At 30.9% G+C, this 57,671-nt stretch carries 58 protein-coding genes, 19 tRNA genes, 1 rRNA gene and 1 riboswitch (1 of these 79 running past the window's edge); of the genes, 17 read left to right on the top strand and 61 right to left on the bottom strand.

Annotated elements, in window-relative coordinates:
• Positions 1-528 carry the 5' portion of a hypothetical protein gene (locus ACWOA3_RS04760; RefSeq protein WP_456884390.1) on the bottom strand. It extends 285 nt beyond the left edge of the window, so 528 of the gene's 813 nt are visible here — the first part of the coding sequence; the start codon lies at positions 526-528; its stop codon lies off the left edge, out of view.
• Positions 529-801: 273 nt separating this feature from the next.
• On the opposite strand from ACWOA3_RS04760, the gene ACWOA3_RS04755 reads away from it, so the two are divergent.
• From ACWOA3_RS04755 to fni, 7 genes are all read left to right on the top strand, one after another.
• Positions 802-1,128 carry a PadR family transcriptional regulator gene (locus ACWOA3_RS04755; RefSeq protein WP_456884388.1) on the top strand — a complete coding sequence of 109 codons (327 nt, stop codon included), beginning with the start codon at positions 802-804 and terminating at the stop codon, positions 1,126-1,128.
• Positions 1,129-1,149: 21 nt separating this feature from the next.
• Positions 1,150-1,803 (top strand): hypothetical protein, encoded by a 654-nt coding sequence (locus ACWOA3_RS04750; protein ID WP_456884386.1) that lies wholly within the window; start codon positions 1,150-1,152, stop codon positions 1,801-1,803.
• Between the two features lie 148 nt (positions 1,804-1,951).
• The gene (locus ACWOA3_RS04745) at positions 1,952-2,842 is read left to right on the top strand and encodes a cation diffusion facilitator family transporter (protein WP_456884384.1); all 891 of its coding nucleotides are present in this window, start codon (positions 1,952-1,954) and stop codon (positions 2,840-2,842) included.
• A 203-nt stretch (positions 2,843-3,045) separates the two neighbouring features.
• Positions 3,046-3,852: a mevalonate kinase gene (gene mvk, locus ACWOA3_RS04740; RefSeq protein ID WP_456884382.1), complete on the top strand. Its 807-nt coding sequence runs from the start codon at positions 3,046-3,048 to the stop codon at positions 3,850-3,852.
• A complete protein-coding gene (gene mvaD / locus ACWOA3_RS04735) occupies positions 3,834-4,745 on the top strand; it encodes a diphosphomevalonate decarboxylase (RefSeq protein ID WP_456884381.1) in 912 nt (303 codons plus the stop codon). Before mvk ends, mvaD begins: the two co-directional genes overlap by 19 nt.
• On the top strand, positions 4,712-5,701 hold the full coding sequence (locus ACWOA3_RS04730; protein ID WP_456884379.1) for a mevalonate kinase family protein: 990 nt from the start codon (positions 4,712-4,714) through the stop codon (positions 5,699-5,701). The genes mvaD and ACWOA3_RS04730 overlap by 34 nt, the downstream gene beginning before the upstream one ends.
• A gap of 21 nt (positions 5,702-5,722) precedes the next feature.
• On the top strand, positions 5,723-6,673 hold the full coding sequence (gene fni / locus ACWOA3_RS04725; protein WP_003147337.1) for a type 2 isopentenyl-diphosphate Delta-isomerase: 951 nt from the start codon (positions 5,723-5,725) through the stop codon (positions 6,671-6,673).
• Positions 6,674-6,744: 71 nt separating this feature from the next.
• Here the strand turns inward: fni and ACWOA3_RS04720 are convergent, their stop codons facing one another.
• From ACWOA3_RS04720 to ACWOA3_RS04655, 14 genes are all read right to left on the bottom strand, one after another.
• Positions 6,745-6,900, bottom strand: a complete 156-nt coding sequence (locus tag ACWOA3_RS04720) for a cytochrome C biogenesis protein (RefSeq protein WP_442566081.1) — start codon at positions 6,898-6,900, stop codon at positions 6,745-6,747.
• Between the two features lie 191 nt (positions 6,901-7,091).
• The gene (rpsU, locus tag ACWOA3_RS04715; RefSeq protein ID WP_003147339.1) at positions 7,092-7,265 is read right to left on the bottom strand and encodes a 30S ribosomal protein S21; all 174 of its coding nucleotides are present in this window, start codon (positions 7,263-7,265) and stop codon (positions 7,092-7,094) included.
• A 214-nt stretch (positions 7,266-7,479) separates the two neighbouring features.
• The gene (locus ACWOA3_RS04710) at positions 7,480-8,382 is read right to left on the bottom strand and encodes a class I SAM-dependent methyltransferase (protein ID WP_456884376.1); all 903 of its coding nucleotides are present in this window, start codon (positions 8,380-8,382) and stop codon (positions 7,480-7,482) included.
• Between the two features lie 305 nt (positions 8,383-8,687).
• Positions 8,688-9,125 carry a GNAT family N-acetyltransferase gene (locus ACWOA3_RS04705; RefSeq protein ID WP_456884375.1) on the bottom strand — a complete coding sequence of 146 codons (438 nt, stop codon included), beginning with the start codon at positions 9,123-9,125 and terminating at the stop codon, positions 8,688-8,690.
• A gap of 64 nt (positions 9,126-9,189) precedes the next feature.
• A complete protein-coding gene (gene selA / locus ACWOA3_RS04700; RefSeq protein ID WP_456884373.1) occupies positions 9,190-10,572 on the bottom strand; it encodes an L-seryl-tRNA(Sec) selenium transferase in 1,383 nt (460 codons plus the stop codon).
• Between the two features lie 10 nt (positions 10,573-10,582).
• A complete protein-coding gene (locus ACWOA3_RS04695) occupies positions 10,583-11,734 on the bottom strand; it encodes an aminotransferase class V-fold PLP-dependent enzyme (protein ID WP_456884372.1) in 1,152 nt (383 codons plus the stop codon).
• Positions 11,735-11,788: 54 nt separating this feature from the next.
• Complete coding sequence (selB, locus tag ACWOA3_RS04690; RefSeq protein ID WP_456884370.1) at positions 11,789-13,672, bottom strand: selenocysteine-specific translation elongation factor; 1,884 nt, start codon at positions 13,670-13,672, stop codon at positions 11,789-11,791.
• A gap of 100 nt (positions 13,673-13,772) precedes the next feature.
• Positions 13,773-14,048, bottom strand: coding sequence for a DUF3343 domain-containing protein (locus ACWOA3_RS04685; protein WP_271965580.1), 276 nt, complete (start codon positions 14,046-14,048; stop codon positions 13,773-13,775).
• A gap of 8 nt (positions 14,049-14,056) precedes the next feature.
• A complete protein-coding gene (gene yedF / locus ACWOA3_RS04680; RefSeq protein ID WP_456884366.1) occupies positions 14,057-14,857 on the bottom strand; it encodes a sulfurtransferase-like selenium metabolism protein YedF in 801 nt (266 codons plus the stop codon).
• 27 nt (positions 14,858-14,884) lie between these two features.
• Positions 14,885-15,859: a selenide, water dikinase SelD gene (gene selD, locus ACWOA3_RS04675; RefSeq protein ID WP_420319599.1), complete on the bottom strand. Its 975-nt coding sequence runs from the start codon at positions 15,857-15,859 to the stop codon at positions 14,885-14,887.
• A 191-nt stretch (positions 15,860-16,050) separates the two neighbouring features.
• Entirely contained in the window at positions 16,051-17,448 is a 1,398-nt protein-coding gene (locus tag ACWOA3_RS04670) for a hypothetical protein (RefSeq protein ID WP_456884361.1), read from the bottom strand.
• Positions 17,449-17,751: 303 nt separating this feature from the next.
• Entirely contained in the window at positions 17,752-19,128 is a 1,377-nt protein-coding gene (locus tag ACWOA3_RS04665; RefSeq protein WP_456884359.1) for a CAP domain-containing protein, read from the bottom strand.
• Positions 19,129-19,430: 302 nt separating this feature from the next.
• Positions 19,431-20,825 carry a CAP domain-containing protein gene (locus tag ACWOA3_RS04660; RefSeq protein ID WP_456884357.1) on the bottom strand — a complete coding sequence of 465 codons (1,395 nt, stop codon included), beginning with the start codon at positions 20,823-20,825 and terminating at the stop codon, positions 19,431-19,433.
• A gap of 458 nt (positions 20,826-21,283) precedes the next feature.
• Positions 21,284-22,015: a metallophosphoesterase family protein gene (locus tag ACWOA3_RS04655; RefSeq protein WP_456884356.1), complete on the bottom strand. Its 732-nt coding sequence runs from the start codon at positions 22,013-22,015 to the stop codon at positions 21,284-21,286.
• A 192-nt stretch (positions 22,016-22,207) separates the two neighbouring features.
• Here ACWOA3_RS04655 and tehB (ACWOA3_RS04650) point away from each other — a divergent pair, with 192 nt between their 5' ends.
• The gene (gene tehB / locus ACWOA3_RS04650) at positions 22,208-23,041 is read left to right on the top strand and encodes an SAM-dependent methyltransferase TehB (protein ID WP_456884354.1); all 834 of its coding nucleotides are present in this window, start codon (positions 22,208-22,210) and stop codon (positions 23,039-23,041) included.
• 47 nt (positions 23,042-23,088) lie between these two features.
• Here the strand turns inward: tehB (ACWOA3_RS04650) and ACWOA3_RS04645 are convergent, their stop codons facing one another.
• Together ACWOA3_RS04645 and ACWOA3_RS04640 are read right to left on the bottom strand one after the other, a co-directional pair.
• Positions 23,089-23,592 carry an N-acetyltransferase family protein gene (locus ACWOA3_RS04645; protein WP_456884352.1) on the bottom strand — a complete coding sequence of 168 codons (504 nt, stop codon included), beginning with the start codon at positions 23,590-23,592 and terminating at the stop codon, positions 23,089-23,091.
• Positions 23,593-23,663: 71 nt separating this feature from the next.
• Complete coding sequence (locus ACWOA3_RS04640) at positions 23,664-24,122, bottom strand: arsenate reductase/protein-tyrosine-phosphatase family protein (protein ID WP_442566067.1); 459 nt, start codon at positions 24,120-24,122, stop codon at positions 23,664-23,666.
• A 314-nt stretch (positions 24,123-24,436) separates the two neighbouring features.
• Between ACWOA3_RS04640 and tehB (ACWOA3_RS04635) the strand changes: the two genes are divergently transcribed.
• The 4 genes from tehB (ACWOA3_RS04635) (at position 24,437) to ACWOA3_RS04620 (ending at position 28,091) form a co-directional block, all read left to right on the top strand.
• A complete protein-coding gene (tehB, locus tag ACWOA3_RS04635) occupies positions 24,437-25,300 on the top strand; it encodes an SAM-dependent methyltransferase TehB (protein WP_456884351.1) in 864 nt (287 codons plus the stop codon).
• Between the two features lie 63 nt (positions 25,301-25,363).
• Positions 25,364-25,451, top strand: a riboswitch (TPP riboswitch).
• A gap of 75 nt (positions 25,452-25,526) precedes the next feature.
• Positions 25,527-26,084 (top strand): ECF transporter S component, encoded by a 558-nt coding sequence (locus tag ACWOA3_RS04630; protein WP_003147379.1) that lies wholly within the window; start codon positions 25,527-25,529, stop codon positions 26,082-26,084.
• Complete coding sequence (locus ACWOA3_RS04625) at positions 26,084-27,454, top strand: ATP-binding cassette domain-containing protein (protein ID WP_456884349.1); 1,371 nt, start codon at positions 26,084-26,086, stop codon at positions 27,452-27,454. The genes ACWOA3_RS04630 and ACWOA3_RS04625 overlap by 1 nt, the downstream gene beginning before the upstream one ends.
• Entirely contained in the window at positions 27,435-28,091 is a 657-nt protein-coding gene (locus ACWOA3_RS04620) for an energy-coupling factor transporter transmembrane component T (protein WP_456884347.1), read from the top strand. The genes ACWOA3_RS04625 and ACWOA3_RS04620 overlap by 20 nt, the downstream gene beginning before the upstream one ends.
• A gap of 60 nt (positions 28,092-28,151) precedes the next feature.
• Here ACWOA3_RS04620 and ACWOA3_RS04615 read toward each other — a convergent pair.
• Positions 28,152-28,248: transfer RNA gene (locus tag ACWOA3_RS04615), tRNA-Sec, on the bottom strand.
• 212 nt (positions 28,249-28,460) lie between these two features.
• On the opposite strand from ACWOA3_RS04615, the gene ACWOA3_RS04610 reads away from it, so the two are divergent.
• Both ACWOA3_RS04610 and ACWOA3_RS04605 read left to right on the top strand, forming a co-directional pair.
• A complete protein-coding gene (locus ACWOA3_RS04610; protein ID WP_003147382.1) occupies positions 28,461-28,913 on the top strand; it encodes a LytTR family DNA-binding domain-containing protein in 453 nt (150 codons plus the stop codon).
• A 5-nt stretch (positions 28,914-28,918) separates the two neighbouring features.
• A complete protein-coding gene (locus tag ACWOA3_RS04605; RefSeq protein WP_003147383.1) occupies positions 28,919-29,602 on the top strand; it encodes a LiaF transmembrane domain-containing protein in 684 nt (227 codons plus the stop codon).
• A 44-nt stretch (positions 29,603-29,646) separates the two neighbouring features.
• On the opposite strand, the gene ACWOA3_RS04600 is transcribed toward ACWOA3_RS04605, so the two are convergent.
• The 17 genes from ACWOA3_RS04600 to tyrS form a co-directional block, all read right to left on the bottom strand.
• A complete protein-coding gene (locus tag ACWOA3_RS04600) occupies positions 29,647-30,225 on the bottom strand; it encodes a TVP38/TMEM64 family protein (protein WP_456884344.1) in 579 nt (192 codons plus the stop codon).
• 10 nt (positions 30,226-30,235) lie between these two features.
• Positions 30,236-31,726, bottom strand: a complete 1,491-nt coding sequence (locus ACWOA3_RS04595; protein ID WP_456884342.1) for a TIGR04282 family arsenosugar biosynthesis glycosyltransferase — start codon at positions 31,724-31,726, stop codon at positions 30,236-30,238.
• Positions 31,727-31,862: 136 nt separating this feature from the next.
• Entirely contained in the window at positions 31,863-32,762 is a 900-nt protein-coding gene (locus ACWOA3_RS04590; protein ID WP_456884340.1) for a rhodanese-like domain-containing protein, read from the bottom strand.
• A gap of 155 nt (positions 32,763-32,917) precedes the next feature.
• The gene (locus ACWOA3_RS04585) at positions 32,918-33,649 is read right to left on the bottom strand and encodes a rhodanese-like domain-containing protein (RefSeq protein WP_456884338.1); all 732 of its coding nucleotides are present in this window, start codon (positions 33,647-33,649) and stop codon (positions 32,918-32,920) included.
• A 222-nt stretch (positions 33,650-33,871) separates the two neighbouring features.
• On the bottom strand, positions 33,872-34,579 hold the full coding sequence (locus ACWOA3_RS04580; RefSeq protein WP_456884337.1) for an HAD family hydrolase: 708 nt from the start codon (positions 34,577-34,579) through the stop codon (positions 33,872-33,874).
• A 91-nt stretch (positions 34,580-34,670) separates the two neighbouring features.
• The gene (cysE, locus tag ACWOA3_RS04575) at positions 34,671-35,201 is read right to left on the bottom strand and encodes a serine O-acetyltransferase (protein ID WP_271965600.1); all 531 of its coding nucleotides are present in this window, start codon (positions 35,199-35,201) and stop codon (positions 34,671-34,673) included.
• The gene (locus ACWOA3_RS04570; protein ID WP_003147391.1) at positions 35,201-36,109 is read right to left on the bottom strand and encodes a PLP-dependent cysteine synthase family protein; all 909 of its coding nucleotides are present in this window, start codon (positions 36,107-36,109) and stop codon (positions 35,201-35,203) included. The genes cysE and ACWOA3_RS04570 overlap by 1 nt, the downstream gene beginning before the upstream one ends.
• Positions 36,110-36,391: 282 nt before the next feature.
• Positions 36,392-37,273, bottom strand: a complete 882-nt coding sequence (locus ACWOA3_RS04565) for an RluA family pseudouridine synthase (RefSeq protein ID WP_456884334.1) — start codon at positions 37,271-37,273, stop codon at positions 36,392-36,394.
• The gene (locus ACWOA3_RS04560) at positions 37,266-38,078 is read right to left on the bottom strand and encodes an NAD kinase (RefSeq protein WP_003147393.1); all 813 of its coding nucleotides are present in this window, start codon (positions 38,076-38,078) and stop codon (positions 37,266-37,268) included. The genes ACWOA3_RS04565 and ACWOA3_RS04560 overlap by 8 nt, the downstream gene beginning before the upstream one ends.
• Positions 38,065-38,625, bottom strand: a complete 561-nt coding sequence (locus ACWOA3_RS04555; protein WP_003147394.1) for a DUF402 domain-containing protein — start codon at positions 38,623-38,625, stop codon at positions 38,065-38,067. The genes ACWOA3_RS04560 and ACWOA3_RS04555 overlap by 14 nt, the downstream gene beginning before the upstream one ends.
• A 189-nt stretch (positions 38,626-38,814) precedes the next feature.
• Positions 38,815-39,132: a metal-sulfur cluster assembly factor gene (locus ACWOA3_RS04550; RefSeq protein WP_003147395.1), complete on the bottom strand. Its 318-nt coding sequence runs from the start codon at positions 39,130-39,132 to the stop codon at positions 38,815-38,817.
• A gap of 22 nt (positions 39,133-39,154) precedes the next feature.
• Positions 39,155-40,198, bottom strand: a complete 1,044-nt coding sequence (locus ACWOA3_RS04545) for a hypothetical protein (RefSeq protein ID WP_456884327.1) — start codon at positions 40,196-40,198, stop codon at positions 39,155-39,157.
• Positions 40,199-40,292: 94 nt separating this feature from the next.
• Entirely contained in the window at positions 40,293-40,982 is a 690-nt protein-coding gene (locus tag ACWOA3_RS04540; protein ID WP_442566059.1) for a hypothetical protein, read from the bottom strand.
• Positions 40,983-41,116: 134 nt separating this feature from the next.
• Complete coding sequence (locus ACWOA3_RS04535) at positions 41,117-42,118, bottom strand: hypothetical protein (protein ID WP_456884324.1); 1,002 nt, start codon at positions 42,116-42,118, stop codon at positions 41,117-41,119.
• A 132-nt stretch (positions 42,119-42,250) separates the two neighbouring features.
• The gene (locus ACWOA3_RS04530) at positions 42,251-43,288 is read right to left on the bottom strand and encodes a hypothetical protein (RefSeq protein ID WP_456884322.1); all 1,038 of its coding nucleotides are present in this window, start codon (positions 43,286-43,288) and stop codon (positions 42,251-42,253) included.
• 17 nt (positions 43,289-43,305) lie between these two features.
• Positions 43,306-43,980: a ribose-5-phosphate isomerase RpiA gene (gene rpiA, locus ACWOA3_RS04525; RefSeq protein ID WP_456884320.1), complete on the bottom strand. Its 675-nt coding sequence runs from the start codon at positions 43,978-43,980 to the stop codon at positions 43,306-43,308.
• A 36-nt stretch (positions 43,981-44,016) separates the two neighbouring features.
• Entirely contained in the window at positions 44,017-45,270 is a 1,254-nt protein-coding gene (gene tyrS, locus ACWOA3_RS04520) for a tyrosine--tRNA ligase (RefSeq protein WP_456884318.1), read from the bottom strand.
• Between the two features lie 180 nt (positions 45,271-45,450).
• Here tyrS and ACWOA3_RS04515 point away from each other — a divergent pair, with 180 nt between their 5' ends.
• On the top strand, positions 45,451-47,781 hold the full coding sequence (locus ACWOA3_RS04515; RefSeq protein WP_456884317.1) for a transglycosylase domain-containing protein: 2,331 nt from the start codon (positions 45,451-45,453) through the stop codon (positions 47,779-47,781).
• Between the two features lie 42 nt (positions 47,782-47,823).
• Here ACWOA3_RS04515 and ACWOA3_RS04510 read toward each other — a convergent pair whose 3' ends face one another.
• Positions 47,824-49,116, bottom strand: coding sequence for a DUF6792 domain-containing protein (locus ACWOA3_RS04510; RefSeq protein WP_456884315.1), 1,293 nt, complete (start codon positions 49,114-49,116; stop codon positions 47,824-47,826).
• A gap of 106 nt (positions 49,117-49,222) precedes the next feature.
• The gene (ychF, locus tag ACWOA3_RS04505; RefSeq protein WP_003147405.1) at positions 49,223-50,323 is read right to left on the bottom strand and encodes a redox-regulated ATPase YchF; all 1,101 of its coding nucleotides are present in this window, start codon (positions 50,321-50,323) and stop codon (positions 49,223-49,225) included.
• 273 nt (positions 50,324-50,596) lie between these two features.
• Between ychF and ACWOA3_RS04500 the strand changes: the two genes are divergently transcribed.
• Positions 50,597-51,445: a VOC family protein gene (locus ACWOA3_RS04500; RefSeq protein ID WP_456884313.1), complete on the top strand. Its 849-nt coding sequence runs from the start codon at positions 50,597-50,599 to the stop codon at positions 51,443-51,445.
• Between the two features lie 128 nt (positions 51,446-51,573).
• Positions 51,574-52,122: a TVP38/TMEM64 family protein gene (locus tag ACWOA3_RS04495; protein ID WP_456884311.1), complete on the top strand. Its 549-nt coding sequence runs from the start codon at positions 51,574-51,576 to the stop codon at positions 52,120-52,122.
• Positions 52,123-52,167: 45 nt separating this feature from the next.
• Here ACWOA3_RS04495 and ACWOA3_RS04490 read toward each other — a convergent pair whose 3' ends face one another.
• The 24 genes from ACWOA3_RS04490 to rrf form a co-directional block, all read right to left on the bottom strand.
• Positions 52,168-52,353, bottom strand: coding sequence for a DUF951 domain-containing protein (locus ACWOA3_RS04490; RefSeq protein ID WP_003147408.1), 186 nt, complete (start codon positions 52,351-52,353; stop codon positions 52,168-52,170).
• An 11-nt stretch (positions 52,354-52,364) separates the two neighbouring features.
• On the bottom strand, positions 52,365-53,228 hold the full coding sequence (locus ACWOA3_RS04485) for a mechanosensitive ion channel family protein (RefSeq protein WP_003147409.1): 864 nt from the start codon (positions 53,226-53,228) through the stop codon (positions 52,365-52,367).
• Positions 53,229-53,230: 2 nt separating this feature from the next.
• Positions 53,231-54,091, bottom strand: a complete 861-nt coding sequence (locus ACWOA3_RS04480; protein ID WP_003147410.1) for a ParB/RepB/Spo0J family partition protein — start codon at positions 54,089-54,091, stop codon at positions 53,231-53,233.
• Positions 54,084-54,842 carry a ParA family protein gene (locus ACWOA3_RS04475; RefSeq protein WP_003147411.1) on the bottom strand — a complete coding sequence of 253 codons (759 nt, stop codon included), beginning with the start codon at positions 54,840-54,842 and terminating at the stop codon, positions 54,084-54,086. The genes ACWOA3_RS04480 and ACWOA3_RS04475 overlap by 8 nt, the downstream gene beginning before the upstream one ends.
• Complete coding sequence (locus tag ACWOA3_RS04470; RefSeq protein WP_456884308.1) at positions 54,820-55,704, bottom strand: ParB/RepB/Spo0J family partition protein; 885 nt, start codon at positions 55,702-55,704, stop codon at positions 54,820-54,822. Before ACWOA3_RS04470 ends, ACWOA3_RS04475 begins: the two co-directional genes overlap by 23 nt.
• Before the next feature lie 195 nt (positions 55,705-55,899).
• Positions 55,900-55,970 (bottom strand) — tRNA-Trp (locus ACWOA3_RS04465).
• A 5-nt stretch (positions 55,971-55,975) separates the two neighbouring features.
• A tRNA-Tyr gene (locus tag ACWOA3_RS04460) sits at positions 55,976-56,059 on the bottom strand.
• A gap of 13 nt (positions 56,060-56,072) precedes the next feature.
• Positions 56,073-56,145: transfer RNA gene (locus tag ACWOA3_RS04455), tRNA-Thr, on the bottom strand.
• A gap of 4 nt (positions 56,146-56,149) precedes the next feature.
• Positions 56,150-56,225: transfer RNA gene (locus ACWOA3_RS04450), tRNA-Phe, on the bottom strand.
• Positions 56,226-56,250: 25 nt separating this feature from the next.
• Positions 56,251-56,326: transfer RNA gene (locus ACWOA3_RS04445), tRNA-Asp, on the bottom strand.
• Positions 56,327-56,339: 13 nt separating this feature from the next.
• Positions 56,340-56,413, bottom strand: a tRNA-Met gene (locus ACWOA3_RS04440).
• A gap of 10 nt (positions 56,414-56,423) precedes the next feature.
• A tRNA-Ser gene (locus ACWOA3_RS04435) sits at positions 56,424-56,516 on the bottom strand.
• Between the two features lie 8 nt (positions 56,517-56,524).
• Positions 56,525-56,601, bottom strand: a tRNA-Ile gene (locus ACWOA3_RS04430).
• Between the two features lie 29 nt (positions 56,602-56,630).
• Positions 56,631-56,707 (bottom strand) — tRNA-Met (locus tag ACWOA3_RS04425).
• A gap of 28 nt (positions 56,708-56,735) precedes the next feature.
• Positions 56,736-56,811 (bottom strand) — tRNA-Ala (locus ACWOA3_RS04420).
• A gap of 30 nt (positions 56,812-56,841) precedes the next feature.
• Positions 56,842-56,918, bottom strand: a tRNA-Pro gene (locus ACWOA3_RS04415).
• 10 nt (positions 56,919-56,928) lie between these two features.
• A tRNA-Arg gene (locus tag ACWOA3_RS04410) sits at positions 56,929-57,005 on the bottom strand.
• An 8-nt stretch (positions 57,006-57,013) separates the two neighbouring features.
• Positions 57,014-57,100: transfer RNA gene (locus tag ACWOA3_RS04405), tRNA-Leu, on the bottom strand.
• Positions 57,101-57,114: 14 nt separating this feature from the next.
• A tRNA-Gly gene (locus ACWOA3_RS04400) sits at positions 57,115-57,189 on the bottom strand.
• A gap of 13 nt (positions 57,190-57,202) precedes the next feature.
• A tRNA-Leu gene (locus tag ACWOA3_RS04395) sits at positions 57,203-57,287 on the bottom strand.
• Between the two features lie 7 nt (positions 57,288-57,294).
• Positions 57,295-57,370: transfer RNA gene (locus ACWOA3_RS04390), tRNA-Lys, on the bottom strand.
• An 8-nt stretch (positions 57,371-57,378) separates the two neighbouring features.
• Positions 57,379-57,454 (bottom strand) — tRNA-Thr (locus tag ACWOA3_RS04385).
• 5 nt (positions 57,455-57,459) lie between these two features.
• Positions 57,460-57,535 (bottom strand) — tRNA-Val (locus tag ACWOA3_RS04380).
• 9 nt (positions 57,536-57,544) lie between these two features.
• A 5S ribosomal RNA gene (rrf, locus tag ACWOA3_RS04375) occupies positions 57,545-57,659 on the bottom strand.
• Positions 57,660-57,671 lie beyond the last annotated feature (12 nt).

Below are 57,671 nucleotides of genomic sequence, written 5' to 3'. Positions count from 1 at the left end.
AGTTCCAACTAAATCAATCAATGCCTTTCTTTTCTCTGAATCTTCCGAGAAAAGATTATTTTTTGAGGTGAATTTAATTTCTTCTACATTTCTAAGCAATTTAAGGAATGTTTCTTTTTCTTCATAGATTCCTTTAATCATAAAGTTTCCACTTGTAATTTTTCGTATAATATCTTCGAAAGTTCTTTTGTTCCTTACATCCGACAAATATAATAAATTCGAATTAAAATCATAATATGCAAATATTTGTTTTAACAATTCAATTTCAGTTTCTTTTTTAGGGTTTTTTCTTTTCTTTTTAGATTTTTTATCAATAACATATTCATCTCTAGGTTCTAAACTTCCTGATTCTATCACAAAAAAAATATAATTATCATCGCTAAATATTGATACATGATTAATCCCCTTTATTGAATCTAAATTCTCATCAAATTCCCTAGGGAAATCTTCCCTAACAGGGTTTTTCCATCGTATTCCATTGCTATTTTCTTTAAATAATTGCCAAATTGAAAAAGTTATTGTAGACATACTTATACTCCTTTATTTTTTATTATATTATACCATTTCTATAACAGTAAATCATTCAATTCAATAAAAATACAATAGTTTAATATAAATTTTCCCATATATTATCTTCACTTACTTTATATATATATAATTTTTCATAGTAAATTTATAATCTCACATACCGCTATTTTGCTTTACAAGATACCTTTACTATGGTACTATTATGTATAACAAGATAGTGTGAATTTATAACTTATATATTAATAACAAAATACTAAGAAAGGAGGTTTCAAAATGGAAATTAACACTTCTCAAATACTAAAAGGTACATTAGAAGCATGCATATTACAGCTAATTAAAAACAAAGAAATGTATGGCTACGAAATAACTGAACAGCTCTCTAATTATGGACTTGATATGGTTGCTCAAGGAACTATATATCCCCTACTATTAAAACTAGAAAAAGAAAATTTAGTTACTAGTTATTTGAAAGAAAGTAACTTTGGACCTCCGAGGAAATATTATTCTATTACTGATCAAGGTAAAGGATATATAAATTCATTTAAAGATATATGGGGAAATATAAGTACAACAATTACAGAGATTATGAAAGATAAATGATATTATCAAGGAGGATGCAATATGAATACAGCTAACCTACTAAAACATAATAACCAACTTAGACTACAACTTAATAAAGAAAATAAGAAATATTATGAGGAACTTCTAGTCGCTTGTCGGATGAAAAATACTGCAAAAAATGAATCTGCTCTAGAAATTCAATTACTAGAAATATTACAAGATTTGATTTTATATCAAAAACAAGGAAAGAGCTTTACCGATGTTTTTGGAAATGATATAAACAAATTATCTTCATCAATAATTGCAGAACTACCAAAGGAAAACAAAATAAAAATATTTAGATTTTCTTTAGTCTATCTTTTAATTCTGATTATTAGTTCTTTAGCACCTTCAATATTTTCTAAAACTATCCAACCAATTCTAACAATATTATCTATAGTAGTATTAGTCTTAGGTTCTTTGATTTGCTTATACCTACTAATTTATAAAAAAACAGATAAAAATAAGTGGTTTATATATATTTCATCATTAATAATATTTGAAGTATCATTTGGTTTAATACCGATTCTAGATAAATTAAAAATAATTCCAGAGTACCTTTCTCTAGAAGTAACATTATCAACTAACTTCTTATACTTTTACGGAATTTTTAGTGCTCTTTCTTACATATACATATTTTTAACTTTCAAAAAATACTATTCTAAAAAGATATAATATATTCGCTCGGCTAACCCTTTAGTCGAGTGTCTCTTTATTAAAGTTCACCTTAGCGAAATAATTTTAATTAAAAAATAACATTTTTTCTATTGAATAATTTTTTTAAACCTGTTATAATGGTAAAACATTATTTTAGGAGGAAGCCATGAACAACTCAATTTTCGATAAATTAAAACGTGCTGAACAAGGTGCCAAACTTAGTATTCTGTCATATTTATTGCTGACCGTTTTAAAACTTTGCGCTGGTCTGTTTTTTAAATCTTCAGCCTTAGTTGCCGATGGTATTAACAACGCTACCGATGTAATTTCATCAGTATGCGTACTTATCGGTTTGAAAATTTCTAGAAAACCAGCTGATGAAGATCATTTATACGGTCACTTCAGAGCTGAATTAATTTCAACATTAATAGCTTCATTCATTATGTTATATGCAGGAATCGAAGTAGTAATGTATGCAATAAAAAAAATTATTTCAGGAAGCTACGAGCAACCTAGCCTACTGTCTGCCGTTGTCGCTTTTATAGCGAGTGCCATTATGCTTGGGGTTTATTTCTATAATATTCGTCTAGCTAAAAAAATTGGAAGTAAATCTCTTAAAGCTGCAGCCCTTGATAATCTTAGTGACGCTTTTGTTTCTGTCGGAACATTAATAGGAATCATCGCTACATATATCGGACTTCCAATAGCTGATTCAGTAGTCGCAATAATCGTCGGATTACTTATTATTTACACTGCTGTTAGTATTTTCAAAGAATCTACACATGTTCTTACTGACGGCGTTGATACTGAAGTGATAGATAAGGTTAACGATATTGTAAATGATATTAAAGGTGTAACATCAATAGTAGATACGAAAGGTAGAACTCATGGCTTACTATACTTTATCGATATTACTGTTACTGTTGAACCATCATTAAATGTTAAACAGAGTCACGACATTACCGTAAAAATTGAAAAAGCATTATCTAAAGAATTCTATTATTGTGAAACTTTAGTACACTTAGAACCACATGGTATTGCTTGCCATTCACATTAAAATATTTCAAGATGAAATTGTACTTCTTTTAACTTAAGTTACTTCTAGTATAATTTCATCTTTTTTTACTGCACCGATGTTTGACAAAAACAAATACTAAAAGTATAATTATTGTACGTATAAAAGTATTTTATACTATTAATTTTCTTTTTATTAAATAGTATAAAATACTACTTAAATATAAAATTGGAGTTTTTAAATTTATGACGCACGCAAAAGCAATATTCTTCGGTGAACATGCAGTCGTTTATGGATACAAAGGAATTACTATTCCACTTCCACAAATGAATGTAGAAGTCACTTTAGAAGAAACAGATACAATTCAACAAAGAGATGAGATTCTTAGCTTCATCGCTGATTCATGTGGAATTGATAATAAAACAAAAATTAATATTACTAGTACCATCCCTGTAGGGCGTGGACTAGGTTCTTCTGCTGCACTGAGTATCGCTATTGCACGTGCAAAAAAACTCCCAAACGTTAGAGAAATCGCTAATAAATGTGAGAAATTTATCCACGGGAATCCTAGCGGTATTGATATAAATCAAGTACTTAGTGACACTCCCCTTTTATTTTCAAAAAAAGACGGAGCTAGTGAGTTAAGTTTTAATTTAAATAGTTATTTACTGATTATTGATACTGGTGTTGTTGGAATTACTAAAGAAACTCTAAAACACATAGCTGATAATTATGTTGAATACGAGAAATATATTGCTGAATTAGGTGGAATTACTGATTTAGTAATCGAACCGTTAAAAAATAAAAACATCGATCTTGTCGGACAATATATGTATAAAGCTCATGATTTATTGCGTAAACTTGGAGTAAGTCACGCGAGCAACGATGAAGTCGTAGAAATTTGTAAAAACAATAATGCAATTGGTGCCAAGCTAACTGGCGGTGGTGCTGGTGGTTGTTGCATTAGTCTTAGCAAAACAAAAGAAAATGCATTAGAAATTCAAAATGCATTAAAAGAGAAAGGATATTCATCATGGATAGTTACAGTTTAGGTTATGCTAATATTGCCCTAGTTAAATACTGGGGGAAAAAATCTAAAGATCCTGTCTTACCTTATAATCCTAATATTTCTTTAAGATTAGACAATCTTTTATCAAAAACAAAAATTGAGAAAAACGATAATAATGTTGATGAATTTTATATCAATGACGAAAAACAAAGCCAAGAAGAAGTTGATAAAATGATTAAATTCATCTCTAAATTCACACCAACTGAACGTGAAGCTATAACTATTAGAAGTTATAATACTGTTCCTACTGCTGCAGGACTTTCTTCAAGTTCTAGCGGTACTATGGCATTAGTGCTTGCATGTAATGAATATTTCAAATTAAACAAAACTACTAAAGAATTAGTTGAAATAGCTAAAGAAGGATCTGGTTCTTCATGCCGAAGCTTCTATAAACTTGCAGCATGGCTTGAAGATGGAAGTGTTGAAGAGTTAGAATGCTCTCTAGACTTCGGAATGATGGTTCTTGTAGTTAACGAGGATAGAAAGAAAATTTCTAGTCGTGTCGCAATGGAACGCTGTGTTCAAACATCGACAACATTTGACGCTTGGGTTGAAAAAGCTAAAAACGATTTTGTATTAATGAAAGAAGCTCTAAAAGAAGCTGACTTCAAGAAAATTGGTGAGATTACAGAAAGTAACGCACTAGCTATGCATGGTACAACTTCTACATCTACTCCAAGTTTTTCATTCTTAACTGAAGAAAGCTACATGGCTATGGATATCGTAAAAGAACTACGTTCTAAAGGTTATAGATGTTACTTCACTATGGATGCTGGCCCAAATGTGAAAGTATTATACTTAAGGGAAGATCAAGACAAATTATATGAGGAAATTTCAAAATTATGGAAGAAAAAAATAATTTTGTGCATGGAGTAGCATACGGTAAGCTCTATCTCGCTGGTGAATATGCGATTTTAGAAGATTACGCTTCTGCACTAATAACAAGTGTCCCTAAAAAAATTACAGTATTTGTAGAAGAAAGTGATAAAACTACTATATTCGACACAATTAATAAAACTTCTGTTGGCCTTTTTGAAGAAAATAGTAACTTCACACTAGTTCAACAATTTATCCAATTTTTAACAGAATATACAATTAGTAATAAGACCTTCGCTTTAACTATTTTCAATGAACTTCATAGCGATGATAAAAAATACGGTCTAGGTTCATCTGGTGCTGTTCTTGTCGCTATAGCTCGTGCAATCTTATCATTTGAAAATATTCCTTATAATAATTTAACTATTTTCAAATTAGTCGCCCTATTTAATATTAAACACAATCTAAGCGGATCCATGGGGGATGTTGCTGCGAGTATCAACGATGGAATCACCTTCTATCAAAAATTTAATGCCGAGTTCGTTAATGAAATGATTCACCAAGACAAAACTGTTAAAGAAATAATTAACACAAATTGGGATGGACTTCTTATTGAAAAAATACATCCTAAAGCTGATTTAAGCATCTTAGCGCGTTGGACTGGTGAAGCTGTTGATACGAAAGAGCACGTTAAACTTTGGAAAGAACATAAAGATAATTATAAAGAAGAATTTAAAGTTTTTGTAGAGACTTCTAATCACCTTGTAAATACATTAAAAGAGAATTTAGTAGAAACGGATGCATCAAATGCTCTTAATACGATAAATAAACTTAGAGAAAACCTACTTTATTTAGAAAGTTTCTCTAAAATACCTATGGAAACCAATGCCATGAAAAATTATATTGAATCACATTCTGCTGGTAAGCAAAGTGGTTCAGGTAGTGGTGACATTGTATTAGGATTCGAGAAAAATAACAATAAGTATCAGTTGCAACTAAACTTAGAAAAATTATAATATACTACGAAAGGATTAATTATGAGAAAAAAAGATCATATTAGATTAGCGCTTGCTGATAAAACAAAAGTAACTAGCTTGGACTCATACGCAATTGATTACAACAGTATTCCACTTTTTGGATTAGATGATGTGGATACTTCGACATCAGTTTGTGGAGATCGTTGGGAATATCCATTCTTCATCAATGCTATAACTGCTGGTGGAGAAGATTGTAACAAAATTAATCAAGATTTTATGGAAGTTAGTAAAAAATGTGGAATTAATTTTTTCCCAGGATCATATTCTCCAGCTCTTAAGAGTAAAGAAGACGAAGAAGCTTATCCTAAAGGTTATTCGGTAAACTTAGGTTTAGATAAAGATCCACAACTTGTTTTAGAAGCAATTGAAAAATCACAAGCAAAATACATTCAACTTCATACTAATCCTCTTCAAGAAATCGTTATGCCAGAAGGTGATCATAACTTCGAAAGTTGGTACGCTAACCTAAAAGAAGTCAGCTCTAAATCTCCTATTCCTGTAATCTTAAAAGAAACAGGTTTTGGTATGAACGAAGCGACTATCAAACTAGCTATCGATTTAAATATACCAGCCGTTGATATCAGTGGTATGGGTGGAACAAACTTCGCAAGAATCGAAAATGGTCGAAGAACTGATAAATCAACTTACCTTGAAGCAATTGGCTACACTACTGCAGAAAGCTTAGAAATCGCCTACTCTTATAAAGATAAAATCGATATTATCGCAAGTGGAGGTATTCGTAATCCACTAGACGTTGTAAAATGTCTAGCATTAGGAGCTAAAGCGGTTGGTGTTTCTAAAATTTTCTTAGAAATTCTTGTAAATGAAGGAAAAGCTGCTCTTATTCAAGAAATTGAAAAATGGAAAAAAGAAGTTAAGTTCTTAATGATATTAATGAACGCTAGAAATATAGCTGAATTAGATAAAAAAATAAGAAAAGTAGAATTTTAAAAAAATAAGATTCCGTCCGGCTTGGATGGAATCTTATTTTAGTTTATGCGGTATCTCTATACTCAAAACTACTACTTTTGAGACTCTTCTAGTGCTGATAATCTTTTTATTGCTTTATTTAAATCGTCTTGTAGACCATTAATTTTATTTTTATTCTTTTGATTTTCAGCAATTAAGTACCAACATGAAATTAATAACATAATATTTAAACAAATTATTGCAAACATACTATTCTCCTAATGATAATAATTAAAATAAGAATAACACAATTTTTCACTTTTAACAAGAGTAGGCCTACTCCATTATATAAATATAAAAAAAAACCTCATCTTACGATGAGGTTCTTATTTTTAAATAAATCTAAAAGAGGGAAAGTTTTTTAGATTTTATTAATAAATTGCGTGTTAATTACCAATTATTAATATTTACGTTTTCTAGCCGCTTCAGATTTTTTCTTACGACGAACGCTTGGTTTTTCATAAAACTCACGTTTACGAACTTCTTGGATAGTTCCGTTTTTAGAAACAGCACGTTTGAAACGACGTAGTGCATCTTCTAGTGATTCATTTTTACGAACTACAGTTTTTGACATTGGATTTCCCTCCCTCCGATACTACAAAATCTTAATTTAATACTTAATTAAATGTTTAGAATGTAAAATAAATACAAACATTCAATCATTAAGACCGCTCTTTAAGCAATCTACTTACATATTGTATTATATTCTTACGTTCTTGTCAACCTTTAATAGCAATTTATTAACATATTTCTACGAAAATAACCTTTTCATTTATACATTAATGATACTATTTTTCAGATAACCAATTTTTAAATTCTTCAATAAAATTAGCATAACCTTCTTTATTTTTATGACTAGGTACTTGAGCTAAAAATACTTGATTTGGCAATTTAGTTTGACCTTTTTTAGTTATTAAAATAATAGCTTTTTGTTGTGAGGCATTTTTAAACATCTCATCAGGTAAAGTAATTACCGCATTTAAATTAATATCTTCTTCTAAGAACTTCTTAAAATTATCTTCAAGCTCAAGAACTTTCTTAGGTACTACTAATACCCCTACACCACTATCATTTAAGTAATTAGCCGCTTGTTCAATGAATAGTAAGGCATTCAAGCTATATCCTTCAGCACTGCAAAGTTTATAGTTTAAACTGTTATCCTCATCAGCATAATATCCAAAAGGCACATCACTGATAATGACATCTTGCTTTTTAATATTTAAAGGCTTAAGCGCATCTTGATTAATGATCTCAACATTAGTTTCTAATAAATTGAAAATATTTTGTTGTAATCTAGCATAGTTATTATCAACATCTACAGAAGTTAACTCGTATTCACCTTTTGATAAGGCAGCTAAGTTGATTAAGAAGTTCCCACTTCCACTAGCAAAATCAGCTACAGAAATCTTCTCATTATTGTATAAACACTCTAAAATGTGAGATACATACATAGTAATAACTTCTGGTGTAATATCGTAACTAGGATTATTCAACTCTTTAAGAGCTTTTAAAAGTAAAAACTGATAAGCTTTTTTAATATCCTCTTTAGAGAAATTGTCGACAATATCAAAATAATCTTCATCATTCTCCAAAGTTAAGTAATTCACTAAAGAATCGAAATATAGTCCTTCACCTTTGTTCTCTTCTACCTGTTTATCTATCTTAAAAAATAATTTTTCTAAATCTGACATGGTTCCTCCTATATCAATATCTATTTATAAATCTAACACTTTACTATTATAACCTAATATTGCAAAAGAGTGAATATTTTATAATTAAAACATATATTATTTTTATAAAGCTTCATCTCTAATAAAATTCTCGTGCGAATTCATGTGGAGCTGGTGCGAAATTTTACATCCACCTATTTTCTCTATAAACCAAAAACAAACGAAAAAGATTTACATAATCAAATACTTTACATTTGATTATATAAATCTTATTTTTAAACTTTCTAAAAGTAAGCTAAAACGTCAAAACTTCTGTTTTAATTTTCTTACTCAAATACCTTTATAAATCTTTTTTGAACTTTATCACAGGTATAACCAATATGTTCATAAAATTTATGTGCTTCTTCACGTTTCAAGGCAGAATTTAATCTAATAAAGCTAATATTATTATCTACAGCATATTCTTCTAACTTATTCATAAGTTTTTTACCTATTCCTCTACCCTGAAAATCAGGATTAACAGCAAGTCCTAGAACATTTAATCCTAGATCACTATAGAAACTTTCATACATTTGAGCATGAACAAATCCTATAATCTTCCTTGTTTTTTCATCTTCATAACCGATAATAGTATGGTGCTTTTTATCATTAGTTAACTTCTCTATTTGTCTTTTCACATTTTCAATATCTACATCATAACCTAATGCAGTTTTGCAAATTTCTGCTACTTCCGGTGTATCTACAATATTTATTTCCCTGAACATATACTCACCCTCTGATTTTTTTATATTATTTAATATCCAACTTACTACAACTTAAATTCTATGTTTACTTCGCGACTTCTATTAAAGCTTGTTTTACTAGATCGAATTCTCTAGTGCGAAGTGTTCTCATATCAAGAATTAATTCGTTGTCTTTAATACGTGTAATGATAGGTATTTCTACTTCTAATAGACGACGTTCTAGCTCTGTAGCACTTAATCTTGGGTGTTCTAATTTTACCACAACACTTTCTAAGTAACTTGCTGGATAGCTTCCTCCACCTACTTCTGCCTTATCTTCAGCTATTGTAATCTTGAAGTCTAAGACACTAAGTTTTGTTTTTAGTACATCTGCTTTACCAAATAAACGTTCTTTTGATAATGAAATCATGTGTAATGTCGGTATGTGTTCTAGTGCTTCTTTTTCATCTAGATATAGTTTTAATGTAGCTTCTAATGCAGCTAAAGTCATCTTATCTACACGTAATGTACGAGTAAGCTGATTCTTTTTCATTTTTTCTATATATTCTTTTTTACCAACTATAATACCTGCTTGTGGACCTCCTAGAAGTTTATCACCACTGAAAGTTACTATATCAATACCACTATCAAGAACTTCTTTTACAGTTGGTTCATAAGGTAATCCATATTTAGAAAAGTCTACGAACTGCCCGCTTCCTAAGTCGTTTATAGATACCAGTTCATTCTCACGAGCAAGGTAAGATATCTCTTCATTAGATACTTCTTTAGTAAATCCTACAATCTTATAGTTACTAGTATGAACTTTTAACAATGCTCCAGTATTGTCATTAATAGCATTCTCATAGTCTTTCAAGTGTGTTTTGTTCGTAGTCCCTACTTCGATAGGTGTTCCACCACTTAGTTTTATAATTTCAGGAATTCTGAATGCTCCACCAATTTCTACTAGCTCTCCACGAGAAACTACTATTTCCTTGTCTTTAACTAGCGTATTTAATGTTAATAATACTGCCGCTGCGTTGTTGTTAACTACAAGTACATCTTCTGCACCTGTTAATTTTTTGATAATATCAATAAGGTGAACATAACGACTTCCACGTTTTTTATTATCGATATCAAACTCAAGATTAGAATAGTTAAATGCTACACTCTCAATATTTTCTTTAATCTTCAGACTTAATAAACTACGCCCTAAGTTTGTGTGTAAAATTGTCCCAGTTGCATTTATAACTCGGCGTAAAGAATTTCTATCTTCTTTTTTTACTATTTGTGTAACTTCTACTACAATTTTCTCTAAACTTGGAACTTCGAATAATTCTTCATTTAGTATTTCTTGTTTAATTCTATCAATATATTCTTTTATCGCTGATTTCACCGCTACTTCTGAATACTCATTTATCAATGCTTTTACTTCATCTAATAATAAAATCTTATTTATTGCGGGAATTTGTGATAATAATTGTTTTGACATAATAATTCTCCTAAATTTCTTTTGCTAATGTTTTTATAGCATTAATAGCATAGTCTACTTCTTCTTCAGTATTCATACTAGAAAAAGAGAATCTCACTATACCTTGTTCTTTTGTCCCTAGTGCCTCATGCATTAGAGGTGCGCAGTGTGCTCCAGGTCTAACAGCAATATCATATTCTTCAGCAAGTACATCTGCAACATCCGAAGCTGAAATACCTTTAAAGTTCAATGAAACTACTGCTGTACGTTCTTTTGCAAAATCTCCATAAAACTCTAAACAGTCTAAGTCTTTTAATTCGTTATAGAATTTGTTCGCAAAGTCCATTTGTTTTTTATAAAGATTTTCTATTCCTTGTCTATTTATATATTTTATTCCCTCATGTAATCCTAAGATTCCTGCAGTGTTGAGAGTACCTGCTTCTAAGCGCAGTGGATATTCTCCTGGATGCTTCTCATCAAAAGTTCTAACTCCACTTCCGCCAACTTTAAATCTCTTAATTTCAGGTTCTTTGAGTCTTACACATAGACCCCCAATACCTTGTGGTCCGTATAAACTTTTGTGTCCAGTAAAACATAGGACATCTATTCCTAGTTCATCTATATTAATAGGAACTACTCCAGCAGTTTGCGAAGCATCAACAACTGAAATAAGATTATGTTTTTTACAGATAGCAGCAACTTTTTCCAAGTCTACTATATTTCCTGTAACATTCGAACCATGAGTGATAGCGATCATTTTTGTATTAGGTTTGATAGCTTTTTCTAACTCCTCATAGTCGATTAATCCTGTTTCTCCAGCTCTAACAATCGTATAATCACATCCAATTGTTTCATGAGCTAAATAAACTGGTCTTAATACTGAATTATGTTCCATTGAAGTCGTAATTACATGATCATCTTTTTCTAATAATCCTAGTATTGCTATATTTAGACTTTCTGTAGAATTACTCGTAAATACTACTCTATCTTCATCTCTTAAACCGAAAAATTTTGCAATATCATTTCTTGCTTCAAACACTTCGCGAAAGGCGTTATTCGCTTCATAATAACTACCTCTTGATGCATTTGCATATTTCGCCGATGATAGTACTTCGTAGACTTTGTCTGCAACTTCTTTTGGTTTCTTTAGCGATGTTGCACCGTAGTCGAAATAATAACTCATATCCCTTACCTTACCTAAGTCACGTAAAAATAATGACTTAGCTCCCTTCTTTATTTATTTTTTTGCTAATACTCTATAGTTTTCTACACGTTTAGTAATTCTTAGCTTATCGATATATTCTAAAATAGCCATAGAATATTTTCTACTAGAACCTGTCATATCTCTAAATTCGGCTAATCCCATTTGTTCATTCGCACTAAAGTGTTCTTCTACTTTTTGAATAGCTTCTTTTAATACATCTGCATGTAATACTAAATCTGCATCTAGTCTGACTATCGTATTATCTATTAGAGATTCTAATATTTCAACTTTCGGTTTTTCTCCGTTAGTTAAATCTTTAATAGTCGGTGGTGTGAATCCTCCTTCTAGTAAAGCCTTCTCTATTCTTTCTTTTTCAGCCAATTGTTTCTTATCGTAATTAACTACGAAATCTTTTTCAGCTACTAAGTTACCTTCTAATCGAATTTCGTTGTTTTCTATAAATAGATCAAGCATCTCTAATGTTTCTTTTTGAGAAAGTTTAAACTTAGAAAGCACCTCAATTTTAGGAATACCCACTTTCAATTTGAATCTATTGTGATATTCTACTAATAATTTTTTCAGTTTTTCTAATACTTCTTCATATTTTTTCTTATGAATATATCCTAATTTAGTCTCATAAACTGTAGCTGTTTCTACTAGTTGTGCTATTGATCCTACTACCTCTTCTTCTGGGAGTTGTAAATCTTTTACGATACTGTCTTTAGAAACTAAATAGTTATTGTGAGATAGTATGTAGTTAGCTATTAAATCTGATGTATTCCCTTCAAGTTGCACTTTAAGTTTTTCAAGAATTTCTTCATTAAATCTACTATGTTTTTTCGGACTAGCATCAAGAATTACCCCTCCACCTATTGTAATCATTGGTGAATAAGTACGAATGATGAATTTGTCATAGTTTTTTACTGCTATTTCGTCTTCTAGTCTAAGTTGAGCAAAACTACTCTCTCCTGCTTTTAATAAGTCTGTTCCAAGAGGTACAACCCTTGCCATGACTTCTTCAGTACCTATGTATACACGTACTCTATCCCATAATTCAAGATTAGCTCTCTCATCATTGATTAATTTAATCTCACTATCTAGCATATAAGTCTTTGTTAATGAATCTGCAGTCGCTAGAGTATCTCCACGTTTTACATCATCAAACTTGATATTCGCTAAGTTTATCGCTGTCCTTTGACCTGAGTAAGCTCTTTCTACATCTTTTGAGTGAACTTGAATATTTCTTACTTTTGTTTTTATTCCTTTTGGATAAATAACTAGTTCATCACCTACATTTACTACACCTTCCGTAAGTGTTCCTGTAACAACAGTTCCGAATCCTTTTACCTGGAATGAACGGTCAACATTAAGTCTAGCATTTTTCTCGATATTTTTCGCTTCGATATCTTCTGTTTTCTTATCAATCGTTTCTAAAAGTTTATCTAATCCTTTTTTACTAATTGAGTCTACTTCTATAATTGGAGAGTTTTCAAGAACTGTTCCAGCAATGAATTCTCGGATATCTTCTTTAACAAGTTCACGATATTCTTCTTCAACTAAGTCTATTTTCGTCATTACGATAATGTAGTTCTCAATTCCTAGTAACGTTAATATGTCAATATGCTCTTTCGTCTGAGGCATTATCCCTTCTCTTGAGTCAACTAGTAATAATACTAAGTTTATTCCACTAACTCCAGCTAACATATTTTTTATAAATTTTTCATGTCCTGGAACATCAACTACACCACATCTTTTTCCACTTGGTAGATCAAAATAAGCAAATCCAAGATTTATCGACATTCCTCTGTCTTTTTCTTCTTGAGTAGTATCTGTTTCAATACCACTTAGAGCTTTTATCAGGGTCGTTTTCCCGTGATCTATATGCCCTGCAGTACCAATAATTACATTGTTATTCATACAATTCACCTTTACACATTATATTAAGAATAGAGATTATGTGAGAGAACTTTACAAAATAGATTTTAAACTTTCTCTATAATAACCTCTATCCAAAATTTTATTTTAATTTATAATCTTTTAATTCTGTTATTATTCTTTTGATTCCAGCTTTTCTAGAATAATACAAACCACGATATTCAATTTTCTCATCTTCTAACATTCTTACAATGTTATCGAAATTATCCCAAGCTGTTTTTAGCATAAATCCACAACCTACACCTATAGATGGATGTGTTGGAATAAGTGACGCTCCCATTTCTCTTTCTAGACAAATGTTATCCGCCTTTATTGAATCGTGCGTACTATTAAAAACTACTAATCCTTCTTCTACCATGCTTCCTCCTACGGTTGAATTACTTTGTTAGCTTTTCTCATGTCTTCTACGATGAAGTACATATTCGTTGGATTCCCAACTGCTAAATCAATTTTGTGATAATCGATACATGCTCCACAGCAAACTATCTCTACTCGACCTTCTTCTAGTGTTTTTAGCTCTTCTAGTACGTGACTTCGAGTTTTATCTACTAAAATTCCACCATTATTGTAGAAAATAATTTTTTTAGGAAGAACTTCTTGTTCACCTAAAGCATAAAGATATGCTTTAATTAATCTTTTACCTAGTTCTTCACTACCATGTCCCATTTGATCTTTGTTAATCACAACGATATAGCTGTCATCCTTAACAACTGGTAAAACTTCTAATTGTGGAGTTTCTTCTCTTGTAATTTCAACTTTGAAGCCACCTTCAATATTAGAAACTTTGAACTCATAACTGTTTTTATCAGCGAATTTTCTAAGACTTTCTACACTATCTTCAGTTTTTACTAATAGAGTTACTTTTGTATCTTCTTCTAGTGCACGTGTAGCTTGAGTCACAGGAACAACACATTTATCACATAATGTATCCACAACTACACCTTCGCTAACTTCTCCCTTAGAAATAGTAACGATATATTTATCTTTTGCTTCTTCTTTCACCGAGAAATTGAACCCTAATTGTGTAGCCATTTTTTCTAAGTTTTGAGTTGCTATAACATTGTCTACGATTGTTTCTACTACATCATTTTCTAGTAATAATTTTTTTGTTTGAATAACTGGCATCGGGCAAGCTAAGCCTTGTGCATCTAAAATTTCTTTTTTCATACTTATATTCTCCTATTGTCTTCTGTGTTATTTAATAATAACTGCTTTTTCTTGTTTTTCTATAACTTTTCCAACTATAGCACTCTTAATTTCAAGAGTATTTAGTTTTTCTAATAATTCGTATGCTTCACTTTCTGGTAAACTTATTAAAAGTCCTCCAGATGTTTGTGGATCATACATTATTTCTTCTAATGCAAAGTCTTTAATCTGATATTCTACATTTGGTTCAACGAATGTTCTGTTAAGTTGACCTCCTGCAGTGATAACAAATTCATTTGCACATTTATACGCTTCTTCGATATATGGAATATCTTTCGAATATACTTCTGCTGAATGTTTACCATCCAACATTTCTACAAGATGTCCTAAAAAACCGAACCCAGTAATATCTGTACAACTATTAACATTAAAATCTTTCATCATTTGAGCTGAATATTTATTAAGGGTTGTCATTTGTTTAACACTTTGAGCAAATGCTTCTTCTGAGCATTCCTTTACCATATGAGCTGTATTAATAATACTCACTCCTAATGGTTTTGTTACAATTAATAAATCTCCTACTTTACAATTGTTATTTTGTAATATTTTATCAGGATGAACAATTCCTGTCACTGATAATCCGTATTTTGGTGTAGCATCGTGAATAGAGTGTCCTCCTGCAAGAACCCCTCCTGCTTCATGAACTTTTTCCGCTCCACCTTTTAGTATTTGATGTAAAATTTCTAAGTCCATATTCTCTGGGAAAGCTACTATATTTAATGCTGAGATAACTTCTCCACCCATAGCGTAGACGTCACTTAGCGCATTAGTCGCTGCAATTTGCCCATATAGATATGGATCATTTATCATTGTTGTAAAGAAATCTAATGTTTGAATAATCGCCTTATCTTCGGAAATTTTATAAACGGCTGCATCATCCGAAGATTCATACCCAACTATTAAATTTTTATCTTCTTTTTTGGGAAGGTCTTTTAGTATATCTGATAAGGCTCCCGGCCCTATTTTCGAGTTTCAACCTCCACAAACTATCATGTTCATTTTCTTCTCTGACATATTTACCTCCTATACTACTACTTATCTATAATTATACTACTTCACACTATAATTTAAAAGTATTATTTAGTTTTTTAATGTAAAAATAGACAACTAACAGATAGTAATTTTCATCTGTTAATTGTCTATAATTTTATTTATTATTTTTTGAAACTTACGTGAACGTGGTCATAGTGGTTCGCAGTTACTCCACCACGGTTAGGCATCAAGTTCCATGTATTTGCTGGACCATAGATGTTAAATTGTGGCATATAGAATCTTTGTTTCCAGATAATATAATAAACTCCAAGTTCATCCATGTGCTTAGTTAAGTACTCCGCAAGTTGATCACCTTGTGCTGAGTTTACTGGTACCATGAAGTCTACAGCCATACCTGAGTTATGTCCGTGACCAGTTCCATCATCATCACCCGCTCTAAATAATGAGAAGCTTGTTATACCGAATTTTTTCGCTAAAGCTACTTTCATCTTTTTAGTATGTGGTGTTAATCCATTCATCGCAGGATCTGCTAATTCTGCAGCAGTTACTTCTGGTAATCCACCAGCTACTGTAGTTGTTTGTTTTGCTTCAGGCGCTTTTTTAGCTTCGGCTTCTTTCACTGCTTTTGCTTTCGCATCTGCTTCTTGTTTTGCTTTTAGTTCAACAGCTTTCTTAGCTTTAGCTTCTTTTGCTGCTTTTGCTTCTGTTTCTTGTTTTAATTTAGCGTCAGCCGCTGCCTTTGCTTCTGCTGTTTTCTTAGCTTCTGCTTCTTTCGCTACTTTTGCTTTCGCATCTGCTTCTTGTTTTAATTTAGCATCTTCAGTTGCTTTTGTTTCTGCTGCTTTCTTAGCTTCTGCTTCTTTTGCTGCTTTTGCTTTCGCATCTGCTTCTTGTTTTGCTTTTGCATCCGCTACTGCTTTTGCTTCAGCTGCTTTCTTAGCTTCAGCTTCTTTTTTAGCTTTAGCTTTCGCTTCTTGTTTTAATTTCGCATCCACCACTGCTTTTACTTCAGCTGCTTTCTTAGCTTCTGCTTCTTCTTTAGCTTTTTGTTCAGCTGTTACTTCTCTCTTCTCAGCAAGTTGATCTAAAGTTGTTTTCTTTTCAGTATTTTTATCTACTGGCTTAGTCGCTTGTTCTTGAGAATCAGCAACCTCTACATCATAGCTCACAACAGCGTTGAAAGTATGATTTCCTAAAGTCACAACAGATTTAACAGTTCCTCTTTTAACTGCGGTATGTGGTAATTTTCTAGTAGGTACATCAGCATTTATGTCGATTTCATACTCTACTACTTCTCCTACTTTAATAGCTTCTTTTTTAACTACATATTCTTTTCTATCTTCTGTAGTTACTCGTGCAACTACATTAGTAACATTTTTAGCTGTTGTAAGTTTCACATAGTAGTGTCCATCTTTTTCATAAACACTAGCTTTTACATCTTTTTTATTAACATTAACTGCTGCATTATTAACTTCATTGGCAACTGTAACTGCTCCAGATGCTCCAACTAATAATACTAACCCAGTTAATATTCTTCTAGTCAATTTCGTTTTACTCATTAAATTTCTCCTAAAATTTATTGTTGAGTCAATTATATCTGATTTACATATTTTAATCAATAGAATTTCTGATTTGTAATAAACCCCAACTTTCATTACATTTTCGTTACAACTTTTTATTAAATCACATTAGCATTAGAATAAGTTTTAATAGGGTATAATTAGTTACAATTGTAGATGAGTATGACAATAATATCTTCAAATTGTAATATAAAAAACTAACTAACATCTAATTTTAGAAATCTAATTAGATTTTCTATAATCTTGATGTTAGTTAGCTTAATATATTTAGTTTAGTATTTTTTATTTACCGTTTAGAAAAACTTTTGTTGATCCATCTAAATATTTACCTGGTTTTGGAGTAGTTCCATTAAACGCTCCACTAGAGCTTTGGTGTTGTACAAGATATACTTGACCATTTTTTATAGTTACTCCCGCACCTACATCTTTAGCAGTTGCATCTAATAAAGTATTTCTGTGTCCATATGGATATGCAGCAACTACATTACCTATTTCTTTGAATAAAATATCAAATAATTGTTGTGCAACTTGTTCAGGTGTTCCCGAATCACTAGTTATTGCAATATTTGCTAAAATGTAGTTAGCATATCCTGCCGCTCTTGCCGCATTTGTTTCATATTGAATTGATCCATTTGGTCCATGAATATTCCCGTCAATTGCACGAGTTGTTACATCTGAACTTCTAAATTTAGAAGAAGAATTTAATGCTGCATTTTCAGATAAAGCTGGTAATCCATTAATGCTTCTTAATTGTGCAACTTTCGCTAAGAATGCTTTTCTTATTTGCTCTTCTCTAGTTCCTGCTGTTGGTGTTGCAGGTGTTTGTTGTTTTGCTTTTTCAGCTTCGGCTTCTTTTGCTGCTTTTGCTTTTGCCTCTGCTTCTTTTTCTGCTTTTAGTTCTGCAACTTTCTTAGCTTCTGCTTCTTTAGCTGCTTTTGCTTCTACTTCTTGTTTTACTTTAGCATCAGTCGCTGCTTTCGCGTCCGCTTCTTGTTTTATTTTAGCGTCAGCTGCTGCTTTTGCTTCTGCTTCTTTCTTAGCTTCTGCTTCTTTAGCTGCTTTTGCTTCTGCTTCTTTCTTAGCTTCTGCTTCTTTCGTCGCTTTTACTTCAGCTGCTTTCTTAGCTTCTGCTTCTTCTTTAGCTTTTTGTTCAGCTGTTACTTCTCTCTTCTCAGCAAGTTGATCTAAAGTTGTTTTCTTTTCAGTATTTTTATCTACTGGCTTAGTCGCTTGTTCTTGAGAATCAGCAACCTCTACATCATAGCTCACAACAGCGTTGAAAGTGTGATCCCCTAAAGTTACAACAGATTTAACAGTTTCTCTTTTAACTGCAGTATGTGGTAATTTTCTAGTAGGTACATCAGCATTTATGTCGATTTCATACTCTACTACTTCTCCTACTTTAATAGTCTCTTTTTTAACTACATATTCTTTTCTATCTTCTGTAGTTACTCGTGCAACTACATTAGTAACATTTTTAGCTGTTGTAAGTTTCACATAGTAGTGTCCATCTTTTTCATAAACACTAGCTTTTACATCTTTTTTATTAACATTAACTGCTGCATTATTAACTTCATTGGCAACTGTAACTGCTCCAGATGCTCCAACTAATAATACTAACCCTGTTAATATTCTTCTAGTCAATTTCGTCTTACTCATTAAATTTCTCCTAAAATTTATTGTTGAGTCAATTATATCTAATTTACGTATTTTAATCAATAGAATTTCTGATTTGTAATAATTCCCAATTTTCATTACAATTTTGTTACAACTTTTTATTTAATTACATTATTATTATAACGCGGTTTCACAGAATATAATTAGTTACAATTGTAGATATCAATAACACTAATGTCTTCAAATTGTAATATAAAAAAGCTAACTAACATCTAATTTTAGAAATCTAATTAGATTTTCTATAATCTTGATGTTAGTTAGCTTAATATTTTTAATTTTTTATCTTATACTGGTTGACCATTTCTGTAAATAGTATTTAATCCATCTAAATATTTACCTGCTTTTGGAGTAGTTCCATTAAATGCTCCATTAGAGCTTTGGTGTTGTACAAGATATACTTGACCATTTTTTATAGTTACTCCTGCACCTACATCTTTAGCAGTTGCATCTAATAAAGTATTTCTGTGTCCGTATGGATATTTAGCTACTACATTACCTTTTTCTTTGAATAAGATATCAAATAATTTTTGTGCCACTTGCTCTGGTGTTCCAGAATCACTTGTTATTGCAATATTTGCTAAAATAGAGTTAAGATATCCTGCTGCTTTTGCCGCATCTTTTTCATATTGGATTGATCCATTTGGTCCGTGAATATTTCCATCGATTCCACGAGTTGTTACATCAGCACTTCTAAATTTAGAAGAAGAATTTAATGCTGCATTTTCTGATAAAGCTGGTAATCCATTAATATTTCTTAATTGCGCAACTTTTGCTAAGAATGCTTTTCTTATTTGTTCTTCTCTACTTCCTGTTGCTGGTGCTGCTGGTGTTTGTTGTTTCGGTTTTTCAGCTTCTGTTTTTGTAGTTGTAGCTGCTTTTTCCTCTTTAACTGCTTGTTTTTTTGTTTCAGCAGCTTTAGTATCTTCTTTAGCTGGAGTCGCTACTGCACTTCTGTCTGTTCCAGAAACTGGTGTTGTTGGTTGTTTAGATAAATCAGCTGGTTTATCAGATGGTTTCTCATTGTCTGAAGTATTTGGTCTAGCAACAGTTGTTTCAGCTGCTTTTGGAGCTTCAACTGGTTTTACATCTTCTGCAGGTTTAGTTGTATTTTCTGCAGGAGCTGTTGCTGCTGGTTGTTCTGATTTAGTTGCAGCTTCATTTCCTTTTGATTGATCATTAGTTGCTGAAGTTGCTGGCGCGTCTTCTTTTTTAGGTTCGTTCACTGGTTTAGGGGTTTCTTCTTGTTTTGCTTTTACTTCATCAGTTGCGATTTCATAACGAACATTAATATTAAAAATATGTGTTCCTACTTTGTTAACTGCAGTAAATCCTTCTCTTTTAACCTCTGTATTAGGTAATTTTCTTGTTGGAGCTTTTGCTGTCATGTCTAATTCTACTACAACTTCTTCCCCAGCTTTAATAAGATCTTTTTTTAATACAAACTCAGATTTAGTTTCAGTTGTAATACGAGCAATAACATTTGCTACTTCTTTATCTGCTACTAGTTTTGCATAATAATGACCATTTAATTCATATACTTTTGCTTTTACGCTTGCTTTATTTACATCAACAGCTGCAGTTTTAACTTCAACTGCATTTGTTGGTAGTGATGTTATACCTGTTAATAATACTAATCCTGTTAAAACTTTACTCGTTAACTTTATCCCTTGTTTTTTCATTATATATTCTCCTCATTTGTAAAATCGTTTTAATTCTTAATTTAATAATTACTTCTCCTTAATTATAATCATTCTAAAATTTATTATCAATAGATTTTGTATTTTGTAATACAAAATACATTTTGTAACAATTTAGAAATATTTAAAAATGAAGAGAATAATTCAAATCGGCGCAAATAACTTAATTACTTTATTTTTATTAGTTACTTTTAACTTCTATTTCTTTTAAATGTAAGAAATATTGTTTAAAAACACTTTTAAATCAGTATTTTATTTATTTTAAAATCTTTTTGTTTAAAACTAAATTTTAAGTATATTTAAGGTTCAAAACTTATAATGTATTCATAACTAGTAAATAGTTATAAACTTCATAAACTTTCCTTTTCTATAAGAGACCGAGACAATGTGCTCGGTTTTTTTTGTTCAAAAAGAGGGATAGAAGCTGATTTCATCAACTCTTATCCCTCTTTATTGTAATATATGTCCTCTTCTAATATCTTACTTTGTTTGATTATTAATTCAGATTCTTCTATTACTACTATATTTAACTTACCCCCATAAACACAGCCACCATCAATATTTATTCGATTATCTTTTATTTCATAATAAGGCTCTTCTTTAACAGGGCTGTGTCCATGGAATACTTTTTTATTATATTTCTTCTCACTACTTAAAAATGGTTCTCTTATCCAAACCATATCACGATGTATTTGATTCCAAAAGTTTTTATTAAAATCTACACCAGCATGCACAAAGAAATAATCTTGACTCTCGTACCTTGTAGACAGATTTTGCAACCATTTCCTTAGATTTTTTTTATCTCTAGCAAATTTGTGGAAGTATTCTCTTCGTGATTCCGTTGTTGCTTCTGGATAAAACGACTGTAATGTTGTTAATCCATTATTTCTAAAATAGTGATTTTGTCTTTTTGAAGATGTATTGTCATACATTGCTTCTCTTATTGCTAAATTAAACATGTCTTCATGATTTCCCAATAAAACTACGTGTTGTTTGTGAGCTTTTTGTAAATTATAAAAATATTCCCAAACTAATTTGGTGTTCCTACCTCTATCACACATATCGCCTAAACAAATTAGTTTATCTTCATTACTGTTGAATTCTACTTCGTCTAGTAGTTTCTTCATCGTATAAAAACATCCGTGTATATCTGAAATTACTATTGTTCTCATAAAAACACCTACTTCTTCATTTAATTCTTATATCTATAATAATAGAAAATAACTATAATGTAAATAGTATTGTTTTATTAACACTATTGAATTATATCGTTTACAATTTAATGCTTATTCTATAGGATATCATTTTTAATTAAACTTTTCACATGATATAATATTAGTAAATTACTATGAAAGGCGCAGCTTATGGAGAATAATTTACTTTGTTTTAAACGTACTTCAAACCTTACTGCTCTATCTCTTCCAAAAACCTATAGAGAGGGATTTTATACTAAACAAGGTGTTTGGACTAAGATGATAATAGTTAAAGGAAAAATGAAATTAAGCTTTCTAGATATAGAGAACAGCGTAATTAAACAGTGTTCTTTAAATAAAAATAGTGAAATTAATCTCATTGAACCAGAAAGCATATTTAGAATTCATCCTAATTCTACTGACCTACAGTTTCACCTAGAGTTTTACTGTACAGCTGAGAATTACTTTTTTAACAAGTACGACCTAAGTCCGGCTCATTCGGAAATCGTTGCTGCAATGAAATACATAAAACCTTGCAAAACGTTAGACTTAGGTGCAGGTCAAGGAAAAAATTCATTATACCTTTCTTCATTAGATTTTAAAATTACTGCGGTCGATATTGATGCGAAATTCTTACAAGATCTTGCCGACATATCAATTAAAGAAAAGCTAAATCTTAATGTTTTTAAACACGATATCGTTGAAGCAAATATAAAGGATACATATGACTTTATATTCGCTACTGATATATTTATGTATTTGAATCCAACAAGGATACACAGCATTATTGCTAATATAAAAAAACAAACTAATGATGGTGGATATAACCTGATCGTGAGCGCATTAAACAAAGCAGGTCATAGATGTCCTCCATTCCCATTTACTTTTATTGAAGGTGAGTTAAAAAACTATTATAATGACTGGAAGATAATTAAATATAATGAAAATCTTTCCGCTTCTCCTTACCCATACGCTATAATTCTTGCTCAAAAAATATCAAAATAAAAACTATCCCCACAAGAATATTCAAATTTTCTTGTGGGGCTCTTTTTCTATTCAATATTCTCTCTAATATCTTTTTGGTACCATACAACGTCATACCAACGATTAAATTTATAACCTACTTTTTCAAAGTGAGCTACTTTTCTAAATCCTCTCTTCTCATGAAATGATACACTACCTTCATCAGGATATGCTATACACGATGTTAATCTGCATATTCCTCTATCGTAAAGTTGTTTTTCAAGTTCACTATACAACTTCTCTCCAACACCTTTTCCACGAGCCTTTTCATCTAAATAAATCGTAATTTCAGCTGTCCATTTGTATGCATCTTTCGGATAAAACTCACTAGCATATGCGTATCCTAATAAATCATCTCCTTCTTCCGCTACCAAAAATGGATAACTTTGAATTGATTTTGAGATTTTTTCTTCGAATTCGTGTACACTTGGTACAGTATAATCAAAAGTAATAGCCGTATGTTCAACATATGGTCTATAAATATTTACTAAATTTTTGGCATCTTGTAATTCAACCGTTCTAACATTTACCATTACTTATCTCCTTAAAACTTACTTCCTATAACTTCGTATAATTAAAATTATTTCCATAAGTGTTCATTCTTTTATAGATTTTCTTTCTTTATTTTTTCTAACAAAGCTGTGCATCCTTTAGTTACATCTTTAAATGTTGTTTTGAAGTCTCCTGTATACCACGGGTCGTCAATAATTCTATCTTCTCCAGCGTATTCTAGTAATTTTTTAACCTCACCAGCTTTTCTTCCTGCAATAAATTTCTTAATATTTTCTATATTACTATCATCCATTCCTACGATATAGTCTACTTCTAAGTCATCATCGTTAAGAATACGAGAATACATTCCCTCTACTCCAATTCCAATTTTAGCAAGCTCTTTTCTAGTTCCACTATGAACAGGATTACCGTGTTCCCAACTACTAGTTGCTGCTGAATCTATTTGAATTTTTTCGCTTAGTCCTTCTTTTTCTACCATATCTCTAAATATTGCTTCTGCCATAGGTGAACGACAGATATTTCCTAAACAAACAAATAATACTTTTACCATTTTTTCATTACCTCATTAATAATTAGTTTCTATTTTATTATAACATAAAGAGCTAAAATCGACATAATAAAGATAAGAGGATGACAAAAAACTCCTAAATTTTAACAACGTGTATATGATAACTCATAGACGCAGTGGTTTATTGATATCTAAAATCGCTTTAGAAAAGCTTTTTAGATATCTAATAAACTGTGCGGGGGTGACTCGACAAAATCGATTTCGAAATCACGATTTTTGAGTCACTCCCATTATTTAATTTTTATATTTTACGTGATATAATTAACTTAAACTTAGTCGTTAATAAGGAGATTAAAATGACAGAAAACTTAGTATGCTATAAAAGATTACCAAATTGGACTGCTCAAACACTTCCTGAGCCTTTTAGACATAAGCACAACACTAGAAAAGATGTATGGGCTAAATTAACTATTCTTAAAGGAAAACTACAATTTACAGAATTAACTGAAGATAACGAAGTTGTGAAGGAGCATATATTAACACCTAAAAGTAAGATTCCTTTCGTTGAACCACAAGCATGGCACCGCGTTGCACCTTTAACTGATGATTTAGAATGTTTCTTAGAGTTTTATTGCGAACCAAAAAATTTTTTCGCAAACAAATATGATATTAATCCTGCTCATTCTGAAGTAGTAGAAGCCATGGAAACTATCAAACCTTGTAAGACATTAGATTTAGGATCTGGTCAAGGTCGTAACTCTTTATTCCTCTCTAAACTTGGTTTCGAAGTCACTGCGGTTGATAGTAATATTCCTGCTTTAGAATTTTTAATGGAGACTTCTAGAATTGAAAATCTAGATATCAAAATCGGTAGTTACGATATAAATACAGCAGCTCTTAGAAACACCTATGATTTCATACTTTCAACTGTTGTTTTAATGTTTATCGAAGAACGATCTATTCCGAGTGTAATAAAAAATATGCAAGAACAAACTAAAATCGGTGGTTATAATTTAATTGTTGCTGCTATGTCTACAGAAGATGCTCCTTGTCCTCTTCCTTTCCCCTTCACTTTTAAAGAAAATGAGCTTAAAGAATATTACAAAGACTGGGAATTTATTAAATATAATGAAGATTTTGGGCAACTCCACAAAACAGATGCTAATGGAAATAGATTTAAACTGCGTTTTGCTACTATGTTAGCTAAGAAAATTAAATAATTTTCTTTTGTAAGCTAGTTTTTTGACACCGTTATTAGTGGATGTTATAATTTTAATTAATCATTAAAACATTTGGGGTGCTTTTAGCTGAGATTATACCCATGAACCTGATGTTGTTAGTACAGCCGTAGGAAAATGTTTATATAACTATGTTTATTTTTAAGTATATGAAATTTAAAAGTACCTCTTGTTGTTTTAATGAATAAAATAACAGGAGGTTTTTCTTATGAAAAAATGGTCTACAAAAGACATAATTATTATAGCTTTAATAGGTTTCTTATTCGGAGGTATTTTTCTTGCAACAAGTTTAGTTTATGTTCCATTAAAAGCCGCTCTTGGAGCAATAGGGTACGCTCCTTTCGCAAACTCAATTTTATTTGGATTATGGGTAATGGCTGGTCCAGTAGCAGCGGCACTTATTCAAAAACCAGGAAGCGCAACTCTTGGGGAAGTTCTAGGCGCTCTAGCAGAAATGTTATATGGTTCATACTTTGGAGCTGCTGTTCTTATTTCAGGATTAGTTCAAGGCGTAGGCTCTGAAGTTGGTTTCTTCATAACTAGATACAAACGTTATGATACATTTTCTTTATTTCTTTCTGCTGTAGGCATTACACTATTTAGTTTCGCTTACAAATATTTCCAAGCTGGATACGAAGCATTTTCTGTACAAATGATTCTGGCACTTCTTTTAGTGAAATTTATCTCTGTATTCTTCTTTGGTGTTGTTTGTGTAAAACTAATTTTAAATATTGTTAATAAAGTACAAAAAAGCGGTAATAAATAATGAATATTATAGGAATCGATAATTTTTCTTTAAAAATTAAAGATAAAGTCTTATTTGATAATGTTAGTTTAAAAATAAAAGAACATAGTTGGTTAGTTTTAACTGGTAATATTGGTAGTGGTAAATCTACCCTACTTCGTACTATTTGTAAATTATATAAAGATAAATATGAGGGAGTTATTACATATAAAGAAAATAATATAGCTGATATACCTATGCAAGAACATGTGAAGAATATAGGATATGTAATGCAACACGCTATAAATCAATTTGTCATGCCCACTTTAGAAGAAGAGATAATCTTTTCATTAGAAAATTTATGCTTAGACTCACAAGCGATTAACGAAAAACTGGAGTATGCTCTAGCAATTACAAAAACAAAAGATCTTGCGCACAAGCATATACATACACTATCAGGAGGAGAAAGACAACGCGCTGCATTCGCTGTAGCTTTAGCAATGGGCAGCGAAATATTAATATTAGATGAACCTTTTGCCAATGTTGATAAGAAAACTCGCAACTCTCTATTAACCTTACTTAAAGACTTGAACAACCATGGTGTGACAATAATAGTTTGCGATCACGAGTATCAACTGTATTTAAACTATGCAGATACTTTCTATCGCTTAACAAATGGGAATCTAGAATTAATAAAAAATCCTAGCTTTACACCTAAAAACTTAAATTTATGTAATAATATTAAAACGGATCAAATTCTAAGATTAGAAAATTTTAGGATTAGTCAAGGTAACAAAGAACTACTAAATATAGATGAATTGATGATTTTTAAAGGCATAACTACCCTAACTGGGGATAATGGCACTGGAAAAACAACCTTATTACACGCTATTTCTCAACTTATAAAATATGATGGAAATATATACTTCAATAACTCAAAAATAAGAAAATCAAGAAAATTATACAAAAAAATAAGCACTTGTTTACAAGATGCATTTCAGCAGTTTATTAGTTTAATGCCACGAGAAGAAATTTCTATACAAAAAGACATTTGGAATCATGCTACCTTATGGCAAGAACGACTTTTAAAAGAATTCAACTTAGAAAAAGAACTCGATAAAAGTTTATATTATTATAGCGGTGGACAAAGAAAACTTATTCAACTTATGTGCTTATTAAGTCAAAAAACTGAGTTGTTACTATTAGATGAACCTTTTACTCATCTAGATGAAAGAGCTTGTTCATTCATCATGGATTGGATAGAAGAAAATAAGCGACTTGTAGGACAATCATTTATTATTGTTAGCCATAGATTAGAACCACTAAACAATAGAAGTGATTATCATATCGAAATTTCGGGAAACACTTTACATTACTTAAAGGAGGATTATTATGCAGAAGAAAATAATTAGTCCTATTTTAGCCTTAATAATAGTAATGTTAACTATTTGGATCTCATTTAGTAAATTATTGGTTCTAAATTTCGTAATTATTGGTTCAACAATCTTATATTTTTGTATATCAAGGCATTGGAAAAAGCTACTATATTTTATTCTTGTTCCTCTATTACCAGCATTGGGATCTGGATGGGCTATCATTGTTCATAGTTCTAATTATAAATTTGCTCTATTAATTTTTTCTAGAACATACAGTTTTGCTGCTTTAGGATTGAGTTTAGCAACATACGTATCTTTAGTAGAACTACTAAAGTACTTCGAACAACATGGACTCTCTTCAAATATAACTTACGGACTCTTAGTAGTTATTCAAGCTTTACCAAGAATACAGTACGAAACTCAAATGATTACAAAATCTAGTCGACTTCGCGGAGTTTTCTTACCATTCTGGTCACCATATTACTATGCTAAAGCTATATTTATCGCTTTAACCTGGCAACCTCAAATCTCTGAAGCAATGACAGTGCACGCCTATGAAGACTTTAAAAAACGAACTCACTATAATAAATATATAATCGATAAAAACAAAAGTATACTTATTATAGTACTTTTCACATTACTTTCTAGCACATTATTATTACTAAATAAATAGAAAGAAGCCATCATGAAAATCACTTCATGATGGCTTTTATATGTCTAAAAAATAAAAAACTGGCGGGAATGTGTGGGAATCGAACCCACCCAAGAGGCTCTTAACCCCTCATACTAGTTTTGAAGACTAGAGAGCACACCAGAACTCATCCACTCCCATGTATGTTTATATTATACAATAAATACTGCAAAAATGCAAGATGATATGTTAACGTATACAGAATGCTATTCCATTTATGAAATCACAATTGTTCTCATATACCATAGTTATACCACTTACAACTGTTTTTTTACCACTTACCTAAAAGCTATTAATTTTTACGTTGAAATAATATATAATATAGCTATAAACATTTAGAAAGGAGACAATATGAAAATTAATATCGAACTAGATTCATCTCTTAAAGACATCGAACTTGTTATTAAAACACCTGACTTAAATAATGATGTAATATTAATTAAAGAATTAGTTGAAAAAGCTTTATTAAATTCTCAAAAAATAATTTTCTATAAAGGTGACTCAGAATATTTCATCCCACTTGAATCAATATTATTTTTTGAGACTTCTGATAATAAGGTCTATGCTCATACTACAGACGAATTCTTCGAAGTGAAGTTTAAATTATATGAATTAGAACAGATAATTCCATTTTATTATTGTCGAATTTCTAAGAGCTCAATAATAAATACAAAAGTAATTTATTCGCTAGAAAAATCTTTTTCTGGTTCTAGTACCGCTTCTTTTTATGATTCTAAGAAGCAAGTCCATATATCAAGACATTACTATAAAATATTAAAAGACAAATTAAAAGAAATGAGGTAAAGAAAATGAGAAGAAATTTTATTGGATTATTTTTTATAATACTCGCTATAACTACTATACTTGATGGATTCAGTATTTTTCCAAACGGATCAATCTTCTTAGCTATATGTACAGTAGTTCTTGGATTTTTTGCAATTCGAGGTTTAATGGATTTTGATTCTTTTGGAACAATATTTCCACTAGCATTATTATTTTATGTTTATAATAAAAATTATCACTTTGCGAACATATCAGGATGGAAAATATTCTTAGTTGCTATTTTCCTTAGCATAGGTATTTCTATGATTTTACCTAGAAGATATAAATATAAAGAATTCAGAAAGATTTACAGAAAAAAAAGCTATCAAAAAATACATAATGGACACGATTATTCTGATGTAACATTTGGTGAAAATACACAGTATATAGATATAACTAAATCTGATTCTTTCACTACTTCTACTAAATTCGGAAGTACAAGTATCTATTTTGAAAAACTAGATACCTATCCGATAAAAAACTTTGAACTAAATGTATCTGTATCTTTTGGAGATTTAAAAATATATATTCCAAAAGAATGGGCTATTAAAAATAATACAAATAGTTTTTTAGCTAAAGTTCCAACAGATTCTAACAGCACTGCTAATGATGTTAAAATTATACTAAACGGTTCTGTTAATTTTGGAGAAGTTCATATTATTCAAATATAAAAAATAAACTCTCAAGATTGAAAACATCCTGAGAGTTTATTTTTTTATTCATTTTCAGATTTTTTTTGTTGTTCTCTTTTTTCTACTAATTTAGATAAGTAGATAGAACCAACCGTCAATAAAATTACTAATAATGATGCTATTAAAAATTCTTTACTAAAGACATTTGTACTAGTAGCTCCGAAGTTTAGAAATACTACTGTCCCTGGAATTATCCCAAGTACACTCGCAATCATATATTTTGTTAAACTTATATTAGTTAAACCATATCCATAATTTATCATATTATACGGTACTAATGGAATAAGTCTCAAAATTACTAGACTCATCATCAACTTTTCATCACTAACATTAAAAATTCTATCGTGTTGCTTCGGTGTCATTTTTTTCTTAAGGTAGTTTTTCACCCATTCACGCCCAAAACGACGAGAAATTACAAACATAATATAACAATTTAATGAAGCTCCAACAAAAGTTAGTAAACTTCCCTCAACAAAACCAAACGCTACTCCTCCAGCAACAGCAAGTATTGGAACCGGAAAGAAAAATACCGGTAAGAACATAAACATTAAAACATAAATGATCGGTGCTAAAACACCAAAGCTTTGAATAAACTCAGTCATTACTCTCCTCCTATTTAAAGTATGCTGATACTTTTTCTAAAAATTCTAATTCAATATATGAAGCTATTTTTTTAAATGTAGTCTCATCCATCAACATTTTATCATTTTCACTATACTGTCTAAATGCCATACTACACCATGTCACACCTCTTAGACAATTAAATATTAAATATCTTTCAAACCGTTCTTTATCAAATATACGATATTTACTATATTCTTCTAAAAATTCATCAATTTCTGCTTTCGATAAAATAATATCCGTCTTCCAAAATGTTGTCGTCGGCGCTAGAAAATGAGCTAAATCTTGTTCGCACTCTCCTATTAATGCCTTTTCCCAATCAATAACATAACTATCTTCTTTTCCTTCTCCAATTAAGAAATTTCCTGAATTTAGTTCGGTGTTTATAATACATGGATTGGCTATACTATATTTTTCAGGTATAAGAGTCAAACATTTATCTAAGAAAGATTTGATATACGCACTAACCTTGTCATCAGCTTTATCCCAAGATAAATATTCACCTGCCATTTGTTTACATTCATCAAACATCAGTTGGAATGGATTGGCTGCATTGATTAAATTATTGTCACCATATGGTGTATTGTGGACCTTACTTAACAAATAAGCTGCAATATGCATATCTGTTTTATAATTAAGTGTTCTACCTTCTAGAAACTCCATCGTCAAATATTTATATGGCAATAAGTTAGTTTCTGTTACTACATCATAAGGTTTTGGTGTAACTCCACTATCTTTCAACAATTGCAGAGTCTCATATTCATACTCTATTTGATTCTCAAGATTCATCTGACTCTTCATATTTATTCTAAGAACTTTTTTAAAATTCTTATCGTCAAAGGTAAAGTTAATATTATATTCTCCTGCACCTAGTAACTTAATATTCTCATAGCCTGTTTCTGCAAATAGAAGGTCTTCTTTTGTATCGATATCAAGTCCACTTTCACCTAGATAATAGCTTAGTTTCTGCTCTTTACAAACAGCAAGCAAATTCTCTAAAACACTATTATCACCATAGCTAGGAAGATCAAATACCTCTTTAGTAGCTTTCTTCATACCTATTAAAAAGTAACCACCATCAATGCTAGGGTTTATAACAATATCGAAATTATCTAATTTCTCGAAAGCAATGTTAATCATATTTTTTTTAAGATTGTATATATCAGAACCTAATAAAATAACCTTATCACTAGTTTTTAATTCTGCTTCAATAGCCTTATACATCTTATCACCAAGTGTTTTTCCTTCTTGATAAGAAAATTCTCTATTTTCTAGAATATCTTTTATCGTATTATCATCACTATTTTGACCATCGTGATAAACTACTACTTCTTCTCCACTTTCTTTTAAAATACTATAATTCAACTTCATTAATTTTTTTTGAATTTTGATAGCATTTTCTGGTGAAACAAAGTCATATAACCTTGTTTTTGTTGTACCCACCTTTGGTACTCTTGTAAAAAATATTATTTTATTTTTCATCTCTGAAATTTTTCCTTTAATATTATCTCTAAAATTATTCTAAATTTACAATCTACAATACATATAAAAAAGGGAGACTCAATAACAATATCTCTAATTGAAATTTCGATTTTGAGTCACCCTTGTACCTTATATATTAATGATTATATCCAGAATGATCATCTTTCTTCTCTGAAGAGTGATTGTGTCCAGCATGTTCATCTTTCTTATCTGAAGAATGATTATGTCCTTCATGACCTTTGTGTTCACCGTGTTCATCTTTACAATTTTCACAGTGTCCTTCCTTATGCTCTGAACCTTTTACTGCATCACTTGGATCTTTACAGCAATCAGCAATTTCAAATTTATAGCTGTGCTCTTTAGTTCCATCAATTGCATTAAATACATTTTTGTATCCTAAATCAATAAGTTTTTGAGCAACTACTGAAGAACTATTTCCAGTAGAACTATAAACATAAATAGGAACTTCTTTATTTTCTGGTAAAATTGATTGTAAATTATCTAATTTTTTAACATCGATATTTTTTGCTCCGGCTGCATGACCTTTTTCGAAATCAGCTTTATCTCTTACATCTAAAAATACATTATTTGCAGCTGTATCTAATAATGCATCTTGGAATTTACCACTACTTAATGATGAATATTTCACAAGATCATAACTAAAGTCTTTTAAATTTTGAGCTCCAGAAACATCTTTAAATCCTTGTTTCGTTAATTTTTCTACAGCATCTTTTGTTTTATCAGATTTATCACTGTAAACAACTACTTTTTTCTCTCTCCATGTACGGATTTCTTCTATACTTTTATCTATTTTTGATAATGGAATGTTAATTGCATGTTTAAGGTGTCCTTCTTTATATGAAGTCTCATCTCTTACATCTATAACTAGATAATTTTCTTTTTCTTTGTCGTCTTTTTGAATTTTGTTTAACTCTTCACCTTTCAATTCCTTTGCAGATGAAGTAGTTGTACATCCTACTAATGTTAATGATAACACTGCTGACATACTTACAGCTAAAAGTTTATTATATTTCATTAATATTTCTTCCTCTCCTTATTTAATAAAAGACAAGGTAGTATCTTAAATTTTTTGTGTATTTATGTAAAACCTCGTCTTCTATTAGTATAACTTATAAATAGGTTTTTTTCTAACAAACAGTTTTACTTTTCACTGTTTTTTATAATATTTCTTTAAAATTTGTATTCGTGTTCTTTTGTACCATCCCATGCGTTATACACATTTGTATAACCAAGTTCTACAGCTTTTTGTGCTGCTTTTGAAGAACGGTTTCCGCTATAGCAGTATGTATAAACTGGCGCATTTTTATCTGCTGGTAATAGCGCGGCTAAATCTTTATCAATATTTTTAACATCAATATTTTTAGCTCCTGCTACATGAGATTTTTCATAATCTTTAGCCTCACGAACATCAATAAATGTTCCTTCTTTTTTATCGATTGCAGCTTGGAAGCCACTTGCTAACAATGTTGTAAATTTAACTATTTCATAGTCTTTATAGTCTTTGACACCTTGTGCATTAGAAACTTTTTTGAAGCCTGCTTTTACAAGTTTATCAGCAGCTTCTTTACTTTTCTTACCAGTATTACAAACTGTTACTACTTCTTTATCTTTCCATGCACTTAAGTGTTCTGCATGTTTTTCAATATCAGCTAATGGAATATTGATTGCGTGTTTTACATGACCTTCTTTGTATTCTTTAGCATCTCTTACATCGATAACAAGATATTTTTCTTTTTCTTTGTCATCTTTTTCTATTTTATTTAATTCTTCCCCTTTTAGTTCTTTTACAGCAACTGTCCCATTGTTACTGCTTGAGCTACTATTCGAAGCTGAAGAACAACCTGCTAAAGATAAAGATAATACGGCTGCCATACTGACAACTAATAATTTATTGTATTTCATAATTTTAACTCCTTTGTTATTGCTTTCATACATAGTATAACAAATCAAATTCATTCAATCAACATCACAAATTAGAGAAACAAAGAAATATTTTACTTATTTATCAAAATTCCAGCTTTACATAAAAATAAAATAAAGCCTATAAATAAAACATTTATAAACTTTATTGAACACCTTATTTTTTTAATACTTTCTTTATATTCAGAAAAATAATAATATTTTTTATAACTTATCTAATTCTGTAAAAAATTGTTTTATATCCTTAACTTTATATCCAGTATAAGCCGCTAACTCATCATCGAAATGCCATTTTTTCTCAATCAAGCATGTTTTTAAACCTAATTTTTTAGCTGGTTTTATATCATGATATAATGAATCACCTATCATCATCGTTTCCTCAGGTAATAATCCTTCAGATTCAAGAACATTTAGAAAAGCTCCTTCTTTGGGCTTACTTATATGGGTTTCTCCAGAAATATATAATTTAAAAACTCCTTCTAAGCCTAATTTTTTCAATTTCAATCTTTGTTCCTGCGATTTTCCATTCGTTAAGATAATCATATTATATTTTTCTTTTAATTTATCTATCCACATATTCACCTCTTCATCAGGTTCTATCAATGCCAAGATAAATTCAAATTGCTTATCATAATAAAACTTACAATCTTCATTACTAAGTTCCACACCAAGTTTTGTCAAAGTTAATTTTAATCGTTTATTTCTAAGCTCTATCAATCTTAATTTCCCTTGAACTACTTCTTTAACCAACTTGTTATTTATGCTTTTGTAAAGTTTGAAAAAATCATCATAATTTATTAGCTTATTGTATTCTAAATACTCAAATACTAATTTATTTGATTTTTTCCATATATCACTAAAATCATATAGAGTATTATCTAAATCGAAAATTAAATTTTTTATCTTAGTCATCAATTTCACCTCCATTCTTTATGATGAATATAATCTATATTGTACATTTGAAAAAGCTAAATTCCAAGTAAAATCACTTGGAATCTAGCTTTTATTTATCTTCTTCTAAATATCTTACTACAGGCCTTGCTTCATAAACTATAGTTCCATCTGGAACACTATGTTTTACTACTGCATTAGCTCCAATTTTAGAATTTTTTCCTATTGTTATATTTCCTAAAACCTTCGCCCCTGCACCTATCATAACATTATCTCCAATAGTCGGATGCCTCTTTATGGGATCTAATGTAGTTCCTCCTAAAGTAGTTCCATGATACATGGTAACATTATCTCCAACTATCGCAGTTTCTCCTATTACTACGCCCATTCCATGATCGATAAATAATCCTTTACCAATTTCTGCTCCAGGATGTATTTCAATTCCAGTCAATCTTCTCGCTCTTTTTGATAAAAGACGAGCCATTGTATGCCATCCTTTTTTATACAATTTATGTGAAAAGTAGTGATAATTTAGAGCCTTTATGTGAGGATATGTAAGATAAATCATAAGTTTCGACTCTGCTGCAGGATCGTCTTTTAAAACTCGATTTAAATTGTAATTTAAATTTTCAAAATAACCCATTACACTTCTACATGTGTAACATCTTCGAAATCAAGGACAGATAAATATTTATCAACCCCATCAGGTAAGATAGTTACAATGTTTTTACCTGGATATTTTTCAGCTGCTTTCTTAGCTCCAACAATTGCAGCTCCAGATGAAATACCAATACCTATTCCAGTAGAACGTAAGAAGTTTTTAGTTTCTTCTATTGCTTCATCACTTGTTACTGTGAATATATCATCCATATATTCTTTTTTGAAGTTTTCTGGAATAAATCCTGTTCCAATTCCTTGGATTTTGTGTGGTCCTCCGTGTCCTTCACTAATAGCTGGTGATTCTGCTGGTTCTACGGCAATTGATAATACTTCTGGTTTATTTTCTTTTAAATATTTAGCAACACCTGTAAATGTTCCTCCAGTTCCAACTCCAGCAACAAAGATATCAATATTAGGTACTTGTTCTAATATTTCACGTCCTGTTGTTTTGTGGTGATATCCTGGGTTAGCAGGATTATCAAATTGACTTAGAGAAATAGCATTGCTATATTTTTCACGAATTTCTGCAGCTTTTTCGATTGAACCTTTAATTCCTAATTCTTTTGGTGTTAAAATTAATTGTGCTCCGTATGCTTTAATAATATTACGTCTTTCAATACTCATGCTTTCTGGCATAATTACCACAGCTTTTAATCCTAAAACAGAAGCTAAAATAGCTACAGCTATACCTGTATTACCACTAGTTGGTTCAACAAGGATAGTATCTTTATTAACCGCACCTTGAGAAATAGCTTCTTCTAACATACCAAGCACAGCTCTATCTTTAACGCTTCCTCCTAGATTGTATTTTTCTAGTTTCACAAAAATATTTGTGTTATCTAGTTGATATACGGGTGTGTTACCCACGAATTTTAATGATGATGAAATCATAAAATCCCTCCTCTTCTGACTTTATAATAAATAACTTTTGTTATTTGAATAAGATTATAACATAAGTTCTTAATGAAAACAAAGTAATTAATCTGACTTTTTTTATCGTTTTCATTTCAATTTTATTATTTGATTTTTTAAAAATATGATAATACTAATATTCAAAATTTATAAAATTCCAATTTACAGTATATTTTACCTAATAACTATTTATATAAATTACTACAATATCGCTAAAATAATAACTAAAAATATATAAAAAAACATAACAAGTAAAAAAAATTACTCATTATGTTTAATAATATTGCTCATATCATCTGGTAAATTTGTACATACATTTACCTTTTCTCCAGAAATTGGATGGATAAACACTAAGTTACTACAATGAAGTGCTTGCCTACTTATTAAGCTAATATCCCCACCATACAACTCATCACCCAGAAGTGGATACCCTAAGTATTTCATGTGTACCCTTATCTGGTGAGTTTTTCCTGTATAAAGCTTCAATCTAATAACATTAATATCATTTTTAATATTGTGTTTTTCTGACCAATATTCAGTCTTAGCATACTCTCCGCCTTCTCCCACCTCACGTTCTATAATACTAGAACTCACTCGACGTATAGGAGCTTCAACAATACCATGATCTTTTATTTTCCCATTTATTAACGCCGTGTAATACTTATCTATCTCCATATTACTAAATAATGCATGGATATGTCTATGTTTAGCTATTAATACTAAGCCGGATGTGTTTTTATCAAGGCGTGTTACTATATGAGGAATTGAATTAATATTTTTTTCTCTAAAATAGTAATTGGCTCTTTCTAATAAAGACTCGTCTTCAGCATTTCTAGATGGTATTGAAGGTAGATTAATTTCTTTGTTCACAACTAAAAAATAGTCATCTTCATACACAATATCGATAGGTTTATCTATAAATCTAACAAATTCACTATAGTTTTCACTAGGAAGTGTAATCTCTACAATGTCACCTTCTTTTAAGATATATCTAACATTTTCTTCCTTGCTATTTACTTTTATACTGCCATCATTATCGAACTTTATTCTCGTAAGAGTTTTTCTTGAAATATTGTTTTCCAGAAGAAATTCTCTTAATACTTGTTCATTTTTAACTACATACTTCAAAATAATATTAGTCATTTTTTATAAATGATCTCTTCACTCGTTGCCAAAAACTGTCATCATTATAACGAATAAAAGAAACTTTCTTATCCTTTGCTAAAGTAATTTTTATTTTTGAAACACTATCATAATTAAAATGCATATGATCTACTGTAATACGATGATTTTCCTTATCTATCGGTTTAATCATAAGTTCATCATCTTGAGATAATATTAAAGGATTTCCTAATGTTCTATAAACAAGATTATTTAATGCTGCTATTTCGGTTACTTGATACAATGGTAACTGTGGGTGAATTACCGCTCCACCTAGACTCTTGTTATATGCAGTTGAACCTGTAGGCGTACTAATACATAGCCCATCTCCTCTAAAACTTTCAAAGTGCACACCATTAATATATACCTTAGCTGAATATGTGCTTCCAGTATGATTATTAACTGTAATTTCATTTAAAGAATAATAATCTGAAACTAAATCTCCATTTGAACAATATGCTTTTACTCTTAATAAAGGATATTCTTCAATTTTCGGTTTTAAAGCTAACATATCAAAAAAGATTCTTTCGTAGTTTTGAACTGAGTAGTCCGTATAAAATCCTAAGTGCCCTGTGTGAATAGATAAGAATTTGATATTATCTAGATTATCCATATACTTATTAAATGTTCGCAGTACGGTACCATCTCCACCAACAGCAAAAACATAATCAGGATTCTCTTTATCTTCTTTCATATCACTAGATAGAAGAAACTCTTTTAACTTCAAACCTATCTTTTCTGATATTTCGTCATGTCTGACCTCTACACTAAATTTACCTTCTAACATTTTGATCTTCACCCATTATTTTTTCATAGTTTTCTAACCATACATCTGCAAAATCTGGTGCAAGCGCTCCGTGATTTTTATCAATCCATTCTTGAAGTTTGTTTACATTATATTTTAATATTTTATCTATTTTTTCTCCATACTGATAACGTGCTTTATTTTGATTATATTCGTCTTCATCTAGTAGGAAATATTTTCCATCTGGATATTTTTTTATGTCCAAATCATAGTCAATATATTTTACTCCATCAACGTCATAAGCAAATGGACTACTTAAATTTGAATAATAGTGAACTCCATCTTCTCTAAACATGCAAATTATATTAAACCAACATTCATTATGGAAATAAACTAGTGCTATCTCTTTTGTAACCCATGTTCTTCCATCACTTTCTGTAACAAGAGTTCTGTTGTTTGCTAAAATTAGAACTTGTTCATCCGCTTCTAGTACAACATTCTTGTGCCAAATTCTATGAATAGATCCATCATGTTTATACGCTATAATTTTTACTACATCACCTTTTTTAGGCTTTTCTCCTCTGTACATAGTGCCTCCTTTCATACTTATTTTTAATGTCTTTTTAATTATAACACATTTAATATATTTCATTCTACTGTAATAACTATTTTTTTATAAATTTCTAAAACTAATGTATCTCTATTTTATTAATAACAAAAAAGCAACTTCAAAATTTTTCTTAAACTCAATTTTGAAATTGCTTTTTGTATTTATATTCTATTCATAATCAATGACACCAAGAGCAATCTTAGCATATCGTGACATTTTATCTTTAGTCCATGCTGGTTCCCAAACTATATTTACATCTACTTTCTCTATCTCATCGACACCTAGCATAGCTGTTTCCACTTGCTCGATGATAATCGGAGCTAAAGGACACCCCATAGATGTTAAAGTCATATCGACTATAGCGTGCTTATTGTCATCGCTCATCTTAACATCATATACTAATCCTAAGTTCATTATATCAATACCAAGCTCAGGGTCTATTACATTTTCTAACGCTTCTATTACTCTATCTTTTAATGTTTCCATTTCTTACACCTCTTCCTTATTTTTAAAAATCATATTCTACTTCTTTTTCATATTGCTCTTTTAATATTCTTCCTAATTCAGTAATATCTGCCATTACATCATTATAATGCGAACACATTTTTATTACTTCATTTGATTCAAATTCTCTTTGAATTTCCGCTGTATAGTCAACAACTCTATTTTTCGAATCTCTTACATCGCTAAAAGTAATCTTCGAAAATCCTGATAATAATTGAAAATTAAACACCCCGCCATAAAATACTAATGCATCTTTATATATTAAAACTCTTAAATTTTTATTTATATATTTTGCATCTCGTATTAAAATATCTACATCGTGTTCTGTCTCTGGATATTCAATGAATAATTCTTCATATTCATCTCTAGCTTTTCTAATTCCTTTTATTATAGATCTAATTAAAAATAATGTAGCCAAAACAATAGCCACAGAAAATCCATAAGTACCTAAGTAATATAAAGTTCCAGGTACTTTTATATAGACATTTGAAATAAAAGGTTTTTCTTGTAATTTACTTTTATAATTAGCTTTTGTCTTATCTAATCCAAGGTCTTTAATTACCTCTAGGATTCTAACTTTAATCAAAGTACTATGTTCTGCAGCAGCATTGAATTTATCTAACAATTCAGAAGAAATATTTGTTCTTCCTTTTCCTCCTTTTTCTCCAATTACATCTATGCGAGAATAAAGATTTTTATCTTTCAGATTTATAATCTTGCTTTCTGGAACATCACTACTTTGGATTAATTTCTTAATATCTTCTTGTGTAGCCTTTAATATTACGAAACCATGTTCGTGTTGAACCATATAAAATTTTTCATCATCAGCTAATTTTTCATCTACTATATCAAGTTTTTCGAGAGCTTCTAATTTAATATAAGTAATTCCGGAATAATTCCCCGTGAATTGATCACCTTCATTATATAAGGTTTCAGCAGATTTTGTGTAACTATTATATGAAGCTCTAGTAGCAATCAAACTAACAAAAACCAAGATTATAGCAAAGAATATTTTTAACCTTGTTCCTCTTAAATAACTCTTCTTCATAACTTCACTTCCTTTTTTTTATTTAGCCTTTTTTACACACTAAAATATTTATAACATATTCTGTCTCTATACATTCAATGATAAATTTTTCATATTAATCTCTAGATTTTCTAATATCTTTTATTATAGAAGTTATCAAAAATAATGTACCTAGAACAAAAATCGTAGTAAATCCATAAGTACCTAAGTAATATAAATAACCAGGTACTGTTAGATATACATTAGAAACAAAAGGTTTTTCTTGTAATTTTTTATAGTAAGATTCTGTTTTATTTGAACCCTCTTCTTTTAATACATCTGAAACCCTTCCCTTAATCAAAGAACTATGTTTTGCTGCATCATTGAATTTATCTAATAATTCAAAAGAAATGTGAACTCTTCCTCTGCTACTTCCTTTTTCTCTTTTTACATCAACACGAGAATAAATATTCTTATCTTTTAGTTTTATTATTTTCCCCTCTGGTACATCACTACTGTGAATTAATTTCTTAATTTCATCTTGTGCAGCTTTTAATATTACAAAACCATGTTCGTGTTGAACCATATAAAATTTTTCGTCTTCATCTAGTTCTTTATCAACTATATCTAGTTCCTCAAGAGCTTCCAATTTAACATATGTAATCCCTATACTTTCACCTTCAAATTGATCACCTTTTTCATATGACCTTTCAGGAGAGCTTATGGTGTTACTATATGTTGATCCAACAGCTATAATACTAACAAAAATAAACATTATAGCAAAAACTAATTTTAACCTTATACCTCTTGGTTTCCTCTTCTTCATAACTTTCCTTTTCGTCCTTAATTATTTAGATTTTCTATAATTATACTTTTTGTTTTCTTTATAAATTTTTGAAATACCCTCTATTCCCTATTTTCAAGTATTCTCTTAACGTTCTAATGTTTTTATATTTTTTATCAAAAATTATATCTTACTGTTTTTCCGAAAGTTTCTTTTAATGTTTTTCCTAGTTCGTCAATATCTTCTCTTAAATTTTTATAGTTCGAGCAGACTTTTACTTTTTCGTCTATTTCAAAATTATTATGGAAATATGCTATATAGCTTATAACTCTACCTTTTCGAATTTTCCTATCAAAAGTTACCTTTGAAAAACCTGATAATAATTGGAAATTAAACCCTTTGCCGTATAATATTAATGCATCTTTGTATATTAAAACCTTTAGTTTTTTGTTTATATATTTTGCTTCTCGTACTAAAATATCTAAATCTCGTTCTGTCTCCGGGTATTCAATGAATAATTCTTCGTACTCAGCTTTATTTTTTCTAATATTTTTTATTACAGATTTAATTAAGAAAAACGGAATAAGAAGAAATACTACTTCCGCTCCATAAGCTCCAATATAATATCCTATACCAGGTACTACTAAATAATAGTTCGAAAGAAATGGTTTTTCTCGTAATTTACTTGAATAATCATCTAATACACTCCCTCTAAATATTAAACTGTGCTCAGCAGCATTTTCAAATTTTTCTTTTAATTCTGGAGAGATATTTATTTCCCACTTACTTTCTCTTTCAAATATAGCATTAACACGAGAGTAAATATTTTTATCCTTTAAATCTATTATTTTGTTATTTGGTATATCGTTACTTTGAATTAATTTTTTAACATCATCCTTAGAAGCTTTTAACATTACAAAACCATGTTCATGCTGAAGCATATAGAATTTTTTATTATCCTTTAAGCTATCATCTGTAATATCTAATTCTTCAAGGGCCTCTACCTTAATAAAAGTATACCAACTAGCTTTTGGAAATTGTTTTCCTTCTTTATACTGAACTTCTGCTGATCTTATATGATTTTTATATAGTCCTATGGTTGTTGCGATGCTAAACAAAACAAACAATATTGCAAAGAATATTTTTAACCTTGTTCCTCTTAAATAACTCTTCCTCATAACTTCCTTCATGTCCTTAATTATTTAGATTTTCTATAATTATACTTTTTATTTTCTTTATATATTTTTAAAATACTCTATATACCGTATTTACGTGTATTGCCTTAGTTTTCTAATATTATTACATTTTTATCAAAAATTATACCTTACTGTTTTTCCAAAGGTTTGTTTTAATGTTTTTCCTAATTCGTCAATATCTTCTCTTGAATTTTTATAGTTCGAGCAGACTTTTACTTTTTCGTCTGTTTCAAAATTATTGTGGAAGTGTGCTATATAGCTTACAACTCTACCTTTTCGAATTTCTCTATCAAAAGTTACCTTTGAAAAACCTGATAACAATTGGAAATTGAACCCTTTGCCGTATAATATTAATGCATCTTTGTATATTAAGGCCTTTAATTTTTTATTTATATATTTTGCTTCTCGTACTAAAATATCTAAATCTCGTTCTGTCTCCGGATATTTAATGAATAATTCTTCGTATTCAGCTTTATTTTTTCTAATATTTTTTATTACAGATTTAATTAAGAAAAATGTAATAAGAAGAATTACTACTTCCACTGCATAAGTTAAAAAATAATATCCTTTACCAGGCACTGTTAAATAAAACTGTGAAGTAAATGGTTTTTCTCGTAATTTACTTGAATAATCATCTACACTTTTCTTTATTACAATTTCATTAACTATATCTGAAACTCTTGCTCTAATTAGTGAACTATTCTCTGCAGCATTTTTAAATTTTTCTTTTAATTCTGGAGAGATATTCTTTCTCCCCTTGCTTCCTCTTTCAAAGATGGCATTAACAGGAGAATAAATATCTTTATCCTTTAAATCTATTAATTTTTCATTTGGTATATCATTACTTTGTATTAATTTCTTAACATCTTCCTTAGAAGCTTTTAACATTACAAATCCATGTTCATGCTGGAGCATATAGAATTTTTGATTATCTTTTAAGCTATCATCTGTAATATCTAACTCTTCAAGAGCTTCTACCTTAATAAAAGTATAACCTTTAGATTTTTGGAATTGTTTTCCTTCTTTATACTGTACCTCTGCTGATTTTGTTCTATCATCATAAAGGCTTTGGATCCCCCCGATACTCATCAGAACGAACAATATTGCAAAGAATAGTTTTAACCATGTTCCTCTTAAATAACTCTTCCTCATAACTTTCCTTCACGTCCTTAATTATTTGGATTTTCTATAATTATAACCCCATCTTCTGTTCCTTTAATGCATAGTTTGCACATATTTAAAAATAGACCATACTCTACTACTCCAACTATGCTTTCTAGTTTTTCTTTTACAGCTTTAATATCAAATCCATAACCCAAGTGTAAATCCACTATAAAATTGCTGTTGTCAGTTATAAGAGTAGCACCATCTTTTAATCTTAACACTGGATTTAGACCCGCTTCTTCCATTTTTCTTATAGTATGACTGTAACCAAATGGTAATATTTCTACAGGTAGGTTAAAGTTCCCAAGTTTTTCTACATCTTTACTCTCATCATAGATCCAGATTACTTCACAAGCAATATCAGCAACTATTTTTTCTCTAAATAATGCTGCTCCTCCACCTTTTATCGCATTAAAATCCTTATCGATTTCATCTACTCCATCAACAGCAAGATCAATATGATCAATCTCTTCTAGTTCTTTGATTGTAAGCCCCAAGCTCTTAGCTAGTTCAACCGTTTGAATCGACGTTGATACCATTTCAACATTCAATCCTTCTTTTACTCTATCAGCTAGCGCGTGTACAAAATAGAATACTGTCGATCCTGTCCCTAAACCAACGACCATACCATCTTTTACATATTCTACAGCTTTTTTACCAACAACTTCTTTTAGATTCATTTCAGTTCCCCTTTTAATGTATATGTTACTTTTAAATTATTTATATTCAACTAATAGATATTTTTTCTTACCGCGTCTAAGTACTGTAAATCCATCTTCTAATCTGTCTTTAGCTTCTACAACATATTCTAAATCTGTAACTTTATCCCCATTCACATAAACAGCACCATTGTTTACATCTTCACGTGCTTGACGTTTTGATTGAACTTGATTGCTTTCAACTAGGAAATCTACGATATTGTATTTTTTTTTCTCTAATTCAGATTTTGGCATACCTTTAACAGCTTCTTTTAATTCATCGTGAGTTAGTTCTTTAATGTTTCCTGAGAATAATGCTTTTGTAATGTTTAATGCACTCTCTAACGCTTTTTCACCGTGAACAATTTTCACCATTTCTTCTGCTAATGCTTTTTGAGCTAAACGTAGGTGTGGTTCTTTTTCAGAACTTTCTCTTAATGCTTCAATTTGGTCTTTTTCTAAGAATGTGAATTTTTTAAGAGCCGAAACTACTTCTGTATCCGCAGTGTTGAACCAGAATTGGTAAAATTCATAAGGTGTTGTTTGTTCTGGATCTAACCATACTGCTCCACCAGTAGATTTACCAAATTTAGTTCCATCAGATTTTAACATTAATGGAATAGTAAATCCGTATGCTTCAACATCTCCACGAAGTTTTCTCATGATTTCTAGACCAGTAGTAATGTTACCCCATTGGTCTGAACCACCAATTTGTAATTTAACATTGTGGTGTTCATTTAAGTATGCATAGTCAATACCTTGTAGTATAGTATAGCTGAATTCTGTAAATGATAATCCGTTATCTAGGCGACTTGAAATTGAGTCCTTCGCTAGTAAGTAATTGATATTTACTAATTTTCCGTAATCACGTAAAAATTCAATCATAGATAATTTTCCTAACCAGTCACGGTTATTTACAAATTCAATATTATCATCTCCACGGAAAATATTACGAAGTTGCCCTTCAAGACGACTAGCATTATCTTCTATTACCTCTAGACTTTGTAATTGACGTTCTTCACTTCTTCCTGATGGATCACCAATAATCCCAGTTCCTCCACCTACTAAAATAACAGGTTTATGCCCGTGTTGTTGAAATCTTTTTAATGTTAAAAATGGTAGTAAGTGCCCAATGTGTAATGAATTACCAGTTGGGTCTGTTCCACAGTAAATAGACACACTTTCTTTCTCTAATAATTCTTTAATTCCTTCTTCATCTGTTTGTTGATAAACTAAATCTCTATATTTTAAATCTTCTAATAATTTGCTCATTAAAATACCTCCATATCAATTTTTATACACTTAATTCAATTATATCATATTTTTATTTTTTCTTTTATCTTTTTCTTTTATTTTAAATATAAAATCTATTATTCACTTGCATATGATTTAGTCTTTCATATAAAAATATGGTATAATATAGCTAATAGTATGCAATCTAAGGAGATTACAATGAAATTTAAGAAGATATTAACTTCTATGACTCAAACCCTTCTTCTTTCAATTGGACTGCTAATCAGTCTAAGCATGGGACTTGCTATTGGCTATGTAGGTGGCCTTGTAAAAGATCAACCCGTATTAACTCAAAAAGAAATGAAGGAACAAATAAATAACATTAGTAAGAACAGTGAAGTATACTTTGGTAGTGGAGAAAAATTAGGTACAATAAACTCCGAATTAATTAGAAAAACTGTTACTTACGAAGATTTAGGAGACAATGTCAAAAATGCAATAATTGCGAGTGAAGACTCTAACTTCTACTCTAATAGCGGAATTAATATTTTTGCTATACTAAGGGCAGCACATAGTGAAGCTACGGGAGCTAGAACATCTGGAGGAAGTACAATTACTCAGCAATTAGTAAAAAATCAGCTTCTTGACAATTCTAGATCTTATGAAAGAAAAGCGAAAGAAATATTACTAGCACTACGTGTAGATAGTCACTTCTCAAAAAATGAAATTCTTGAGAATTATCTAAATGTTGCTCCATTTGGAAAAAACAGTTTAGGTCAAAATATCAGTGGTATAGAAACTGCTGCACAAGGTGTTTTCGGTGTTCATTCTAAAGATTTAAATGTGGCACAAGCTGCATATTTAATCGGATTTGTTCAATCACCATATAAATACACACCTTTTGATGCGGCTGGTAATGTTCGACCTGATGAAGAACTTCAAGCTGGTCTAGATAGACAAAAATATGTACTTGATAGAATGGTTGCTAATGACTTTATCACAAAAGAGCAAATGGAAGAAGCTAAGCAATTCGATATTAAAGGTGCATTCACTAAACAAAAATATTCTGAATACACCGACTATCCATACATTCGTGATGAGGTTACTAGTTCAGTTGCTGAAATTCTAGCTGAACAAACAGCAGCAAGAAATAATAGACAAGAAGACTTTAAGACAAATTCTGACTATAGAAATGAATTAATAGAAAAAAGTCGAATCAAATTTATTACTGGTGGATATAAAGTAAAAACAACACTTGATAAGAAACTTTACGATACACTTCAAGAAACGAAAAAACAATTTGCTTCTTACCCTACTTATTCTTATGGGGGAGTTGTTTATCCATTAGAAATTGGAGCCTCAGTAATAGAAAATAATAGTGGTAAGATTCTAGCGTTTATCGGTGGTATGGATTACAATAAACAACAACTTAACCATGCTACAAGGACTCGTCGTTCTCCAGGTTCTACGATAAAACCATTATTAGTTTATGGACCTGCAATAGATAAAGGTTATATTACACCGAATTCAACGCTTCTAGATAAACGTTTCAACTACAACGGTTGGCGTCCTGAGAACTATGATAATTCACAACACGGTTATCTTCCAGCAAGACAAGCATTAGGAGGATCTCTTAACTTAGCAACAATAAGATTGTATTCTGCCTTCCAAAAAGAAGAACCTGTAAAGAATTACTTAGAGAAAATGGATATCGGCGGCCTTACAGACAGTGATAAAGAAAACCTAGCTACGGCTATCGGTGGTATGACGTATGGCTTTTCTGTAACAGAAAATACAAGCGCATTCTCTACTTTTGGTAATAAAGGGGAACATAAAAAAGCACACATCATTGAAGAAATTGAAAATAATGATGGTGAACTTGTTTACAAAGCTGATTTTTCACCTGTCAAAATCTATGAAGAATCGACAAGTTACTTAATCGTTGATATGCTTGGAGATGTTATTAATAAGAGCTATGGTACATCTAGAGATATGTCAAGTAAACTAAAATTTAGCTCAAAAAATCTATTTGTTAAAACAGGGACATCTGAATACTATAAAGACCTTTGGGTTGTTGGTGGTACTACTAAGGTAACTGTTGGACTATGGAATGGTTATGACAATCCTGCAAAAGTGCCTAGTTATGATTATGCGCAAAGAAGCTGGGTGGCTGTTATGAATGCTATATATGCATTAGATAAGAATATTCTTTCACCTGATACGGCATTCACGCGACCTAGCTCAGTTACTGAGTCTAGCATTAATCCTTACAACAATGCTAAAGGTGGAACAAAAGATCTTATCCCTACTGGATTTAAAGAACTATCTAAAGAAAAAACATTGGCTAAATTAGGTTCTAATATAGATAAGGCCGTTTCATTCGGAGATCCAGCAAAAGTAGTAGTTAAGAAACAAGAAGTTAAAAAAGAAGATAAAGAGAAGAAGGAAGACAAAGAGAAAAAAGAAACAAATAATAGTTCAGCCACTACAACTCCATCTTCTCCACCTCCTATCTTGAAACCAGTTGCACCTGGTGATAATTCAGATTAAACTAAAAAGTCAACATGAATGACATTTTCATGTTGACTTTTATTATTTCACTTTTTCTAGTACATCATAAAAAGATGGTAAATCATGTGCTTCAGCTATTTCTGACCAATTTCCTACATCGTCTAAACCTTTAGCATGCGTTAGCGTATAAATTGCCTTAGTTAATGTGTAAAATTCCTGTAATGGTTTTAATAAATTTTTAAGATTGGATTTGCTAGCATCTCCCATTACTTTTTCATAAAGTGTTGTCGCTTTTTTACTATCATTACAATTTATTACATCATCTGATATGATTCCTGAGTGCGCTAAATACAATAGATAATTATAAACTGCCTTAAACGTTCTGTATGAATCTGTAATTCCTACTTCACTAGAAGTTTTTACTCCTTTTTTATATGAAAAATTACTTATTTGTTGTTGAATTGGTGTTTTTATTTTTTCTACAATCAACCCTATAAATTCATCCGTCACCTGTTTTTGATTTTCTACTACATCATCTGGTGTAATATTTTTATCAATTAACCTATTATAATAATCACTGAAAATTTTATCCAGTTCATAGGTATCATCTTCTGTTAAATACTCTTCAGGCGCAACAAAGTTCTTTATTATCTCAGGAAACTCTATAGTTTTTCCTACATGAAATGTTCCTACTGTCATATTTAACGATTGTATAAAATCATTTTTTCTCACAAAATTATATATGTGATGGGCATTTTTCGCATAATAATTAGAAGTGAAATCCTGAAGTTTATTAGTCTCTTCTAAATCTTTTTCTAAAAAATACTCTTCCAATTTTTTATTAAATTTTTTATCATATTTTCTAAGTTGTTTTAACTGAGGTAAAGCTGTATTAAATGTGTAAACTCGTTGATATGTCTGTTTTAATAGTTCAACAGTAATTGCTATATGACCTCCAAGAGAGTGTCCAGCAGCAACTTTATAACAAGAGTCAAAGTTTACAATCTTTCTTTTTAAAAACTTAGTAAATTTACATGCAGAATCTATTTGACTAGTATTCTCACCTGAAACGATTCCTGTATAATTATAAAACCAATCGCTAATATCCTCACTCTCACTACCTCTATAAATGACAAGAAGCTCATTTATCCTTGGAATGTATATCGCCGTAGCTTGGAAACCATTTTTTGTAATCTTTGGAACTGATAGCCCACTATTATATACTTCAATATCCTCAAAAACTTCTCCAGTAACATCTTTTAAAATTCTTTTTATTTTATATTCTGCTGTACTCTGTTTTTTATTTCCTTTAATTAAATACTCATACTCTGTTAATTTAGCTACAAGTAGTGGATTATGAAAAAATCTTAACATAGTAAAATCACCTCTTTTATATAAAAATAATTATAACACATTTTATAGAGAATATAAAAATTCTATATCTTCCCAGTTAATGAGAAAATATAGAATTTTATTTTTACTATACGTTAAATCTAAATAACATGATGTCGCCGTCTTTTACTTCGTACTCTTTACCTTCAAGACGTACACGACCTGCTTCTTTAGCTTTTGGCATACTTCCATATTCAACTAAGTCATCATAACTTACAGTCTCAGCACGGATAAATCCACGTTCGAAGTCTGAGTGGATAATTCCAGCACATTCAGGAGCTAACATACCTTTTTTGAATGTCCATGCACGTACTTCTTGTACACCTGCTGTGAAGTATGTTGCTAATCCTAATAGGCTATAACTTGCTTTAATTAGTTTATCTAATCCACTTTCGTCAATTCCTAACTCTTCTAAGAACATTGCTTTTTCTTCATCTTCTAATGAAGCCATTTCTTCTTCGATTTTTGCACAAACTACGATAACTTGGCTTCCTTCACTTGCAGCAAATTCACGAACACTTGCTACGTGTTTGTTAGCATCAACGTCAAGTAAATCATCTTCACTTACGTTAGCAACATAAAGCATAGGTTTCATTGTTAATAAATGTAATCCTTTTGCGATTTTTTGCTCTTCTTTATCGAATTCTAAAAGTCTTGCTGGTTTTTCTTCTTTAAGAATATCACGCACTTTAGAAAGTACAGCAAATTCTGCAACAGCATCTTTATCTTTTTGTTTAGCTTGTTTTTCAACACGTCCGATACGTTTTTCAACACTTTCTAAATCAGCTAAGATTAACTCTAGGTTAATAACTTCAATATCGTATAATGGATCTACTCCACCAGCAACGTGAGTAATGTTTTCATCTTCAAAACATCTAACAACTTGACAAATTGCATCTACTTCACGAATGTGACTTAAGAATTTATTCCCTAATCCTTCACCTTTAGATGCACCTTTTACGATACCAGCAATATCAGTAAACTCAAATGATGTTGGTACTGTTTTTTTTGGTTCTACTAATTCTGTTAATTTATTTAATCTGTGGTCTGGTACTTCTACAATCCCTACGTTTGGATCAATTGTTGCGAAAGGATAGTTCGCAGCTAATGCTCCTGCTTTTGTAATTGCGTTAAAAAGTGTACTCTTTCCTACGTTTGGTAATCCTACTATTCCGGCTGTTAATGCCATAGTATCAATCACTCCTTTTCTTCATTAATTTCTTATATTACTTAGGCCTTGCCTACTCAACTTAACTATTATATCATAAAACGCAAAACTTATCATTTAATATTATGCTATTTAAAAATATTTTTGGTAATAATCATTAATTTCATTCATTAGTATATCAAAAGATACTAACTATTATAAAAGTACGTACTTTACAAAAAATATTTTAGTATGTAAAATATATTACAAGAGATAAAATCTATAAAAAAAATACTAATAGGATGGTAAAAACTTATGAAAAAATATAATTCAAACATTAAACTTGGAACTGCTACGCTTAATGTTGTAAACTTTGACAGACAACTCAAATTTTATACTGAAGTTATGGGAATGACTGTAATTTCTAAAAATGATATAGAGGCTACTTTAGGAACTTCAGATAATACTCCGCTTCTTCACTTGAAAAAAGTTGATGGCCCTCTAGTTCGTTCATATGGACTATATCACATAGCTTACCTAGTTCCAGATGAACAAAGTCTAGCGAATATCTTACGTCATTTTATTGATTCTAACGTTCCTTTAGATGGTGGATCTGACCATGGTTATAGTAATGCTCTATACCTAAGTGATATAGAAGGTAATGGAATTGAAGTTTATTACGATAAAGATGAAAGTATTTGGGATAGAAAAGAAGACGGTAAAATCATAGGAGTAACTGAACCTATAGATGCTACTCACCTACTTGATATTTCTGAAACTGTAGTACCTTATGTTTTACCAGTAGGAACTATCATTGGTCATGTTCACCTGAGTGTTCAAAACTCTACAGTTTCTTCTAATTTCTATCAAGATGTGCTGGGATTTAGTGATAAATTTACTGTAGCTAGTGCAAGTTGGATTGCTTATGGTGATTATCATCATCACTTAGCTGTTAACCACTGGGGTGGCCCTAACTTAAGTCTTAGACAAAAAGGAACTCCTGGTTTAGATTATTTTGAAATAATATTTATTGATGATATTGCTTACAACAAAATTGTAGAAAATATAAAAAATAATAACACTAAAATCATTAGTGAATATGATAATAAAATCATTATCAATGATCCAAATGGAATCGAAGTACACTTAATAAAAGAAATATAATATCAAAAAACTTAAGAGGGATGACTCAATAAAATCAATTTCTTTGAGTCATTCCCTTTAGTTATTAGTCGCTTATTTCCATAGCTTTATGATATAATAAGAATATTATTTTATCAGAAGGAGGACCCATGCAGGATTTTATAGCACAATTTGGTAGCTTTGCACCTATAGTTTTTTTAATACTAGCATCTATATTACCAATATTTTTATTTCCACCGGGGATATTTTCTGCGATTGGTGGTTATTTATTTGGTTTTACTCATGGTTTTATCCTTTCAATAATTTCTTCAATAATCTATACTAGCGTTATGTTTATCATCTCAAGATACTTCGCAAGTGATTACGTTGAAAAATACTTAGCTAAAAAACTATCAAAAAAACAATACGATACGATTTTTGGTATAAGTGAAAATAAACTTATGATATTTTTAATAATTTACAGATTAATCCCAGTTCTTCCAAATAGTGTTATTTGTTACTCATATGGTTTAACTAAGATATCGTTTAAAAAGTATTTTATAGGTAATATTATAGGTTTAATTCCTGGAAAAATGATTTGGCTACACTTCGGAACTACTCTAAATAATATTGGAAGTATGGAATTTTTATATGGAATAATTATACTTTTAGCATTTATTTTTATCAGTTCAAAAATATCGAAAAAATTTAATAAGTAACAAAAAGCTAGTAAATCTTAACTCAAGATTCACTAGCTTTTTATATTATGAATGTTTTTCAACTATTTTTTTAATTTTTTTGTTAAACTCACGTCTTGGCATCATAATGTTATTATCACACTTCAGGCATTTTATCTTTATATCTGCCCCCATACGTGTAATTTGCCATCTATTTGTGCCACAAGGGTGTTGTTTTTTCATTTCAACTATGTCATTTAATTCATATTCCATAAGCCAACCTCCTATTTTTCTTCATTTGAAGTGAGTAGTGATTCAAACTCTTTATAAAAATCACGTCTTAACATTGTTTCCACTTTATTTTTCTTACCAACTTTCGCCTTACCAACGACTTTTATTGTAATAACATTATCAGCTATATTTTCTATATTATCTATATGTAATTTATCATTTTTATATAATAATTCTCGATATTCTTTACTAGAATTAGCTGAGTTTATTACTTTATTTACGCGCTCCTCACTTTTTTCAATAGTTTCATCGATTTTTATCGGCAACTCTACTAAGGCTAAATTATACATTAATGAATAGTTTACAACCTGATTAATAGTTCCATTAGGAATGAAATATACTTCTCCATCTTTTGATCGTATTTTCGTAGAGCGTAAGCCAAGTGACATAACGTCCCCTCCAGCAATAAAAGCTGCCTGGTTGTATATTTTAACATTATCTCCTACATCAAATTGTCCTTCAAGAATGATAAAGAACCCCGAAATAATATCCTTAACTAAGCTCTGAGCACCAAAACCAATAGCAACAGAAGCAATCCCAGCACTAGCAACTATACTCGTCGTATTAACTCCTAAAATAGACAAAACTTGGAAAAAAGCAATAAAATAAATTGAATAACGAACTGCGCTTTTTACAAGCTTATGTAACGTCTCTGATCGTTTCTCATTAAACTTTATATTAAATTTCTTATTAGCATTATCTCTAGTCGTCATAACATAATCGATAATCTTATTAAATATTCGCACTAATATCGATGCTACAATGAAGATACCTATTATAATTAGAAATTTTTCTAAAATTGTAATCAATAAATCTGTATTATTTATTGTACCTTTAATTTTTTCAATAAAATTCATAATTATTCATCCTTGAATAATGAAATAATACGTTCAAACTCATCATTATCTTTGAACTCAATTTCAATCTTACCTTTTTTATTACGACCTTGTTTAATAGTTACAGAAGTTCCTAGGAGTTTTTTAAGATTATTTTCTTGTTCTTCTATAAAAATATCCTTAACTTTTGGTTTCTTAACTTCTTTTGGTTTTAATAACTTCGCTACATATTCTTCTAACTCACGAACTGACATTTTTCTATCAATTACTAAAGCACAAACTTCTTCCATAGCTTTTTTTGTTTTTAATGAAAGTAAAGTTCTTGCGTGAGCTGCACTTATTAACCCTTGCTCAAGCTTATTTTTTATTTCTGCAGGTAATTTTAATAGTCGTAAACTATTGGCGATATATGGTCTACTTTTTCCAAGTTTCTTAGCCAATTCTTCTTGAGTTAATGACATTTTATCCATCAGATTTTTATAACTTTCTGATTCTTCTAATGCTGATAAATCCTCACGTTGTAAGTTTTCTAGGACCGCAAAGATCATCATTTCTTCATCAGTCATTTCTTTAATAATAGCTGGAATTTCTTTCTTACCTAGCAGTTCAAAAGCTCTATATCGACGTTCACCAGCTATGATGTAATAACCTTTTACTGCTTTTTTTACAATAATAGGCTGTAATAATCCATTTTTTTCAATAGATTCTTTTAATTCATTTAACTTCTCTTCGTTGAAATAAGTACGAGGTTGATATGGATTTTTCTTAATCTCTTCTAATGAGATTTCTACTATTTTATCATTATCAGTAGTTAATTCTACATTTTCAGTAGCAAAAATTGCATCAAGACCACGACCTAATCCCTTACCTAGTTTCTTAGCCACGCTCAATCACCTCTTTAGCTAATGATAAATATTGTTTTGCACCATTAGAATTTTTAGCATATTCAATAATTGGTTCACCAAAACTTGGCGCTTCGCTTAAGCGAACAGTTCTAGATATAACAGTATCAAATGCTTTATCTTTAAAGTGATCTCGAACTTGTTCAGCTACTTGATTAGATATATTAGTTCTACTATCTGTCATAGTAAGCAAGACACCAAAAATATCTAATTTAGAGTTCAAGTGCTTTCTAACTATATTAAATGTATTCATAAGCTGGCTAAGCCCCTCTAGAGCGTAATATTCAGTCTGCACTGGAATAATTACTCCATTAGCTGCAGTTAAAGAATTTAACGTAATTAGACCTAAAGACGGTGGGCAGTCGATTACTACATAGTCATACTCACCTTTAATTTCTGAGATTGCATTTTTCATACGTTGTTCACGACTAATCGCTGAAACTAGTTCAACTTCTGCACCTGCTAATGCTATGCTAGAAGGAACTATGTCTAGGTTCTCATAAGCTGTTTTTTGAATAACATCATTAATATTAACTTCGTCAACAAGTATATTATAAATTGATTGTTCTATAGCCGCTTTATCTACACCTACACCACTCGTAGCATTAGCCTGTGGATCAGTATCTATTAATAATACTTTTTTCTTTAAATGTGCTAAAGACGCAGCTAAATTTATTGAAGTAGTTGTTTTTCCCACTCCACCTTTTTGATTACATATCGCTAAAATTTTCATCTTTTACCTCTTTATTTACATATCTTGGTATGGTAACTTTGATAACCACACTATCCATATTTTCTTCTTCTTCTTTATTAAGACTAATATTATACTTTTCTTCTAATTTTGCTATTTCTTTTGTAAGTTTTGCTATAACTTTTTGACCATCATAATTTACCACAGTATTGAAAACTTTAATATCTTTTTTAATCTTCAAATAAGTATCAATTTTTTCCTCAGTTTGAGAAACATTTAAATTTTGTGATAAAATCTGAACTAAAAGTTTTTCCTGAGCAGAAGCATCTAATTTTACCATAGCACGCCCATGTCGCTCAGTAATTTTCTTAGTGTTAATAGCATCAATTACTTTATCACTTAATTTCAATAATCGTAACTTATTAGCAACAGTAGCCTGTGTTTTTCCTAAAGATTTTGCTAGTTCATCTTGAGTTAGTTTATTTATACTTAGAAGCTCTTGATATGCATGTGCTTCTTCTATAGGCGTTAATTCTTCCCTTTGTATATTTTCAATTAAAGCCAAAGTCGCCATTTGTTCATCCGTTAACTCTTTTACAATCGCCTTAGTTGTTGGATACTGTAAATACTTAATAGCTCTTAGCCTTCTTTCACCAGCTATAAGCTCGTAAAAGCCATTCCCTATATCACGAACTGTAATAGATTGAAGTAATCCATTTTGTTTAATAGACTCAGCCAGTTCTTTAATTTTTTCTTCTGTAAATTCTCTTCTAGGCTGATATTTATTAGGAACAATCTTTTCAACTAATATTTCTCTAAGGAAATCATCATCTGAAATACCGACTTTCTCAGCTCTTTGTGTTAAATCATACAGTTTACTAAATGGTTTTACACTTTCACTCATATTTTACCTCCTATGGCACTTATATACATTAATACAATAACATAATTAATATCTTTTGTCAAAAGTATTTCCCAAAAAATAAAACACAATAAGCATTATATTTTAGGTCTTTTAAAGAATATTTCCTGAGAATATTAGTTATTTAATAAATTTTTTGCATAAAAAAAGTGCAATCATAAATGATTACACTTTAAACAGGGACGGCAGGAATCGAACCCACACCAAAGGTTTTGGAGACCTTTGTTCTACCGTTAAACTACGTCCCTAAGAATGGTGGGAAGAAGTGGATTCGAACCACTGAACCCTAAGGAGCGGATTTACAGTCCGCCGCGTTTAGCCTCTTCGCTATCTTCCCAAATATAAAAAAATGCCGGCCAGAGGACTTGAACCCCCGACCTACTGATTACAAGTCAGTTGCTCTACCAACTGAGCTAGGCCGGCAACATGGTGCCTCGAGACAGAGTCGAACTGCCGACACATGGAGCTTCAATCCATTGCTCTACCAACTGAGCTATCGAGGCATTATTAAATTTTTACATAAAAAAATGGCGGTCCCGACGGGAATCGAACCCGCGATCTCCTGCGTGACAGGCAGGCGTGATAACCGCTACACCACGGGACCTAGTTATTAAAAATTGCGGGAGATGGATTTGAACCATCGACCTTTGGGTTATGAGCCCAACGAGCTGCCAGACTGCTCCATCCCGCGATAATAAAAATGGAGGAGGAAAGGGGATTCGAACCCCTGCGAGCTTTTACACTCCTGTCGGTTTTCAAGACCGATCCCTTCAGCCGGACTTGGGTATTCCTCCTTGATAAATGGTGGACTCTGCAGGACTCGAACCTGCGACCGATCGGTTATGAGCCGATAGCTCTAACCAACTGAGCTAAGAGTCCGTGTTCCTAGAGAATTCACTAACTATTATTGGTGGCGGCAGAGGGGATCGAACCCCCGACCTTACGGGTATGAACCGTACGCTCTAGCCAGCTGAGCTACGCCGCCAATAAAGGCTTAAATTCATTATTTAAAATGGTGGAGCCTAGCGGGATCGAACCGCTGACCTCCTGCGTGCAAAGCAGGCGCTCTCCCAGCTGAGCTAAGGCCCCAAATCAATAATGTTTATATATTCTTTTCAATGGTCGGGAAGACAGGATTCGAACCTGCGACCCCTTGGTCCCAAACCAAGTGCTCTACCAAGCTGAGCTACTTCCCGTTTGCTTAAATGGCGCGCCCAAGAGGAGTCGAACCCCTAACCTTTTGATCCGTAGTCAAACGCTCTATCCAATTGAGCTATGGGCGCTAATATAATGGTGCCGAGGACCGGAATCGAACCGGTACGGTATTGCTACCGCAGGATTTTAAGTCCTGTGCGTCTGCCAGTTCCGCCACCCCGGCACTATATTAACTATTGGAGCGAAAGACGGGATTTGAACCCGCGACCCTCACCTTGGCAAGGTGATGTTCTACCCCTGAACTACTTTCGCGAATATTTAGAAATGGTGCGGGTGAAGGGAGTCGAACCCCCACGCCGTGAGGCGCTAGATCCTAAGTCTAGTGCGTCTGCCAATTCCGCCACACCCGCAAAAGAATGGTGAGCCATGAAGGACTCGAACCTTCGACCCTTTGATTAAAAGTCAAATGCTCTACCAACTGAGCTAATGGCTCTAAATAAATGGTGCCGGCCAGAGGACTTGAACCCCCGACCTACTGATTACAAGTCAGTTGCTCTACCAACTGAGCTAGGCCGGCATAAATGGTGGAGGTTAACGGGATCGAACCGCTGACCCCTTGCTTGTAAGGCAAGTGCTCTCCCAGCTGAGCTAAACCTCCGAATCAAAAGCCTGGCAACGTTCTAGTCTCACAGGGCGTAAGCCCAACTACATTCGACGCTAAAGAGCTTAACTTCTGTGTTCGGTATGGGTACAGGTGTGTCCTCTTCGCTATCGCCACCAGACGAAAACTTCAT

Source organism: Gemella taiwanensis, from assembly GCF_054054385.1.
The sequence above is the reverse complement of the archived record's forward strand: the minus strand, read 5'-3'. Positions and strand labels throughout refer to the sequence as shown.

Bases quoted from the DNA above. Each gene is read 5' to 3' on its own strand.
- ACWOA3_RS04755 (WP_456884388.1), top strand. From the start codon at position 802: ATGGAAATTAACACTTCTCAAATACTAAAAGGTACATTAGAAGCATGC.
- ACWOA3_RS04750 (WP_456884386.1), top strand. From the start codon at position 1,150: ATGAATACAGCTAACCTACTAAAACATAATAACCAACTTAGACTACAA.
- ACWOA3_RS04745 (WP_456884384.1), top strand. From the start codon at position 1,952: ATGAACAACTCAATTTTCGATAAATTAAAACGTGCTGAACAAGGTGCC.
- mvk (WP_456884382.1), top strand. From the start codon at position 3,046: ATGACGCACGCAAAAGCAATATTCTTCGGTGAACATGCAGTCGTTTAT.
- mvaD (WP_456884381.1), top strand. From the start codon at position 3,834: ATGGATAGTTACAGTTTAGGTTATGCTAATATTGCCCTAGTTAAATAC.
- ACWOA3_RS04730 (WP_456884379.1), top strand. From the start codon at position 4,712: ATGGAAGAAAAAAATAATTTTGTGCATGGAGTAGCATACGGTAAGCTC.
- fni (WP_003147337.1), top strand. From the start codon at position 5,723: ATGAGAAAAAAAGATCATATTAGATTAGCGCTTGCTGATAAAACAAAA.
- ACWOA3_RS04720 (WP_442566081.1), bottom strand. From the start codon at position 6,900: ATGTTTGCAATAATTTGTTTAAATATTATGTTATTAATTTCATGTTGG.
- rpsU (WP_003147339.1), bottom strand. From the start codon at position 7,265: ATGTCAAAAACTGTAGTTCGTAAAAATGAATCACTAGAAGATGCACTA.
- ACWOA3_RS04710 (WP_456884376.1), bottom strand. From the start codon at position 8,382: ATGTCAGATTTAGAAAAATTATTTTTTAAGATAGATAAACAGGTAGAA.
- ACWOA3_RS04705 (WP_456884375.1), bottom strand. From the start codon at position 9,125: ATGTTCAGGGAAATAAATATTGTAGATACACCGGAAGTAGCAGAAATT.
- selA (WP_456884373.1), bottom strand. From the start codon at position 10,572: ATGTCAAAACAATTATTATCACAAATTCCCGCAATAAATAAGATTTTA.
- ACWOA3_RS04695 (WP_456884372.1), bottom strand. From the start codon at position 11,734: ATGAGTTATTATTTCGACTACGGTGCAACATCGCTAAAGAAACCAAAA.
- selB (WP_456884370.1), bottom strand. From the start codon at position 13,672: ATGAATAACAATGTAATTATTGGTACTGCAGGGCATATAGATCACGGG.
- ACWOA3_RS04685 (WP_271965580.1), bottom strand. From the start codon at position 14,048: ATGGTAGAAGAAGGATTAGTAGTTTTTAATAGTACGCACGATTCAATA.
- yedF (WP_456884366.1), bottom strand. From the start codon at position 14,857: ATGAAAAAAGAAATTTTAGATGCACAAGGCTTAGCTTGCCCGATGCCA.
- ACWOA3_RS04670 (WP_456884361.1), bottom strand. From the start codon at position 17,448: ATGAGTAAAACGAAATTGACTAGAAGAATATTAACTGGGTTAGTATTA.
- ACWOA3_RS04665 (WP_456884359.1), bottom strand. From the start codon at position 19,128: ATGAGTAAGACGAAATTGACTAGAAGAATATTAACAGGGTTAGTATTA.
- ACWOA3_RS04660 (WP_456884357.1), bottom strand. From the start codon at position 20,825: ATGAAAAAACAAGGGATAAAGTTAACGAGTAAAGTTTTAACAGGATTA.
- ACWOA3_RS04655 (WP_456884356.1), bottom strand. From the start codon at position 22,015: ATGAGAACAATAGTAATTTCAGATATACACGGATGTTTTTATACGATG.
- tehB (WP_456884354.1), top strand. From the start codon at position 22,208: ATGGAGAATAATTTACTTTGTTTTAAACGTACTTCAAACCTTACTGCT.
- ACWOA3_RS04645 (WP_456884352.1), bottom strand. From the start codon at position 23,592: ATGGTAAATGTTAGAACGGTTGAATTACAAGATGCCAAAAATTTAGTA.
- ACWOA3_RS04640 (WP_442566067.1), bottom strand. From the start codon at position 24,122: ATGGTAAAAGTATTATTTGTTTGTTTAGGAAATATCTGTCGTTCACCT.
- tehB (WP_456884351.1), top strand. From the start codon at position 24,437: ATGACAGAAAACTTAGTATGCTATAAAAGATTACCAAATTGGACTGCT.
- ACWOA3_RS04630 (WP_003147379.1), top strand. From the start codon at position 25,527: ATGAAAAAATGGTCTACAAAAGACATAATTATTATAGCTTTAATAGGT.
- ACWOA3_RS04625 (WP_456884349.1), top strand. From the start codon at position 26,084: ATGAATATTATAGGAATCGATAATTTTTCTTTAAAAATTAAAGATAAA.
- ACWOA3_RS04620 (WP_456884347.1), top strand. From the start codon at position 27,435: ATGCAGAAGAAAATAATTAGTCCTATTTTAGCCTTAATAATAGTAATG.
- ACWOA3_RS04610 (WP_003147382.1), top strand. From the start codon at position 28,461: ATGAAAATTAATATCGAACTAGATTCATCTCTTAAAGACATCGAACTT.
- ACWOA3_RS04605 (WP_003147383.1), top strand. From the start codon at position 28,919: ATGAGAAGAAATTTTATTGGATTATTTTTTATAATACTCGCTATAACT.
- ACWOA3_RS04600 (WP_456884344.1), bottom strand. From the start codon at position 30,225: ATGACTGAGTTTATTCAAAGCTTTGGTGTTTTAGCACCGATCATTTAT.
- ACWOA3_RS04595 (WP_456884342.1), bottom strand. From the start codon at position 31,726: ATGAAAAATAAAATAATATTTTTTACAAGAGTACCAAAGGTGGGTACA.
- ACWOA3_RS04590 (WP_456884340.1), bottom strand. From the start codon at position 32,762: ATGAAATATAATAAACTTTTAGCTGTAAGTATGTCAGCAGTGTTATCA.
- ACWOA3_RS04585 (WP_456884338.1), bottom strand. From the start codon at position 33,649: ATGAAATACAATAAATTATTAGTTGTCAGTATGGCAGCCGTATTATCT.
- ACWOA3_RS04580 (WP_456884337.1), bottom strand. From the start codon at position 34,579: ATGACTAAGATAAAAAATTTAATTTTCGATTTAGATAATACTCTATAT.
- cysE (WP_271965600.1), bottom strand. From the start codon at position 35,201: ATGGGTTATTTTGAAAATTTAAATTACAATTTAAATCGAGTTTTAAAA.
- ACWOA3_RS04570 (WP_003147391.1), bottom strand. From the start codon at position 36,109: ATGATTTCATCATCATTAAAATTCGTGGGTAACACACCCGTATATCAA.
- ACWOA3_RS04565 (WP_456884334.1), bottom strand. From the start codon at position 37,273: ATGACTAATATTATTTTGAAGTATGTAGTTAAAAATGAACAAGTATTA.
- ACWOA3_RS04560 (WP_003147393.1), bottom strand. From the start codon at position 38,078: ATGTTAGAAGGTAAATTTAGTGTAGAGGTCAGACATGACGAAATATCA.
- ACWOA3_RS04555 (WP_003147394.1), bottom strand. From the start codon at position 38,625: ATGTACAGAGGAGAAAAGCCTAAAAAAGGTGATGTAGTAAAAATTATA.
- ACWOA3_RS04550 (WP_003147395.1), bottom strand. From the start codon at position 39,132: ATGGAAACATTAAAAGATAGAGTAATAGAAGCGTTAGAAAATGTAATA.
- ACWOA3_RS04545 (WP_456884327.1), bottom strand. From the start codon at position 40,198: ATGAAGAAGAGTTATTTAAGAGGAACAAGGTTAAAAATATTCTTTGCT.
- ACWOA3_RS04540 (WP_442566059.1), bottom strand. From the start codon at position 40,982: ATGAAGAAGAGGAAACCAAGAGGTATAAGGTTAAAATTAGTTTTTGCT.
- ACWOA3_RS04535 (WP_456884324.1), bottom strand. From the start codon at position 42,118: ATGAGGAAGAGTTATTTAAGAGGAACAAGGTTAAAAATATTCTTTGCA.
- ACWOA3_RS04530 (WP_456884322.1), bottom strand. From the start codon at position 43,288: ATGAGGAAGAGTTATTTAAGAGGAACATGGTTAAAACTATTCTTTGCA.
- rpiA (WP_456884320.1), bottom strand. From the start codon at position 43,980: ATGAATCTAAAAGAAGTTGTTGGTAAAAAAGCTGTAGAATATGTAAAA.
- tyrS (WP_456884318.1), bottom strand. From the start codon at position 45,270: ATGAGCAAATTATTAGAAGATTTAAAATATAGAGATTTAGTTTATCAA.
- ACWOA3_RS04515 (WP_456884317.1), top strand. From the start codon at position 45,451: ATGAAATTTAAGAAGATATTAACTTCTATGACTCAAACCCTTCTTCTT.
- ACWOA3_RS04510 (WP_456884315.1), bottom strand. From the start codon at position 49,116: ATGTTAAGATTTTTTCATAATCCACTACTTGTAGCTAAATTAACAGAG.
- ychF (WP_003147405.1), bottom strand. From the start codon at position 50,323: ATGGCATTAACAGCCGGAATAGTAGGATTACCAAACGTAGGAAAGAGT.
- ACWOA3_RS04500 (WP_456884313.1), top strand. From the start codon at position 50,597: ATGAAAAAATATAATTCAAACATTAAACTTGGAACTGCTACGCTTAAT.
- ACWOA3_RS04495 (WP_456884311.1), top strand. From the start codon at position 51,574: ATGCAGGATTTTATAGCACAATTTGGTAGCTTTGCACCTATAGTTTTT.
- ACWOA3_RS04490 (WP_003147408.1), bottom strand. From the start codon at position 52,353: ATGGAATATGAATTAAATGACATAGTTGAAATGAAAAAACAACACCCT.
- ACWOA3_RS04485 (WP_003147409.1), bottom strand. From the start codon at position 53,228: ATGAATTTTATTGAAAAAATTAAAGGTACAATAAATAATACAGATTTA.
- ACWOA3_RS04475 (WP_003147411.1), bottom strand. From the start codon at position 54,842: ATGAAAATTTTAGCGATATGTAATCAAAAAGGTGGAGTGGGAAAAACA.
- ACWOA3_RS04470 (WP_456884308.1), bottom strand. From the start codon at position 55,704: ATGAGTGAAAGTGTAAAACCATTTAGTAAACTGTATGATTTAACACAA.